The organism is Streptomyces sp. NPDC048612, assembly GCF_043199295.1.
Taxonomy (GTDB): domain Bacteria; phylum Actinomycetota; class Actinomycetes; order Streptomycetales; family Streptomycetaceae; genus Streptomyces.
On record NZ_JBICVV010000001.1, the window covers coordinates 161,800 to 217,899 of the forward strand.

The 56,100-nt window shown below is 73.2% G+C and carries 52 protein-coding genes, 1 tRNA gene and 1 pseudogene (1 of these 54 only partly in view); 31 read left to right on the forward strand and 23 right to left on the reverse strand.

Annotated elements, in window-relative coordinates; translation table 11 throughout:
• The first annotated feature begins 139 nt into the window (after positions 1–139).
• Positions 140–1,522, forward strand: a complete 1,383-nt coding sequence (locus ACGFN2_RS00560) for an aspartate aminotransferase family protein (RefSeq protein ID WP_393356395.1) — start codon at positions 140–142, stop codon at positions 1,520–1,522.
• Positions 1,523–1,540: 18 nt separating this feature from the next.
• On the forward strand, positions 1,541–2,707 hold the full coding sequence (locus ACGFN2_RS00565) for a serpin family protein (protein ID WP_362612934.1): 1,167 nt from the start codon (positions 1,541–1,543) through the stop codon (positions 2,705–2,707).
• 15 nt (positions 2,708–2,722) lie between these two features.
• Here the strand turns inward: ACGFN2_RS00565 and ACGFN2_RS00570 are convergent, their stop codons facing one another.
• Entirely contained in the window at positions 2,723–3,532 is an 810-nt protein-coding gene (locus tag ACGFN2_RS00570; RefSeq protein WP_393356397.1) for a tyrosine-protein phosphatase, read from the reverse strand.
• A 255-nt stretch (positions 3,533–3,787) separates the two neighbouring features.
• Here ACGFN2_RS00570 and ACGFN2_RS00575 point away from each other — a divergent pair, with 255 nt between their 5' ends.
• Positions 3,788–4,588, forward strand: a complete 801-nt coding sequence (locus ACGFN2_RS00575) for an SGNH/GDSL hydrolase family protein (RefSeq protein WP_362612929.1) — start codon at positions 3,788–3,790, stop codon at positions 4,586–4,588.
• Between the two features lie 69 nt (positions 4,589–4,657).
• Here ACGFN2_RS00575 and ACGFN2_RS00580 read toward each other — a convergent pair whose 3' ends face one another.
• On the reverse strand, positions 4,658–5,119 hold the full coding sequence (locus tag ACGFN2_RS00580; protein WP_259670150.1) for an ATP-binding protein: 462 nt from the start codon (positions 5,117–5,119) through the stop codon (positions 4,658–4,660).
• Positions 5,120–5,256: 137 nt separating this feature from the next.
• Here ACGFN2_RS00580 and ACGFN2_RS00585 point away from each other — a divergent pair, with 137 nt between their 5' ends.
• From ACGFN2_RS00585 to ACGFN2_RS00595, 3 genes are read left to right on the forward strand one after another with little or no spacing between them, the layout of a single operon-like run.
• Positions 5,257–6,123, forward strand: coding sequence for a helix-turn-helix domain-containing protein (locus tag ACGFN2_RS00585; protein WP_393356400.1), 867 nt, complete (start codon positions 5,257–5,259; stop codon positions 6,121–6,123).
• Positions 6,124–6,126: 3 nt separating this feature from the next.
• The gene (locus ACGFN2_RS00590) at positions 6,127–6,405 is read left to right on the forward strand and encodes a DUF397 domain-containing protein (RefSeq protein WP_362612924.1); all 279 of its coding nucleotides are present in this window, start codon (positions 6,127–6,129) and stop codon (positions 6,403–6,405) included.
• On the forward strand, positions 6,402–7,304 hold the full coding sequence (locus ACGFN2_RS00595; RefSeq protein WP_393356402.1) for an SAM-dependent methyltransferase: 903 nt from the start codon (positions 6,402–6,404) through the stop codon (positions 7,302–7,304). The genes ACGFN2_RS00590 and ACGFN2_RS00595 overlap by 4 nt, the downstream gene beginning before the upstream one ends.
• Before the next feature lie 38 nt (positions 7,305–7,342).
• Here the strand turns inward: ACGFN2_RS00595 and ACGFN2_RS00600 are convergent, their stop codons facing one another.
• The gene (locus tag ACGFN2_RS00600) at positions 7,343–8,353 is read right to left on the reverse strand and encodes a carbohydrate kinase family protein (RefSeq protein WP_362612919.1); all 1,011 of its coding nucleotides are present in this window, start codon (positions 8,351–8,353) and stop codon (positions 7,343–7,345) included.
• A 391-nt stretch (positions 8,354–8,744) separates the two neighbouring features.
• Between ACGFN2_RS00600 and ACGFN2_RS00605 the strand changes: the two genes are divergently transcribed.
• Together ACGFN2_RS00605 and ACGFN2_RS00610 are read left to right on the forward strand one after the other, a co-directional pair.
• Positions 8,745–10,151 carry an NAD(P)/FAD-dependent oxidoreductase gene (locus ACGFN2_RS00605; RefSeq protein WP_393356404.1) on the forward strand — a complete coding sequence of 469 codons (1,407 nt, stop codon included), beginning with the start codon at positions 8,745–8,747 and terminating at the stop codon, positions 10,149–10,151.
• A gap of 88 nt (positions 10,152–10,239) precedes the next feature.
• A complete protein-coding gene (locus tag ACGFN2_RS00610) occupies positions 10,240–11,097 on the forward strand; it encodes a GNAT family N-acetyltransferase (protein ID WP_393356406.1) in 858 nt (285 codons plus the stop codon).
• Between the two features lie 161 nt (positions 11,098–11,258).
• Here the strand turns inward: ACGFN2_RS00610 and ACGFN2_RS00615 are convergent, their stop codons facing one another.
• Positions 11,259–11,651: a nuclear transport factor 2 family protein gene (locus ACGFN2_RS00615; protein WP_393356408.1), complete on the reverse strand. Its 393-nt coding sequence runs from the start codon at positions 11,649–11,651 to the stop codon at positions 11,259–11,261.
• Between the two features lie 108 nt (positions 11,652–11,759).
• Between ACGFN2_RS00615 and ACGFN2_RS00620 the strand changes: the two genes are divergently transcribed.
• The 10 genes from ACGFN2_RS00620 to ACGFN2_RS00665 all read left to right on the forward strand — a co-directional run bounded on the left by ACGFN2_RS00620 (position 11,760) and on the right by ACGFN2_RS00665 (position 20,713).
• Positions 11,760–12,203 carry a MarR family winged helix-turn-helix transcriptional regulator gene (locus ACGFN2_RS00620; protein ID WP_393356410.1) on the forward strand — a complete coding sequence of 148 codons (444 nt, stop codon included), beginning with the start codon at positions 11,760–11,762 and terminating at the stop codon, positions 12,201–12,203.
• Positions 12,204–12,513: 310 nt separating this feature from the next.
• Complete coding sequence (locus tag ACGFN2_RS00625) at positions 12,514–13,689, forward strand: MBL fold metallo-hydrolase (RefSeq protein ID WP_362612911.1); 1,176 nt, start codon at positions 12,514–12,516, stop codon at positions 13,687–13,689.
• Between the two features lie 255 nt (positions 13,690–13,944).
• Entirely contained in the window at positions 13,945–14,808 is an 864-nt protein-coding gene (locus ACGFN2_RS00630; protein WP_393356412.1) for an alpha/beta fold hydrolase, read from the forward strand.
• 213 nt (positions 14,809–15,021) lie between these two features.
• A complete protein-coding gene (locus tag ACGFN2_RS00635) occupies positions 15,022–15,180 on the forward strand; it encodes a hypothetical protein (protein WP_393356414.1) in 159 nt (52 codons plus the stop codon).
• 306 nt (positions 15,181–15,486) lie between these two features.
• Positions 15,487–17,556, forward strand: coding sequence for a sensor histidine kinase (locus ACGFN2_RS00640; protein WP_393356416.1), 2,070 nt, complete (start codon positions 15,487–15,489; stop codon positions 17,554–17,556).
• Positions 17,546–17,995: a roadblock/LC7 domain-containing protein gene (locus ACGFN2_RS00645; RefSeq protein WP_362612902.1), complete on the forward strand. Its 450-nt coding sequence runs from the start codon at positions 17,546–17,548 to the stop codon at positions 17,993–17,995. Before ACGFN2_RS00640 ends, ACGFN2_RS00645 begins: the two co-directional genes overlap by 11 nt.
• A 2-nt stretch (positions 17,996–17,997) precedes the next feature.
• Positions 17,998–18,396: a DUF742 domain-containing protein gene (locus tag ACGFN2_RS00650; RefSeq protein ID WP_362612899.1), complete on the forward strand. Its 399-nt coding sequence runs from the start codon at positions 17,998–18,000 to the stop codon at positions 18,394–18,396.
• On the forward strand, positions 18,374–18,994 hold the full coding sequence (locus ACGFN2_RS00655) for an ATP/GTP-binding protein (protein WP_362612896.1): 621 nt from the start codon (positions 18,374–18,376) through the stop codon (positions 18,992–18,994). Before ACGFN2_RS00650 ends, ACGFN2_RS00655 begins: the two co-directional genes overlap by 23 nt.
• Positions 18,991–19,593 carry a GAF domain-containing protein gene (locus ACGFN2_RS00660; RefSeq protein ID WP_362612893.1) on the forward strand — a complete coding sequence of 201 codons (603 nt, stop codon included), beginning with the start codon at positions 18,991–18,993 and terminating at the stop codon, positions 19,591–19,593. Before ACGFN2_RS00655 ends, ACGFN2_RS00660 begins: the two co-directional genes overlap by 4 nt.
• A gap of 52 nt (positions 19,594–19,645) precedes the next feature.
• A complete protein-coding gene (locus ACGFN2_RS00665) occupies positions 19,646–20,713 on the forward strand; it encodes a helix-turn-helix transcriptional regulator (RefSeq protein WP_393356419.1) in 1,068 nt (355 codons plus the stop codon).
• Positions 20,714–20,841: 128 nt separating this feature from the next.
• On the opposite strand, the pseudogene ACGFN2_RS00670 reads toward ACGFN2_RS00665, so the two are convergent.
• Positions 20,842–21,819 (reverse strand): annotated as a pseudogene (locus ACGFN2_RS00670) (MFS transporter); the annotation flags it as partial.
• Positions 21,820–21,917: 98 nt separating this feature from the next.
• Positions 21,918–23,264 carry an acyl-CoA dehydrogenase family protein gene (locus ACGFN2_RS00675; RefSeq protein WP_362612888.1) on the reverse strand — a complete coding sequence of 449 codons (1,347 nt, stop codon included), beginning with the start codon at positions 23,262–23,264 and terminating at the stop codon, positions 21,918–21,920.
• A 422-nt stretch (positions 23,265–23,686) separates the two neighbouring features.
• Between ACGFN2_RS00675 and ACGFN2_RS00680 the strand changes: the two genes are divergently transcribed.
• Both ACGFN2_RS00680 and ACGFN2_RS00685 read left to right on the forward strand, forming a co-directional pair.
• Entirely contained in the window at positions 23,687–23,887 is a 201-nt protein-coding gene (locus ACGFN2_RS00680) for a hypothetical protein (protein WP_362610470.1), read from the forward strand.
• A gap of 190 nt (positions 23,888–24,077) precedes the next feature.
• The gene (locus ACGFN2_RS00685) at positions 24,078–25,001 is read left to right on the forward strand and encodes an alpha/beta hydrolase (protein ID WP_362610472.1); all 924 of its coding nucleotides are present in this window, start codon (positions 24,078–24,080) and stop codon (positions 24,999–25,001) included.
• Between the two features lie 39 nt (positions 25,002–25,040).
• Here ACGFN2_RS00685 and ACGFN2_RS00690 read toward each other — a convergent pair whose 3' ends face one another.
• From ACGFN2_RS00690 to ACGFN2_RS00700, 3 genes are all read right to left on the reverse strand, one after another.
• Positions 25,041–25,949 carry a transketolase gene (locus tag ACGFN2_RS00690; protein ID WP_362610474.1) on the reverse strand — a complete coding sequence of 303 codons (909 nt, stop codon included), beginning with the start codon at positions 25,947–25,949 and terminating at the stop codon, positions 25,041–25,043.
• A 52-nt stretch (positions 25,950–26,001) separates the two neighbouring features.
• Positions 26,002–26,769: a thiamine pyrophosphate-dependent enzyme gene (locus tag ACGFN2_RS00695; RefSeq protein WP_393356423.1), complete on the reverse strand. Its 768-nt coding sequence runs from the start codon at positions 26,767–26,769 to the stop codon at positions 26,002–26,004.
• Between the two features lie 84 nt (positions 26,770–26,853).
• Entirely contained in the window at positions 26,854–27,147 is a 294-nt protein-coding gene (locus ACGFN2_RS00700; RefSeq protein ID WP_085922519.1) for a YiaA/YiaB family inner membrane protein, read from the reverse strand.
• 161 nt (positions 27,148–27,308) lie between these two features.
• Between ACGFN2_RS00700 and ACGFN2_RS00705 the strand changes: the two genes are divergently transcribed.
• Positions 27,309–27,382, forward strand: a tRNA-Pro gene (locus ACGFN2_RS00705).
• A 226-nt stretch (positions 27,383–27,608) separates the two neighbouring features.
• Here the strand turns inward: ACGFN2_RS00705 and ACGFN2_RS00710 are convergent.
• Together ACGFN2_RS00710 and ACGFN2_RS00715 are read right to left on the reverse strand one after the other, a co-directional pair.
• Positions 27,609–29,315, reverse strand: a complete 1,707-nt coding sequence (locus ACGFN2_RS00710; protein WP_393356425.1) for a LuxR C-terminal-related transcriptional regulator — start codon at positions 29,313–29,315, stop codon at positions 27,609–27,611.
• A 114-nt stretch (positions 29,316–29,429) separates the two neighbouring features.
• Positions 29,430–30,680: an MFS transporter gene (locus ACGFN2_RS00715; protein WP_393356427.1), complete on the reverse strand. Its 1,251-nt coding sequence runs from the start codon at positions 30,678–30,680 to the stop codon at positions 29,430–29,432.
• A gap of 414 nt (positions 30,681–31,094) precedes the next feature.
• On the opposite strand from ACGFN2_RS00715, the gene ACGFN2_RS00720 reads away from it, so the two are divergent.
• The 5 genes from ACGFN2_RS00720 (at position 31,095) to ACGFN2_RS00740 (ending at position 36,236) form a co-directional block, all read left to right on the forward strand.
• Positions 31,095–31,583, forward strand: coding sequence for a helix-turn-helix transcriptional regulator (locus ACGFN2_RS00720; RefSeq protein ID WP_362610480.1), 489 nt, complete (start codon positions 31,095–31,097; stop codon positions 31,581–31,583).
• A gap of 79 nt (positions 31,584–31,662) precedes the next feature.
• Positions 31,663–32,271, forward strand: a complete 609-nt coding sequence (locus ACGFN2_RS00725) for a hypothetical protein (protein WP_362610551.1) — start codon at positions 31,663–31,665, stop codon at positions 32,269–32,271.
• The gene (locus tag ACGFN2_RS00730) at positions 32,264–33,484 is read left to right on the forward strand and encodes an MAB_1171c family putative transporter (protein ID WP_393356430.1); all 1,221 of its coding nucleotides are present in this window, start codon (positions 32,264–32,266) and stop codon (positions 33,482–33,484) included. The genes ACGFN2_RS00725 and ACGFN2_RS00730 overlap by 8 nt, the downstream gene beginning before the upstream one ends.
• Before the next feature lie 155 nt (positions 33,485–33,639).
• Positions 33,640–34,863: a cytochrome P450 gene (locus ACGFN2_RS00735; RefSeq protein WP_393356432.1), complete on the forward strand. Its 1,224-nt coding sequence runs from the start codon at positions 33,640–33,642 to the stop codon at positions 34,861–34,863.
• 209 nt (positions 34,864–35,072) lie between these two features.
• Positions 35,073–36,236 carry a D-alanyl-D-alanine carboxypeptidase family protein gene (locus tag ACGFN2_RS00740; protein WP_393356434.1) on the forward strand — a complete coding sequence of 388 codons (1,164 nt, stop codon included), beginning with the start codon at positions 35,073–35,075 and terminating at the stop codon, positions 36,234–36,236.
• Positions 36,237–36,389: 153 nt separating this feature from the next.
• Here the strand turns inward: ACGFN2_RS00740 and ACGFN2_RS00745 are convergent, their stop codons facing one another.
• The 6 genes from ACGFN2_RS00745 to ACGFN2_RS00770 all read right to left on the reverse strand — a co-directional run bounded on the left by ACGFN2_RS00745 (position 36,390) and on the right by ACGFN2_RS00770 (position 40,950).
• Entirely contained in the window at positions 36,390–37,004 is a 615-nt protein-coding gene (locus ACGFN2_RS00745; RefSeq protein ID WP_393357146.1) for a DUF309 domain-containing protein, read from the reverse strand.
• A gap of 175 nt (positions 37,005–37,179) precedes the next feature.
• Positions 37,180–37,512: a DUF427 domain-containing protein gene (locus ACGFN2_RS00750; RefSeq protein ID WP_362610493.1), complete on the reverse strand. Its 333-nt coding sequence runs from the start codon at positions 37,510–37,512 to the stop codon at positions 37,180–37,182.
• A 140-nt stretch (positions 37,513–37,652) separates the two neighbouring features.
• Entirely contained in the window at positions 37,653–38,123 is a 471-nt protein-coding gene (locus ACGFN2_RS00755) for a thioesterase family protein (protein ID WP_362610496.1), read from the reverse strand.
• Positions 38,120–39,088: a 3-hydroxyacyl-CoA dehydrogenase NAD-binding domain-containing protein gene (locus ACGFN2_RS00760; RefSeq protein WP_362610497.1), complete on the reverse strand. Its 969-nt coding sequence runs from the start codon at positions 39,086–39,088 to the stop codon at positions 38,120–38,122. Before ACGFN2_RS00760 ends, ACGFN2_RS00755 begins: the two co-directional genes overlap by 4 nt.
• Before the next feature lie 54 nt (positions 39,089–39,142).
• Positions 39,143–40,030 carry a 3-keto-5-aminohexanoate cleavage protein gene (locus ACGFN2_RS00765; RefSeq protein ID WP_393356437.1) on the reverse strand — a complete coding sequence of 296 codons (888 nt, stop codon included), beginning with the start codon at positions 40,028–40,030 and terminating at the stop codon, positions 39,143–39,145.
• Positions 40,031–40,080: 50 nt separating this feature from the next.
• On the reverse strand, positions 40,081–40,950 hold the full coding sequence (locus tag ACGFN2_RS00770) for a TetR family transcriptional regulator C-terminal domain-containing protein (protein ID WP_393356439.1): 870 nt from the start codon (positions 40,948–40,950) through the stop codon (positions 40,081–40,083).
• A 206-nt stretch (positions 40,951–41,156) separates the two neighbouring features.
• On the opposite strand from ACGFN2_RS00770, the gene ACGFN2_RS00775 reads away from it, so the two are divergent.
• The 3 genes from ACGFN2_RS00775 (at position 41,157) to ACGFN2_RS00785 (ending at position 46,120) form a co-directional block, all read left to right on the forward strand.
• On the forward strand, positions 41,157–43,220 hold the full coding sequence (locus ACGFN2_RS00775) for a SpoIIE family protein phosphatase (RefSeq protein ID WP_362610504.1): 2,064 nt from the start codon (positions 41,157–41,159) through the stop codon (positions 43,218–43,220).
• A gap of 82 nt (positions 43,221–43,302) precedes the next feature.
• Positions 43,303–44,703, forward strand: a complete 1,401-nt coding sequence (locus ACGFN2_RS00780; RefSeq protein ID WP_362610506.1) for a glutamine synthetase family protein — start codon at positions 43,303–43,305, stop codon at positions 44,701–44,703.
• 142 nt (positions 44,704–44,845) lie between these two features.
• Positions 44,846–46,120 (forward strand): MFS transporter, encoded by a 1,275-nt coding sequence (locus ACGFN2_RS00785; RefSeq protein WP_393356442.1) that lies wholly within the window; start codon positions 44,846–44,848, stop codon positions 46,118–46,120.
• Between the two features lie 63 nt (positions 46,121–46,183).
• Here the strand turns inward: ACGFN2_RS00785 and ACGFN2_RS00790 are convergent, their stop codons facing one another.
• On the reverse strand, positions 46,184–46,978 hold the full coding sequence (locus ACGFN2_RS00790; RefSeq protein ID WP_393357148.1) for a L,D-transpeptidase: 795 nt from the start codon (positions 46,976–46,978) through the stop codon (positions 46,184–46,186).
• Positions 46,979–47,464: 486 nt separating this feature from the next.
• Between ACGFN2_RS00790 and ACGFN2_RS00795 the strand changes: the two genes are divergently transcribed.
• Positions 47,465–48,862 (forward strand): NADP-dependent succinic semialdehyde dehydrogenase, encoded by a 1,398-nt coding sequence (locus ACGFN2_RS00795; protein ID WP_362610514.1) that lies wholly within the window; start codon positions 47,465–47,467, stop codon positions 48,860–48,862.
• A gap of 222 nt (positions 48,863–49,084) precedes the next feature.
• Here ACGFN2_RS00795 and ACGFN2_RS00800 read toward each other — a convergent pair whose 3' ends face one another.
• Positions 49,085–51,226 (reverse strand): SpoIIE family protein phosphatase, encoded by a 2,142-nt coding sequence (locus tag ACGFN2_RS00800; RefSeq protein ID WP_393356444.1) that lies wholly within the window; start codon positions 51,224–51,226, stop codon positions 49,085–49,087.
• A 279-nt stretch (positions 51,227–51,505) separates the two neighbouring features.
• Between ACGFN2_RS00800 and ACGFN2_RS00805 the strand changes: the two genes are divergently transcribed.
• Entirely contained in the window at positions 51,506–51,940 is a 435-nt protein-coding gene (locus ACGFN2_RS00805) for a DUF2000 domain-containing protein (RefSeq protein ID WP_362610518.1), read from the forward strand.
• A 60-nt stretch (positions 51,941–52,000) separates the two neighbouring features.
• On the opposite strand, the gene ACGFN2_RS00810 is transcribed toward ACGFN2_RS00805, so the two are convergent.
• The 4 genes from ACGFN2_RS00810 to ACGFN2_RS00825 all read right to left on the reverse strand — a co-directional run.
• Positions 52,001–53,224: a metallophosphoesterase gene (locus ACGFN2_RS00810; RefSeq protein ID WP_362610521.1), complete on the reverse strand. Its 1,224-nt coding sequence runs from the start codon at positions 53,222–53,224 to the stop codon at positions 52,001–52,003.
• A gap of 251 nt (positions 53,225–53,475) precedes the next feature.
• Complete coding sequence (locus tag ACGFN2_RS00815; RefSeq protein WP_393356447.1) at positions 53,476–53,985, reverse strand: DUF1990 family protein; 510 nt, start codon at positions 53,983–53,985, stop codon at positions 53,476–53,478.
• A gap of 104 nt (positions 53,986–54,089) precedes the next feature.
• Positions 54,090–54,941, reverse strand: coding sequence for a crotonase/enoyl-CoA hydratase family protein (locus tag ACGFN2_RS00820; RefSeq protein ID WP_393356449.1), 852 nt, complete (start codon positions 54,939–54,941; stop codon positions 54,090–54,092).
• A protein-coding gene (locus ACGFN2_RS00825; RefSeq protein ID WP_393356451.1) for an acyl-CoA dehydrogenase family protein crosses the window boundary here: on the reverse strand, positions 54,941–56,100 show its 3' portion. 493 nt of this gene lie beyond the right edge of the window; the window shows 1,160 of its 1,653 coding nt (coding positions 494–1,653); its start codon lies off the right edge, out of view; its stop codon occupies positions 54,941–54,943. The genes ACGFN2_RS00820 and ACGFN2_RS00825 overlap by 1 nt, the downstream gene beginning before the upstream one ends.

The window sequence follows — 56,100 nt, forward strand, 5'->3', positions numbered from 1 at the left end:
GTCCTGTCGCCGCCTTCGTGGTCCCCGAGGGCACCCCCGGCTCCCGTACGGTGCCCGCCCGCTGTACGGTGCGGGCGCCGGACCGGGCCGGGAGCGCCGCCCGGGTCAGCGGTGCGCTGACCCGTAAGGAGAAGCAGTCGTGACCACATTCGACCTGACCGGGCTGCTCGCCGAGCGCGGCGGCGAGCGCTATGCGCTGCACACCCGCCACCTCAACCACCAGCTGCCGCGGATGCTGCACACCCTCGGCTTCGACAAGGTCTACGAGCGGGCCGAGGGCGCCTACTTCTGGGACAGCGACGGCCAGGACTACCTGGACATGCTCGCGGGATTCGGGGTGATGGGACTCGGCCGGCACCACCCCGTCGTCCGGCAGGCGCTGCACGACGTGCTGGACGCCCAACTGGCCGACCTCACCCGCTTCGACTGCCAGCCGCTGCCCGGACTGCTCGCCGAGAAGCTGCTGACCCACACGCCCCACCTCGACCGGGTCTTCTTCGGCAACAGCGGCACCGAAGCCGTCGAGACCGCCCTGAAGTTCGCCCGCTACGCCACCGGTCGCCCCCGCGTCCTCTACTGCACCCATGCCTTCCACGGTCTGACCACCGGCTCGCTCTCCGTCAACGGTGAGGACGGCTTCCGGGACGGCTTCGCCCCGCTGCTGCCGGACACCGCCATCGCACTGGGTGATCTGGCCGCCCTGGAACGGGAGTTGAAGCGCGGCGACGTGGCGGGATTTGTGATCGAGCCCATCCAGGGCAAGGGCGTCCACCCGACCCCGCCGGGCTTCCTGCGCGCCGCCCAGGAACTGCTGCACCGGCACCAGGCCCTGCTGATCGCCGATGAGGTGCAGACCGGCCTCGGCCGCACCGGTGACTTCTTCGCCTACCAGCACGAGGACGGTGTCGAGCCGGATCTGGTGTGTGTGGCCAAGGCGCTGTCCGGCGGCTATGTGCCGGTCGGGGCGACGCTCGGCAAGGACTGGATCTTCAAGAAGGTCTACTCGTCCATGGACCGGGTGCTGGTGCACTCCGCCAGCTTCGGCGCCAACGCCCAGGCGATGGCCGCCGGTCTCGCGGTGCTCTCGGTGCTGGAGGACGAGCAGCTGGTGGCCGGCGCCCGGCGCACCGGCGAGCTGCTGCGCTCCCGGCTGGCGGAGCTGATCCCCCGGTACGAGCTGCTGCACGACGTACGGGGCCGCGGCCTGATGATCGGCATCGAGTTCGGCCGCCCCAGGTCCCTCGGGCTGCGCAGCCGCTGGACGATGCTCCAGACGGCCCGCAAGGGGCTGTTCGCGCAGATGGTCGTGGTGCCGCTGCTGCAGCGGCACCGCATTCTGACCCAGGTCTCCGGAGACCGTCTGGAGGTCATTAAGCTGATTCCGCCGCTGATCATCGGCGAGCGGGAAGTGGACCGTTTCGTCGAGGCGTTCACGGCCGTCATGGACGACGCCCACGGGGGCGGCGGCCTGATGTGGGACTTCGGGCGGACGCTGGTCAAGCAGGCGGTCGCCAACCGCTGACGACGCTGGGGGAAGGCCATGGTGGCCGGGGCGACGGCGCGGGCCGTCAACGACATGACGGCGCGCTGGGCGCGCGCGGCGGTGGGGGAGCGGAACTCCGTCCTGACCGCGGCCGGAGTCTGGCCGCTGCTGGCCCTGCTCGCCGGGCCGGCCGACGGCCCGGCCCGCAAGGAACTGGCCGCAGCGCTCGGCACCGAAGCGGAGCGCGCGGTCCGCGAAGGCCGGGAGCTGCTCGCCGCACTGGCGGCGGCGGACGGCGTCGATGCCGCGGTGGGACTGTGGGCCCGCCGCGCCCTGGCCCTCCACCCGGAGTGGCTGGGCAGCTTGCCGCCCACTACGCACGGCGAGTTCACCGGCGACCTCGCCGCGGACCGGAGCGCGCTGGACACCTGGGCGCGGCGGCACACCGACGGCCTGATCGAGCGGATGCCGGCCCGGCTCACCCCGGACACCCTGTTCGTGCTGGCCAGTGCGCTGCTGGTGCGCACGACCTGGACCGAGCCGTTCGGCGAGTTCCCCGCCCGGCCGTCCGAAGGGCCCTGGGAGGGGCGGGAGTTGACGGCGCTGAGCCGTTCCGGGCGGGACGTGGAGCAGGTGCGGGTGCACGACACCCCGGCCGGCCCGCTGACCGCGGTGCGGGTCGCGGGCGACAACGGACTCGATGTCCATCTGCTGCTCGGCGGGCCGGAGCTGCCGGGCGGCGAGGTGCTGCACCACGGTCTCGCGGCGCTGGCGGGCGGCTATCCGACGGTGTCCGGGACGGCGCTGACCGACGGCGCCGGTCCGGGGCTGCGGGTGACGACCGTGCCGAGCCATGACACGGACCCGCGTCTGCACCTCACCACCACCGGGTTCACCGTCGGCGCCGAGCACGATCTGCTGGAGCGGGCGGACCTCTTCGGGCTCACCTCCGCCACCGACACCTCGCGCGGGCACTTCCCCGGCATCAGCGACCAGCCGCTCGCGGTGTCGGCCGCCCGGCAGACGGCCACCGCGACCTTCGGTCCGCTGGGCTTCCGGGCGGCCGCGGTCACCCTCCTGCCGGCGGCCGCGGGGGGCGTGCCACCGGCCCCGCCCTACCGGGCCCAGCGGATCTCGGCCCGCTACGACCGGCCCTTCGGCTTCCTCGCGGTGCACCGGGCGTCGGGGCTGGTGCTGGTCGCGGGCTGGGTGGCCACGCCGTGAGCGGGTGCCGCGCCGTCAGTCCGTCAGCAGCTGTTCCCGCAGCCGCTCGCGGACGGCGGGGGTCAGCCGCAGACCGTCGGTGAGGTAGGCCTCCGTGGAGCCCCAGGTCTGGCGGATCGCGTCGTAGGCGGCCGTGAGGTAGTCGGTGTGCGCCCCGAACAGCGGCGCGAGCAGCTCCATGACCTCCTGCGACATCCCCACAGCGGAGTTGTCGGAGCGGCGGATCTTGTAGCGGCGGTGGGGGTCGTTGGACATCAGGTAGTCCGCCTCGATCGCGTCCCGCTCCACCCCGACCGCGAGCAGTGTCACGGCGATGGACAGGCCCGCCCGGTCCTTGCCGGCCGCACAGTGCATCAGGGCGGGGACGCTGTCCTCGGCGAGCGCGTGCAGCACCTTGCTGTGGTCCTCGGTGCGGCTGGTGATGATGTGGCGGTACGTCGCGGCCATCCGGGCCGCGGCCTTGCCGTCGCCGAGCGCGGAGCGCAGCTGCTCCAGCTCACCGTCGCGCACCATCGTCCAGAATTCCGCGCCGTCGGCCGGGTCGGTGAGCGGGATGTTCACATTCCGCACGCCGGGCAGCGCGACATCGGGGCCCTCCAGCTTGATGTCCGAGGCATTGCGGAAATCGAAGATGGTGTGCAGCCCGAGACCGGCCAGAAAGGCGGCGTCCGTCTCGGTCGCATGGGCGAGATGGCCACTGCGGAACAGCCTGCCCTCCCGTACGCGACGCCCGTCCACGGTCGGCAGACCGCCCACGTCCCGGAAGTTGCGGACCTCCGTGAGCTCGGGCTGGGCCTGTGGGACCTGCGGCGTCTGCTGCGTCACGGGCGCGCTCCTCGGGTTCGGCCGCCGACGCTTGCTCGTCGGCGAGGCGGGGCACCTCCGACAATACGACATTGGTGCAATAGGCAATCAGGTCATTGCGGGGGCGGCCCGGCGCGTCACGGAGCGCCCGGGAGTGAGGGACGCCCGCCCCGTATTCCAACTTGAGCAGAATTTGACCTGGTGGCATAAATCACCCCTCGTCAACCCCTGGTTACGGTGGCGTAAGTCACTTCATGAGGTGAAGTATGTCCTGACGTGGCAGACGATTCGAAATACTTCAGCAACGGCGCCCCTGGCGCCATCGGGTCGTACGCAGCCGTCGGGGACAGCTTCACAGAGGGGGTCGGGGACCCCGGCCCTGACGGGGCGTACATCGGTTGGGCGGACCGGCTCGCGGTCCTCCTCTCGGACCAGCGGGCCGAGGGGGAGTTCCGCTACGCGAATCTCGCGGTCCGGGGCCGGCTCCTGGACCAGATCGTGGAGGAGCAGGTGCCCCGGGCGAAAGCCCTCGCCCCTGCGCTGGTGACGTTCTGTGCCGGCGGAAACGACATCCTGCGGCCGGGCTCGGACCCGGACGCGGTCGCCGAGCGCTATGACGCGGCGGTCGCCGATCTGCGGGAGGCGGTCGGCACGGTCCTGCTCTGCACCGGCTTCGACACCCGCGACATCCCCGTCCTCAAGCATCTGCGCGGCAAGATCGCGACGTATACGGCACACGTCCGGGCCATCGCGGACCGGCACGGCTGTCCCGTCCTGGACCTGTGGTCGCTCAAGTCGGTGCAGGACCGGCGGGCGTGGAGCGACGACCGGCTGCATCTGTCCGCCGACGGGCACACCCGGGTGGCGCTGCGCGCGGCGCAGGTCCTCGGGATGGCGGTGCCGGCCGACCCGGACCAGCCCTGGCCTCCGGAGGCGGAGCGTTCGGCCGCCGACGCGCGGCGGGACAACATCCACTGGGCGCGGGAGCACCTCGTCCCGTGGATCGGCCGCCGGCTGCGCGGGGAGTCCTCCGGCGACCATGTCGAGCCCAAGCGGCCCGATCTGCTGCCGCTGTAGGGCGGCCGCGGGCCGGGAAGGGCCCGTGGCGTGACGGAGGCCCCGGTCCCGCGGATGCGGAACGGGGCCTCAGTGGGCGAGGGAGGAGTACGGCAGGTCCGCCCAGACGACCCGGCCCTGGCCGCTGTCGGTGGGCCGCGATCCCCAGCTCTCGGACAGCGCGCCGACGAGGAACAGCCCGCGTCCGCACTCCTGGTCCACGCTGCCGGGCTGGATGTGCGGCGCGGAGTCCGCCGGGCCGCCCTGGTCCGTGATCTCTATGCGGATGTGCGCGCCGAAGAGGGCGAGCTCGCAGCCGACCTTCTCGCTGTCGGTGTGCCGTACCGCGTTGGTGAACAGCTCGGAGACCACCAACTCCACGTCGTCGCGGACTTGTTGATCCGCGCCCCACTCGCACAGCAGCGCACTGACGCGTCTGCGCGCCTCGGGAACGGACGTGCGTCGCGCCGGCAAGTGGAACGCGTCCTGCGGGTACTGGGCGACAAAGCCGCCACAGCGCCCTAACGAAGGAGCGTTGTTGGAGGAAGCCACGCCGCAACTATGTGCGATGTCGGTCACCGATGGCAAGGATCAGTCTGTAATTTGCAGAATCGTAAGTGCAGTCTGTTCGTTCATGCTGACGGCATGACACACTGCTGACAATTGAAGTCAGTTGGAGGCGATCGGACGTGGCGGACCCACGGTCGGCAGGTGCACCCACCGTCCTGCGGGTGGTGCTCGGCAAGCGACTGCAGGACCTGCGCGAGAAGGCGGGCCTCTCCTTCGAGCAGGCCGCCGCGGCCCTCGACGTGACCCACGCCACCATACGGCGGATGGAAAAGGCCGAGGTCGGCCTCAAACTCCCCTACGTCGAGAAGCTGCTGGCGACCTACGGCGTCACCGACGAGGACGAGATCGAGGGCTTCGTCTCCCTCGCCCGCGAGGCCAACAAGCCCGGCTGGTGGCACCGGTTCCGCGATGTGCTGCCCGAGTGGTTCAGCGCCTTCGTCAGCCTGGAGAGCGAGGCCAACCTCATCCGGGCCTACCAACCGCACTACGTCCCCGGGCTGTTGCAGACCGAGGACTACGCCGCCGCGGTGCTCAAGGCCGGGATGCCGCACGCCTCCACCGCGGACATCGACCGCATCGTCGCGCTGCGCATGGAGCGGCAGTCCCTGCTGACCCGTGACAACGCACCGATGCTGTGGGTGGTCATGGACGAGACCGTGCTGCGGCGCCCGATCGGCGGCCCGAAGGTGATGCGCGACCAGGTCACCCGGCTGATGGAGGCCACCGCGCTGCCCAACGTACGGCTGCAGATCATGCCGTTCGCCGCGGGCCCGCACCCCGCCATGTACGGACCGTTCCACCTCTTCCGCTTCCCGATCCCGGAACTCCCGGACATCGCGTACGCGGAAAGCCTCGTCGGAGCCGTGTACTTCGACCAGCGCAACGACGTCTCGCAGTTCCTGGAGGCCCTGGACCGGATGTGTGCGCAGGCCGCGCCGGCACACACCACCGAGGCCATTCTGGGTGGCTTTCGCAAGGAGATCTGAACCATGGATCGCATACGCATCTACAACGGCATGCCCGCCAAGGAGCTGGGCTCTGAGGGCTGGCACAAGCCGTGGAGCGGCGGAAACGGGGGCGAGTGCGTCGAGGCCATGCGGCTGGGGGACGGCCGGATAGCGCTGCGGCAGTCGACCGACCCGGACGGCCCGGCCCTGATCTACACCCACCACGAAATGGTGAGCTTCATCGAGGGGGCGAAGGCCGGCCACGCCGACTTCCTGCTCGCGGCGGCGCCGGGCCGGCGCACCGAACGGAGGACGGCATGAGCGCGCAGGACATGTCCCAGGGGACACCGGACGAGGTCCCGGAGATCGGACCGTACGTCCAGGGACCGGAGCACTCGGGCTTCTCGGCCGCGGAGATCGACACCAGCCGGCCGCACCCCGCCCGGATGTACGACTACTACCTCGGCGGCTGGGACAACTACGAGGTCGACCGGGTGGCCGCGGAGCGCGTCATCGAGGTTCACCCGCAGGTGCGGCTCAGCGCCCGCGCCAACCGCGCCTTCCTGCGCCGCGCGGTCCGCGCGCTGACCGCCGACGGCATCCGCCAGATCATCGACATCGGCACCGGCATCCCCACCTCGCCCAACACCCACGAGGTGGCCCGCGAGAGCGCCCCCGGCACCCGCGTGGTGTATGTGGACAACGACCCGATCGTCGCCACCCACGCCGGCGCCCGGCTGACCAACACCGAGGGCACCGGGTTCGTGCTCGGCGACGCCCGCGACCCGAAGGCGCTGCTGGACCACCCCACCGTCCGGGAGCTGATCGACTTCGACCGGCCGGTGGCGGTGCTGCTGGTGGCCGTACTCCACTTCATCCGGGACGACGAGGACCCCGCCGGGCTCATCGCCGCCCTCGCCGAGGCGCTTCCCGCGGGCAGCCATCTCGTGCTGACGCACGCGACCGGCGAGCCCTACGAGGCCTATGAGGCGGGCCGTACGGACGAACGGGCGCGTGACGGCGTGGTGAACGTCTACAAGAGCGCCACCGCCACCCTCAACCTGCGGTCGAAGGCCGAGATCGAGCCGCTCTTCGGCCCGTTCGCCCTGCTGGAGCCGGGCGTCGTACGGGTGCCGCTGTGGCGGCCGGACGACCGGGTGCCCGGTGCGGAGGAACTCAACAACACCATCTTCTACGGCGGAGTGGGCCGCACGGGCTGACCGGCCGGAGGCCCCGGCCGGTCAGCCCGTCACGCGGACTACGCCCCTGTACGGGACACCTGCGGGTCCGGTGGGCCCGGGATGCGGCTGCCCTCACCGGCAGGCTGCGCCGGGGCGGTGGCCGGTGCGCCGAGGGCGGCGCGCAGCTCCTCCGGGCCGACGAGGGAGGTGTGGGGCCCCCGCGAGGTACAGGCGTGCGCCCCCGCGACGGCGCCCAGGCGCGCGCACTCCTCCAGGTCCCGGCCCGTCAGCCTGCCGTAGAGGAACCCGCTGGTGAAGGCGTCGCCCGCGCCGTTGCTGTCCACGACGGGACCGGGCGGGACCACGGTCGGCACCAGACGCGGCGTACGGTCGTCGGCGCTGAGGAGGTAGGCGCCGCCCGCCCCGGCCGTGGCGATCACCGCCTCGGCGCGCCCCTCGCGCAGGATCTCCCGCATCACGGCCCCGATCCGCTCACCCGCCCCGGCCGTACTGAGGAACACCAGGTCGGAGCGGAGCGCGAACTCCCGGTGATGGTCCGTCAGCCCGTCCCAGTCGTGCAGATCCGTGGAGACGGGCAGGCCCAGGGCCTCGATGTCGTCGTACAGGAAGCGGGCGAAGTGCATGATCGACAGATGCACATGGCGGGCGCGCCGCAGCGGGGGCAGATAGTGCTCGGGCGGCATCCGCAGCTCGGCCGGGTCCCGGGCGTCGTAGAACGACATCCGGCGGCCGTCGGGGGCGACGAGGTTGACCGCGCGCCGGGTGCCGTGCGGGGAGATCAGCGGCCGGAAGTCGACACCGGTACCGGCCAGCCGCTCACGGACCAGCGTGCCCGGATGGTCGTCGCCGACGAAGTCCACGAATCCGGTGGTGAGCCCGAGCGCGGCGCAGCCGAGCGCGACACCGGTGCCGGTGTGCCCCGCCGCCTCGTAGAGGGGTGGCACCGGGTGGGAGTCGGCGAGTGGTACGGGCAGTGCGCCGACCGACACGACGGTGTCCACGCCCGACCCGCCGACGACGAGCACGTCATAGGCGTCATACGGCTCAGAAACCTGCTGGAATGTCACAAGCGTCCCTGAATCCCTTGCTGGTGAGACGAATCCCCTGCTGGTGAGACCGTTTGCGGACGGGGTGCATCCGCTGCGGGGAGTCTAGACGCACGCTCGTCCCATGACGGGATGTCAGGGGGTCCGGTGACACGAGTGAGGGACGAACACGCCCGGTCCGGGCCGGTGACCAGGGCGCGAGGGGCGCACAACGGCGCGAACGGCTGAGGGGTCCACAGATCGGTTGGCGCAAAGGGCCGTTGACACGGCCCCCGGGGGCACTGAAGTCTGTGGCCGACGGTGATCGGTTTCCGCCGACGGCGCCCGGACAGCGGGCGGGGCGAGCGGTCCGGGGACAGAAACGAGCGGTGCGTCGGCGGTCGGACCACGCCGTCGGGGGAGCGGGGCAACGGTGGCAGAGCACTCCAATGGCGGGCGCACCGCGATCGTGATCGGCGGCGGGCTCGCCGGGATGCTGGCCGTCGCCGCCCTGATCGGGCAGGTCGAGACGGTCACCGTCGTGGAGCGCGACCGCTACCCGGAGGGGCGCGCCTTCCGCAAGGGTGTCCCGCAGGCCCGCCATCTGCACGTCCTCCTCAGCGGCGGCCGGCACGCCCTGGAGGAGCTGCTGCCCGGTACGGCCGCCGCACTCGGCGAGGCGGGCGCCCGCGGCCTGTATCTGTCCCGCGATCTGCTCACCCGTACCCCCACCGGCTGGCAGCGCCGCTTCGACGAGCGCCGGCATCTCACCCTCAGCGTCACCCGGCCGGTACTGGACTCCGTCGTGCGGGAGCGGGTGCTGGGGGCGGCCGCCGAATCGGCCACCCGGGTCGAGGTCCTGGAGGCGACCGAGGCCACCGGGCTGACCGGGGACGCCGGCCGGGTGACCGGGGTCCGGGTGCGGGCACGGGACGGTGCGCCGGGCGCGCGGTCCGGGCGGGAGCTGCCGGCCGGGCTCGTCGTGGACGCCTCGGGCCGCGGCTCCCGCACCCCGCAGTGGCTCGCCGAACTGGGCCGGTCCGTGCCGCAGGAGGAGACCGTGGACGCGGGCATCGCCTACGCCACCCGGATGTACCGCCCCAGGGACCCGGCCACGGCACCGGATGCGGGCATCAACGTCCCGGGCTGGCCCGAGTGCCCGCGCGGCGCGGTGTACGTCCCCGTGGAGGACGGCAACTGGCTGCTGACGATGTCCGGTGTGCGCGGGCACCACCCGCCCACGGACGCCGCGGAGTTCACCGCCTTCAGCGCCACCATCGGCGACCCGTACATCCATGAACTGCTCGCCCAGGCCGAGCCGCTGTCGCCCGTGCACGGCTTCCGCGACACCCGCAACCGCCGCCGGCACTTCGAGCGGCCCGGTGCCCTGCCCGACGGTCTGCTCGTCCTCGGGGACGCCGCGTGCACCTTCAACCCCGTGTACGGGCAGGGCATGTCGGTCGCCGCCCTCGGGGCGCTGGCCGTGCGCGGCACGTTCACGGACGGCGGCGGGCTGCGCCCCGGGATCACCGCCGAGGCGCAGCGAGCGGTGGCCCGCGCCGCGGAGCCCGCCTGGCTCGCCGCGGTCGGCGCGGACCGCCCGTACGCGGACTCCGGCGACAGCAGGGCGGGCCTCGGGGAGCGGCTCTCCACCTGGTACCTCGACCGGCTGGTCGCCCGCGCCGCCATCGACCCGGTCGTCGGCGCGGCCTTCCGGGACGTCTTCAACCTCACCGCGCCGCCCACGCGTCTGGTCGCCCCGCAGATCCTCCTCCGCACCGTCTTCCTGCCCCGCCGCCCCGGACTGCCCGGCCCGCCGGCGGCCATCGAAGCGCTCTGACCGCGGGCCCCCGCGAGAGCCTCGGCGAGAGGCGCCGCGCCGCGGAAAAGGGAGTGCGGCCGCCCACCGGTTCGGAGCAGGCTGCAGCATGACGTGGACAATGACCCGGGATCTCCCGGTATATGACGCGGCGGCGGGCGCGTTCTTGCGCAGCCGGCCGGCCGTGCACACGGTGCCGTTGTCGGTGGTCTCCTCCCTGCGGTCGCTCGGCGCCGATGTGTACGGGGACGAGGCGCCGTTGTGCGGATGGTGGCGGCCGGACGGCCGGGACGCGGTGGCGGCGGCGTTCGTGTGGACACCACCGCGTCCGCTGCTGCTCACGCCGATGCCGGACGAGGCTGCGACCTCGCTGGTGGAGGCGCTGGCGGCCGAGGGCGTGGCGGTCCCGGGGGTGAACGGGGGCCGGGCGGCGGCGGAGGCGGTCGCGGCTGCCTGGCAGCGGCGGCACGGCGGCAGGGTGACCCCCACGAGGCGCGAACGCCTCTACCGGCTGGGCGAGCTGACCCCGCCTGCGCCCGCGCCGCCCGGCAGGGCCCGCACCGCCACCACCGCCGACCGGGAACTCCTGCTCGACTGGTTCACCGCCTTCGCCGCGGACATCGGCGGCTCGCTACCCCGCGACGCCCGTGCGGTCGACGCCCGGATCGCCGACGGCCGCTGCCTGCTCTGGGAGACCGACGGGGGACCCGTCTCTCTGGCCTGCCGCACCCCCGCGCTCTCCGGCACGGCCCGGATCGCCCCCGTCTACACCCCGCCCGGACTGCGCGGACGTGGTTACGCGGGCGCGGTGACCGCCGCGCTCTCGCGCCGAGCCCGCGACGCCGGCGTGCCCGAACTGCTGCTCTTCGCGGATCTCGACAACCCCACCAGCAACGCCCTCTACCAGCGCCTCGGGTACCGAGCGGTCGAGGATCACCTCGTGTTGGCGTTCATGCCGGAGGGGTGATCCTCGGGGCTTGGGCGATCGGGGTGGCGGGGGGTGGCTGGGGTAGGCGGTCCGTCCCGGAGCGCCGGTCGGTGAAGTCGGCCTCCACGGGGGCGAGTTCGCCGTGCCGTTTCGCCGTGCCCAGTTCGCTGTGCCGAGTTCGCGGCGTCCGGCCCGCGGCCTCAGCGGGCGCTGCCCATGTCGCGGTCGGTGTCGGCGCCGTGGAGGAGCAGGGTGGTCTCCTCGATGCGGGCGAAGCGTCCGTCGGGCGCGAGGTCGGCGAAGACGTAGACCTCCATACGGACGGCCGAGCCGTCCTTCTTGGTGAGGTGGGCGGTGTGCCGGTCGGCGTACCTGCTGCCGTCGTAGAGCTCTTCGTGCACCTCGACGTGGCCGTCGGCGACGACGGTGCGGAGGTGGCTGATGTGCTCCATGAATGCGGCGCGGTCGGCCCAGTCCCCGTCGGTGCGCTGGCGGTACTCCGGGGTGAAGTGGCGGTCGGCGGCTTCCTGGACGGTGAGTTCGCGGCTGAAGAGCAGGTCGTTGAGGGCGGCCTCGATACCGGTGCGCGTCATGGGAGTTCCTTTCACAGAGCCGGTCACAGAACAGAAGTGCGTGCGTTTCGCACGCATATCCGTCACTGTAGCACCGGACGCGTGCGCAGCGCACGTTATTCTTCTGGTGTGACGAACGACGTGGGACACGAGATCGCAGACGCGCTGGGCATCCTGCTCCGGCGCACCACCCGCACCCAGCTGCACCAGCGGCTCACCGAGGGCATGGGAGAGGCGGTGGACGAGGTGACGTACCCCGTGCTGAGCGCACTGGCCCGGACCGGGCCCCGTAGTGCGGCGGACCTGGCGCCCGATGTCGGAGTCGACCGCTCCGGAGTCACCCGCCGTGCCTCACGGCTGGAGGCCGCCGGTCTCGTCCGGCGTGAGGCCGACCCCGCCGACCGGCGCGCACATCTGCTCGTCCTCACCGACCAGGGCCAGTCCGCCGTGGCCGAGCTGCGGAAACGGCTGGCGGCCCACATCATGGCGAGCCTGTCCTCCTGGCCGCCGGGCGAGGCCGAGGCGTTCGCCCGCCAACTGCGCCGCTTCACCCAGGAGGGACCGTTCGGCTGACGGGCGGCTCCTGGGCGGGGGCGCGACCGGCGGTCGTACGTGTCCGCGGACGGCCGCCTTCGGCCTCCGTCACCGCAATGGGCGCGTCCCGGTGGCCGGGCCGGGAGGCGTCTCCCGTGGGGCCGGGAGAGGTCACACCCCGTGCCGGGAATGCGACGGCCGGTCGCGCGGTTTGTCTCTGCGGGTGATGGTGTTGAGTCCGGGTGTCGTGGTGCGGAAACCGTACGGCGGCGCCGCGGGGCGCGGTGTGCCGGAACCCCTCGCTCGTGCGGCCCGTTCCCTTCGCGACCGCCCTGACCATGGAGGTGCCGTGACCGGTTCCCGACCCCGCCGCACGCGACTGTCCGCGCTGCGGCCCGCGAGCTTCGGAATCGAACCCACCGGGGAGCGGCTCGCCAGGATTCGCAGGTCGCCGCAGTTCGTGGACGGCCAGTTCCGCAATCCCGCGCCGACCAGGCAGCTGCTCCACGGCTCCGCCCTGCCGATGGCGCGCACCCAGCTGAGCCGGGAGGGCCGGCTGCGCCGGGCGCCGGTCGGCCGGATTCCGGTGTACCGCCCGACCGCCGCGGAGCGTGGCCAGCCGCCCGCCTCCGGGCTGCGGCTCACCTGGATGGGGCATTCGAGCGTGCTGGCCGAGATCGACGGGCAGCGGGTGCTCTTCGACCCCGTCTGGGGCGAGCGCTGTTCGCCGTTCACCTGGGCCGGACCCAAGCGGATGCACCCGGTGCCCCTCGCCCTGGACGAGCTGGACCCGGTCGACGCCGTGGTCATCTCGCACGACCACTACGACCATCTCGACATGTCGACGGTCCAGGGCCTGGCCGGCACCGGCGCGGCCTTCGTCGTACCCCTCGGCATCGGCGCCGACCTGGAGTTCTGGGGCGTCCCCGCGGAGCGGATCACCGAGCTCGACTGGCACGAGTCCACCCGCGTCGGCGCGCTGACCCTCACGGCCACCCCCGCCCAGCACTTCTGCGGCCGCGGACTGCGCGGCCCGCAGCACACCCTGTGGGCCTCCTGGGTGGTCGCCGGACCGGAGCACCGGATCTTCCACAGCGGTGACACCGGCTACTTCTCCGGCTTCGCCGAGATCGGCGCGGCGCACGGCCCGTTCGACGCGACGATGATCCAGATCGGCGCGTACAGCGACTTCTGGCCGGACATCCACATGACCCCGGAGGAGGGCGTGCGGTCCCATCTCGACCTCCAGGGCGGGAGGCCGCACGGTGTCCTGCTGCCGATCCACTGGGGGACCTTCAACCTCGCGCCGCACCCCTGGGCCGAGCCCGCCGAACGGACGCTGGCCGCCGGCCGGACGTCCGGGGTCGGCACGGCCCACCCCAGACCGGGCGAGCCCTTCGAGCCCGCCGAGCCGGCGGCCGTCTATCCGTGGTGGCGGGCGATCGCGGTGCCGCCCGTCCACGGCTGGCCCGCCTGGCCGCAAGCCGTGTCACCCACCGACGTGGGCCTCGCGGCGGACCGCTGAGCCGCACGCAACGGGCCGGGCGGCAATGGTCTGGGCATCCAATACGGACGGGCTGCGGTTCGCGCGACGGTACGGATTCGTCGAGGTGGAGGAGTATGTGCTGCCGGGCGACAGCGTGCCGTGGTTCACCCTGCGCCTCCCCTGAGCACACGGCCGGCCCGGCCGCCGCACCAACCCGGCCGGGACCAGGGGCGCTTGAGCGCCCCGGAGGCAAACCTCTTGCCATGATCGTCACCGACGGTGAGGATGACGGCCATGCCTTCCTTCGCCGCTCCTGACGGGACCGAACTCGCCTACCACGTCGTGGGCGAGGGCGAGCCGCTGCTCTGTCTGCCCGGCGGGCCCATGCGGGCCTCCGGGTACCTCGGCGCTCTCGGCGGACTGGCGCAGCGGCGGTGCCTGATCACCCTGGATCTGCGCGGCACCGGTGACTCCGGCACCCCCGCCGACCCGGCGACCTACCGCTGTGACCGGCAGGTCGCCGATGTCGAGGCCCTCCGCGCGCATCTCGGACTGGGACGGGTCGACCTCCTCGCGCACTCGGCGGCCGGTGACCTCGCGCTGCTCTACGCGGCCCGGCACCCGCGGCGCCTCCGTACCCTCACGCTGATCACCGCACGTGCCCGCGCCCTCGGCATCGACTTCACCGAAGAGCACCGCCGGGAGGCGGCCGCCCTGCGCACCGCCGAGCCATGGTTCGACGCCGCGTACGACGCCTACGAACGGGTCTGGGCCGGTACCGCGGCGGACGCCGACTGGGACGCCATCGCGCCCTTCTTCTACGGCCGTTGGGACGCGGCCGCGCAGGCGCATGCCGCGACCGAGGTGGCACAGACCCACGAGGAGGCCGCCGAGCGCTACGCGTCCGCCGGCGCCTTCGCCCCCGACGCGGCCCGCGCGGGGCTGGCGGGGCTGGACGCGCCGGTGCTGCTGCTCGCCGGCGAACTGGACAGCGGCCCGCTGCCCCGCGTCGCCGAGGACATCGCGAAACTGCTGCCCCGGGCCGAACTCGTCGTTCAGCCGGGCGCCGGCCACTACCCGTGGCTCGACGATCCGCAAGGCTTCACTTGGACCGTGGCGACGTTCCTTGAGCGGGGGCCTGCTGGCGCCGCAGTCTGACGCCCCCGCACCCCCGCAGGACTACGGCACTCGGCGGCATCCCCAGTCCTACGGCGCCCGGCGCGGCGCACGGTTGACCGCCCGCCGCGCCCCGACGCTGCACACGGCCGCCGCCCACGGCACCCGCCTCACCCCTCTGCACGGGCATCTTCACGTTCGCCCGCCGCCGGACCGGACCCGTGTCTGCATCCGATCCGCCGCTACTACGGCGCCGTGGTCGCCGTCGACGCCGCCCGGCTGCCCGTCATCCGGCCCGAACGGGAGGACGGACAGACGCAGTTCATCGTCCGGACCCCTCCGGCGGCCCTCCACGATCGCCCCGAACGCGCCACCGGCATCAGCCCCCGGACCACCGGCACACCCGTCCACTGAGCGGCCCGCCGCAGACGGTCATGGAGCGGCTCTCAGCCCATTGACGTACCCCCGCCCGGACCGATGGACCCGGCGCGCGTCGTGTGCGCGAGCGCCGTTCGCGAGCCATCGGAAGGGGCACCGTCGGAGGAACTCAACTCGCCCTGAAGGAACGGAAGTTCGGTTCACCTCGTACTGATGTGCGGGTGGCGTCCACTCAGGGAGGTGGCGCGGGGTAGCGAAACCCCGAAGTGGCTCCGGACCCCACCCCGGCAACAACTAGCGTGCGTGCTCCGCGAACTGCCACGGCCGATCCGGAGGGCGCCGATGCCTACCGCATTCCCCCAGGGGACCCAGATGTCCCAGGAGGCTCAGAGATCCCCAGGGTCCCAGGGTTCCCCGGGGGCCGCCCCCGTACCCGCCGCCGCCCGGCGGCGGGAGCGTGAGGGCGGACGACACGGCCGGGCCGCGTTCCCCGAGTCGGCCGCCGACTCGGCGATACGGTCCCGCCTGGTCAGGCTCGCCGCCGTCCCCTGTCTCCTGGTCGCCGTCCTCTGCACGGCCGTCGCCGCCTTCGTCGTCCAGGCCGGGGGCGCCCGGGTCACCGGCCGCGAGTGGGTGGTGCTGTGCGGCGGGCTCGCCCTGGTCTGCGTCATCGTGCTCACCGCGGGCGCCGCCGCCAACTCCGAGGCCCGCGCCACCGTCGCCCGCTACGCCCGGCTGCGCCAGGTCTGTGCCCGCAGCCAGTCCGACCTGTACGACCTCCTGGACCGGGTACGGCAGGGCGAGTGGATTCAACGCCGCGAGCCCGAACCCGGGCCGGTGCCCACGGGCGACACTCTCGACCTGCTCGCCCATGAAGTGGCCGCCGCGGGCCGGGCCGCCGAGTCCGCCGTCATCGACGCGGTCGCCATCGCCCGCAGCAACGCCAGCGGCAGCGAACAGAAGGTCGAGGTCTTCGTGAACCTCGCCCGGCGGCTGCAGTCCCTGGTGCACCGCGAGATCGAGCTGCTGGACGAGCTGGAGAACCAGGTCGAGGACCCGGACCTGCTCAAGGGCCTGTTCCACGTCGACCACCTGGCCACCCGCATCCGCCGGCACGCCGAGAACCTCGCCGTCCTGGGCGGCGCCATCTCGCGCCGCCAGTGGAGCCGCCCGGTGTCCCTGACCGAGGTGCTGCGCTCCTCGATCGCCGAGGTCGAGCAGTACCCCCGGATCAAGCTGGTGCCGCCGATCGAGGGCACCCTGCGCGGACACGCCGTCGCCGACGTCATCCACCTGCTCGCCGAACTCGTCGAGAACGCCACGATCTACTCGGCCCCGCAGACCCCGGTCCTGCTGCGCGCCCAGCTCGTCACCGCCGGACTCGCGGTCGAGGTCGAGGACCGCGGTCTGGGCATGTCCGCGGACGAGCAGCAGCGGATGAACGGGCTGCTGGCCGACCCCGAACACATCGATGTCGCCGAGCTGTTGAGCGACGGCCGGATCGGGCTCTTCGTGGTCTCCTCGCTCGCCCGGCGGCACGGCATCGTCGTCCGGCTCCAGAGCAACATCTACGGCGGTGTGCAGGCCGTGCTGATCGTGCCCCAGGCGCTGCTCGGCGCGGACTCGGGCGAGGGGGACACCAACGGCGCGGGTGCGCCGCTCGCCGCCGGAGCGGCGGACACCGGCCCGGCGCTCGAACACCACGGGGCGGACGACGGGGAGTACGTGCGCGGATACCCCGGCGACCACGGCGCCGCGCAGGAGCGTCACGACCGCCACGACCCCGGCCCCGACGCCTCCCGGACACTCGCCATCCCGGCGCCGGGACCCGCCCCCGACGACGCGCTCGGCATGCCACCGGGCGGCTACGGCGGCGCTCCGGACCCGGGGCATGCCCCGGCGCCCGCGGACACCGACTCCGGCGTCGGCGCCACCCGGCGCCGGCTGGTCCGCGCGTCCGGAGCCCACACCCCCGACGTCCACCTCCCCGAGGCGCACACCCACGAGACCCCCGCGCCCGACCCCGCGCCGGCCGACCACCCCGCCGCCCCCGGCCCGGTCGTGCTGCCGCCCGCACCGCCCGCCGTGGACAACGGCGCCCGCCCGCGGCTGCCCCGGCGGCGCAAGCAGACCCATCTCGTTCCCGAGCTGCGCGGCGACCCGATCCTGCCGTCCACGACGCCCCGTCAAGGCCCGGAACCCGAGCACGACCCCGGCCTGATGGCCGCCTTCCGGCGCGGCTTCAGCCTGGCCGACGACACCTACGCGGCGAACACCGCGGACGGCAACGGCACCACCCCGGCTCAGGGCGGCGACCTCAGCGGCCCGGCCGGCAACGACCTGCTCTACGACCGTGACCATGACGCCCCGATGGCCCGCCCCCGAGGAGACGACCGTAACCATGGTGAGTGATGTGCGTACGCAGGCGCATTTGCAGCCGCAGGGAGGCCAGCACACCGATCTGTCCTGGCTGCTGACCGGGCTCGTACAGCGGGTTCCGCACGCCCGGAGCGCGCTGCTGCTGTCCTCCGACGGCCTGGTCAAGGCCGCCCACGGGTTCGACCCGGACAGCGCCGACCACATGGCCGCCCTGGCCTCCGGCCTCTACTCCCTCGCCCGCAGCGCCGGAGCGCGCTTCGGGGAGGGCGACGACGTGCTCCAGGTCGTCGTCGAGCTGGAGTCCACCTTCCTGTTCGTCTCCACCGCAGGATCGGGCGCCTGTCTGGCGGTGCTCGCCGGCCGGGAGGCCGATGTGGCGGTGCTGGGCTACGAAATGTCGATGCTGGTCAAGAGCGTCCGGCCGTATCTCTCCACTCCCGCACGCCAGCAGGCGCCCGCGGGCGGTCGATGACCATGACCGTGCGTCGCCGGCGGCGGCAGGGCGGCGAGCCGTGGTACGACGACGCGGCCGGCAGGCTGGTCCGTCCGTACACCATCAGCAACGGCCGGACCCGTCCGACGGCGCACTTCGACCTGCTGACCATGGTGATGGCCACCGGCCGGCGGCCCGTCTCCTGCCAGGGCCCCGACTACGCCCAGGTGTTGGGGCTGTGCGGCGGGCCGGTCTCGGTCGCCGAGATCGCCGCCCACATACGGTTGCCCGCCGTGGTCACCAAGGTGCTCCTCGCCGACCTCGTCGACTGCGGGGCGCTCACCGCGCGGGCCCCCGCGGCCGTTTCGGCAGGGCCCGCGTCCCGTACCGACCGTGCCCTGCTGGAGGCGGTGCTGCATGGACTTCGCAAACGACTGTGACCCCCGCCCCCAGGGGGACACCACGGCCGACCTCTTCCCCACCGCGCTCAAGATCCTGGTCGCGGGCGGCTTCGGGGTCGGCAAGACGACCTTCGTCGGCGCGGTGAGCGAGATCGAGCCGCTCAGCACGGAGGAACTCCTCACCCAGATCAGCGTCGGCACCGACGACCTGGCCGGGGTCGAGGAGAAGAACACCACCACCGTGGCCATGGACTTCGGCCGGATCACCCTCAGTCCCGCGCACGTCCTCTACCTCTTCGGGACGCCGGGGCAGCAGCGCTTCTGGTTCATGTGGGACGAGCTGTCCAACGGTGCGCTGGGCGCGGTGATCCTCGCCGACACCCGGCGGCTGGACCAGTGTTTCGCCGCCGTCGACTTCTTCGAGCGGCGCGGCATCCAGTTCATCGTCGCCGTCAACGAGTTCGAGGGCTCCTACCGCTACGACCCGGACGAGGTCCGCAGCGCCATGGACGTCTCCCCGGACATTCCCGTCGTGCTCTGCGACGCCCGCCGGGGCGGCTCGGCCACCCACGTCCTGGTCTCGCTCGTCCAGCATCTGCTCACCCCCGCCCTCGCCGCGACCCCGGAGCTGCCATGAACCACCCCGCCTCCCGCGTCCCGTACCTCTCCTACGACCCGACGCGCCATCTGCTGCTCACCCCGCAGGACGACGAGGCCCCGGCACGCGTCGCCCGGCTGCGTGCCCTGGGGATCGGCGAGTCCCCGCTGCCGGCGTTCGACGAGTTCGCGCGCAAGCTCGCCCGGACCACCCGGGCGCCCTACTCGATGGTCAACTTCATCGACGAGCGGCGGCAGTACTTCGCCGGTCTCTACACGCCTTCCCAGGACCAGGCCGTCGAGCTGGGCCCGGCGCCCGCCAGCGCCCAGCCGGGCCGGGTGATGGACCGTGACCACGGCTACTGCCCGCATGTCATCGTCCGCCGCAAGGCCCTGGTGCTGGAGGACGTCTGCGACTATCCGCGGTTCGCCGGCAACCCCGTCGTCGATGAGATCGGCATCCGCTCCTACCTGGGTGCGCCGCTGATCGACCGTACGGGGACGGCGCTCGGCACGGTCTGTGTCGTGGACCTCGAACCGCGGCCCTGGGGGCGGGAGGGGCTGGAGACCATCAAGTCGATGGCCGCCGAACTCGTCGAGCAGATCCACCAGATGGAGAAGCAGCAGAGCGAGGTCTGACGCGTCCCGAAGACCGGGCCCGGCCCGAATCCGGACCTGGAATGATCGGTTCATGCGCGCGGCCCGGCTCCTCTCCCTCGTCCTCCTGCTGCAGAACCGGGGCAGGCTGACGGCCGGTGAGCTCGCCGGGGAGCTGGGCGTCTCGGTCCGGACGGTCTATCGGGACATCGACGCGCTGAGCGGTGCGGGCATCCCGGTCTACGGCGACGCCGGGCACGGCGGCGGGTACCAGCTGCTCGGCGGCTACCGGACGCGGCTCACCGGACTGCACGCCGACGAGGCCGAGTCGCTGTTCCTGGCCGGACTGCCGGGCGCGGCGGCCGACCTGGGACTGGGCGAGGTGCTCGCGGCCGCGCAGCTGAAACTGGCCGCGGCGCTGCCGCCCCCGCTGCGGGACCGGGCCGGCCGCATCCGCGAGCGGTTCCACCTCGACGCGCTCGGCTGGTACCGGGAACAGGACACACCGTCCGCTCTCGCGGCGCTCGCCGACGCCGTGTGGAACCAGCGGCGGATTCAGGTGCGCTACCGCCGCTGGGCCGAGCCGCAGGAGGTCGAGCGCGCGCTCGACCCCTACGGGCTGGTCCTCAAGGCGGGTGTCTGGTACCTCGTCGCCGCGGTGGACGGTGCGGTGCGGACCTACCGGGTGTCGTCGATCCTCCGGCTGGAGGTCGGGGAGGACGGCTTCGAGCGCCCCGACGGCTTCGACCTGGCCGCCCACTGGCAGGACTACCTCACCGCCTACGACGCCCGCAGGCTGCGGCTTCAGGCCTCCGTACGGATCTCTCCGGCGCTGCTGTCCGCACTGCCGGACCGCCTGGACGCGGTGCTGGTCCGCGCCGTGGAGGACTCGGCGGGGCCGCCGGACGCCGACGGCTGGGTGACGGCGACGGTGCCGCTGGAGTCGGTCGGCCTGGCGGTGCCGGCGCTGCTGTCGCTGGGCGCGGACATCGAGGTGCTCGCCCCCGAGGAGTTGCGCCGGGGGATCGCGGAGACGGCGGGAGCCGTGGCCGACCGGTACCGGTCGGCGGACGCGTGCGGCGGGGCGGCGGGCGCCCGCAGCAGCAGTCCGGCGGACAGTGTGGCCGGCAGGGCGACGGCGGCGAGGGCCCCGAAGCCGTAGCGCGTGTCGCTGTGGTCGGTGACCGTCGCGACCAGGAACATCACCCCGACCGTGGCCGCCAGCCCGCCACCGTTCGCCAGCCCGAAGACCCTGCCCACCGATGCTTCGTCGGCCGAGGCCATCAGCAGGGTGCGGGAGGCGATCCTGGCCTGCCCGAAGAAGAACGCACCCAGCGGCACCCCGACGAGGTAGCCGGCGATCCCGAACTGGCTCTGCAGCACCAGGCCGGCGCCGCACAGCAGGAAGCCCACGACGGCGATGCGGAGGTCCGGATGGCGTCCGCTGACGATCCGGTAGGCAACGGTGGCCGCCAGGAAGCCGAGACAGCCGAGGGCGTCCACGAGGCCGAACACCCCCGCACCCAGGTGAAGTTCGCCGATGACCGCGGTGGGCAGCAGCGCGTTGAAGACCGTGACGACCACGCTCCCCTGGGCGTAGAGCAGGATGAAGCGGCGTACCCGCAGGGGCCGGATCGGCGCTGCCGGGACCGGTGCCTGCTCCCCGGCGGTGGCCGAGGCGGCCGCCCGGTCCGGGCGGCGCCCCGTCGCGGCGACGCAGAGCGCCGAGACCAGGAAGGTCCCGGCGTTCAGCACCAGCAGCGGCACGGCGCCGAAGGCCTGGACGGACAGCCCGCCGACCGCCGCGGACAGCAGCATCCCCGCCTGGGTCCCCGTCTCGTAACGGGCGTTGAACCGGCGCAGCCGGCCCGCCGGGACCCGTTCCTTGATCAGCGCGGAACTGGCCGGAAGGAACAGGGCGCTGACGACGGCCAGCCCCAGATTGGCGCCGTAGATCCCGGCCCCCGGGGCACCACCACAGGCCAGCCACAGCGGGAGCCCGAGGGCGAGCACCGCGCTGACGGCATCGCAGCCGATCCACAGGCCCTGCCGGTCGAAGCGGTCGGCCAGCCGGCCGAAGAAGGGCGACAGCAGGGCCTGCGGACCGGCGACGGCGATGAAGAGCCAGCCGACGGCCATCATGGTCCGCTGCTCCCTGATCATGAGCAACGCGCCGACGATGAGCTGGACGTTGTTCCCGAGGGCGGTGGCGAAGGCGGCGGACACGAGCAGCCGCTCGGCCCGGCGGGGGTGGTGGCTGAGGATCATGGCGCCAGTGTCCGGAGGCTCACTGACATCTTCTGTCAGTGAAGTCCACACCACCCGGGGGGACTTCCGGCCGCGGTGCCGTACACCTGCCGCCCTCCTCAGCTCGGCCGGGCGAACCAGGACTGCCGCTGCACCGGTCCGGTGCGCTGGCCCGGCACCGTGGGTGTGGGGTCCTCGGGCCGTACCGCGACGGGCGGCTCGGCGCGGGCCCCGTCGGGGGCCTGGTCGAGGACCTCGTCCTCCTCGGGCCACTCCGAGGGCTCCAGCCGCAGCAGATCCGCGAGCCGGGTGGACCACTCGCCCTGCGCCCGGCCCAGGGCGAGTTCGCCCAGCCGCAGCAGCTGGATGTCGGAGGTGCCGGCCGGCGCGAAGATGTGGTGGGCGTCGCGCAGGAAACGTTCCACCGGGCGGTCGGTGAACAGCCCGCACGCGGCGTGGATGTCCATCGCGTCGCGCGCCGACTCCAGCGCGGACTCCACGTTGACCAGCTTGGCGTTCATCAGCTCCGCGTCGCACGGCAGCCCCTGGTCCAGCAGATGCACCGCGTGGTACGCGGACAGCCGGGCCAGCAGCAGCCGGGACTGGATGCGCCCGAGCTTCAGCTTGATGGTGCCCAGGTCGGCCAGCGGCTTGCCGTAGCGCTGCCGTTCCGTGCAGAACCGGGTGGTCTCGTCCAGGACCGCCTGATGGATGCCCAGTGAGACGGCGGTCAGATTCGGCCGTCCGTACAGCACGCTGGAGGAGTAGGCGACCGCCAGTCCGTCGCCCTCCCGGCCCAGCAGGTTCGCCGCCGGGACCCGGCAGTCGTCGAAGAACAGCTCGCCGAAGCTGAAGCCGTGCAGCCCCATCGCGGGCTGCTGCGGCCCGACCCGGAAGCCGGGGGTGCCGGACTCCACGAGGAACGCCGAGAGGCCCTTGGAGCCTTCACCGGTCCGCACCACGACGCCGTGCAGATCGCCGACATGGCTGTTGCCGACGTAGGTCTTCCGGCCGTTGAGGACGTAGTCGTCGCCGTCGCGGACCGCGGTGGAGGTCATGCCCAGCACATGGCCGCCGGACTCCGGTTCGGTGACGGCGATGGTCGGCAGGCAGTCGCCGGAGGCTATGGCCGGCAGCCAGGTCTTCTTCTGCTCCTCGTTGCCGAAGTGCACGATCTTCGCGACGCCCAGCTGGGACGCCTGCACCATCGCGCCCATCGCGGCGCTCACCCGTGACAGCTCCTCGATGATCAGGGTCTTGGCGACATGCCCGGCGCCCATGCCGCCGTAGGCGCGGTGCACGGTCGCGCCTATCCATCCCTGGCGCGCGATCAGGCGTGACAGGTCATGGCAAACGGACCGGTTCGCCTCCATCTCGGCGATCCGGGGGCGGACCTCGCTCTCGGCGAAGTCCCGCACCCGGTGCCGGAGTGCCTCATGTCTCTGGTCCGTGAAATAGCGGTGCAAGACGAGCCCCTCCTTCGCGATCTTTCCCGCGCTGGTCGCACCCCGCCTTGGGACGGTACCGGCGGTGCCGTCTGCAGCGAACGTTTCCGGAAAGTGATCTGTCGCTTACCCCGTGCAATACCCGTTGGCATACCTACTGCGGGGCGCATGAAACATCAACTGGTGGCGTTCGACGGCGCAGTTGGAGCGCGCGGTGGGCGCGCACCACCCCCTGTGTCACAACGGCGGTGGGGGGGGGGGGGGGGGCGCCCCCCCCCCCCCCCCCCCCCACCCCACGCCTCCCCGTGGCCCACGGGTGGTGGAGCCGTCGCCCAGAAACCACCACGGGTCCTCTTCCGGGTGAGAGGCGCCAACCACGCCCGTACGCAGACGGCCTGAGAGGAGAGTGTCAGCAGCAGAATCAGGCTCACCACGGAGGACGCATGCTCCCCACGATGGCGGAACACGGGTGCCCGCCCGAGCACCACACCACCAACATCAAGGCGGACGGAACCCACGTACAGCACTGTCACTCCTGCGGCTACACCATCACGCACGAGCGGCCGGGAGGGGACGCCAACGCCTTGCCCGGCGCCCCGGCGCGGTTCTCGGCCCGGAACACCCACGGCGGAGACAGGCCTTGACCGGCCGCCTGGGAGGGGGAGTTGACGCACCGACGCCGGGCAGGGACCGCCCGTTCGTGACACGTCGCGCGGATGCCGGGTCACCTCCGCGTCACCTCCGCCACGCGCGCCCCATGGCGCACGGCCGCCCGGCGCGGAAGAGTGGGCGGCGACGCGTCAGCCATCGCCCCGGCAGTCAGGAGACCACGCCATGCAGGCCGTGCAGCAGGACGTCCACCAGGCTCCGGACGGTGCCCGGATCGCCACCTACACCTGGCTCCCGGAGTCCGGCCATCCGCGTGCCCTCGTCCAGATCGCCCACGGTGCCGCGGAGCACGGCCGGCGCTATGACCGCTTCGCCCGCTTTCTGGCCGGCCACGGCTATGCCGTCGTCGCCTCCGACCACCGTGGCCACGGCGCCACCGCCGCCTCCACCGGCGGCCGCGGGGTGGTCGGCGAGGACGCCTGGCGGGCGATCGTCAGCGACCTCAAGGGCATCGGCAATCACGTGGCGGCCGCCCACCCCGGCCTGCCGCTGGTGCTGCTCGGCCACAGCATGGGCGCGATGCTGGCCCGCGACTACGCCCAGGAGTACGGCGCCGATCTCGCCGGGCTGATCCTCACCGGTACCTTCCGCACCCTGCCCGGTCTGGACATCGACGGCGCGGTCACCGGACTGGAGGAGGAGATCGCCGCGCACGGCCGTGGCGCGGAGTCCGCCTTCATCCCGCGCACCTTCAGCTCCTTCAACGACGCCTTCACCCACCACACCGGCTACGAATGGCTCTCCCGCGACACGGACGAGGTCGCCGCCTATGTCGCCGACGAGGACTGCGGCTTCCCCTTCTGCGCCGGACTCGCCGCCGACTGGGTGCGCGCCATCCGCAAGATCAACGACCCGGCGAACCTCGCCCGGATGCCGCGCGGCCTGCCCGTTCATGTCGCCGTCGGCGATCAGGACCCCTGCCACCAGCGGATGACCCTGGTCCATGAACTCCTGGAGGACTTCCGCTATGTGGGCACCCGCGATCTGACGTGGAAGGCCTACCCGGACGCCCGCCACGAGATCCTCAACGAGACCAACCGCGACGAGGTCCAGGACGACCTGCTGGCCTGGCTCGACAAGCACATCTGAGCCGTAACCCCCGCTGAGGCCCCGTCCCTAGCGCCCCCGTCAGGAGCCCGCCGTCACGAACCCGGCGATCCGCTCGCGCAGGCCGCGCGGATCGAGGCCGTGCGCCGCCAGGTGCTCGTCGAGCCGCCCGTAGCGGCGCAGCTCCCGGCGGCCGACGCCGAGCCCCAGCAGCCGGTGCGGCCGGTCCTCCAGCGCCTCGGCGGCCGGCCGGGTCGAGGTTCCCGCGAGGTACGGCTCCACGATCACCACGTCCGAGGTGCCGGCGGCCGTGGCGGCGGCACGCAGCGCGGCGCCGTCGAAGGGCCGCACGGTCGTCGCGTAGAGCACGGTGACCGCCAGCCCCTCGGTCGCGGCGAGCACGGGGTCCAGCATCGGGCCGACGGCGATCACCACCCCGTCGCGCCCCTCCCGCACGGCCCGGAAGCGCGCCCCGTCCACCGCCCGGGGCGCGGTGTTGGTCTGCAGGGACAGCCGGACGTAGACCTTGTCGTCACCGGCCGCGGCGGCGTGCCGCAGCAGGGTCTCGGCCTCGTCCGGGTGCCCGGGGACGTGCACGGTCCAGCCGTCGAGCGTGTCCAGCAGCGCGATATCGCCGGGCGCCATATGGGTGAAACCGCCGCTCGGCCAGTCGTAGGAGGCCCCGGCGCTCACCAGCACCCCGCCCATGCCCTGGTGGCCGAGGTCCAGCTTCACCTGCTCGAAGGGGCGCTCCACCAGAAAGCTGGCGAAGGTGTGCATGATCGGGCGGAGTCCGGTGAGCGCCAGCCCGCCGCCCACCCCGATCAGCAACTGCTCCCGGATGCCGACGTTCACCACCCGGTCCGGATGTTGTTTCTGCGCTTCGGCGAAGCCGGCCGCCCCGATGTCGGCGAGTACGAGTGCCAGCCGCGGGTCCTCCGTCAGCAGCCGCGAGGTGACCGAGGTGAAGCGCTCACGCATGGTGTCCATCACTGAAAACCTCTCGAAGTCCTGTTCCTGTACGGGGAGATGGCCCGGCCGCTCAGTCGTCCTTGGGCTCGACGCGGGCGATCACCGCGTGCGGGCGGCCCGGGTGCGGTGCGCTGAAGGCCGTGTACAGCGCCTCGTGGTCACGGCCGTCCACGGTGGCCGCCGACCACCCCGCGGCCGTGAAGCGGGAGGCGATCCCGCCGGGCCACCCATGCGTCGCGGAGGAGTTGTCGATGACCAGGGTGTGCAGCCGGTCCAGGCCCGCGGCGGCCGCGTAGGCCAGGGCCTCGTGATTGCTGCCCTCGTCCAGTTCGGCATCGCCGATCAGCACCCAGACGGCCGGTCCCGGCCGGCCCTGCGCCCGCAGGCCGAGGGCGGTGCCGACGGCCAGCGGCAGCCCGTGCCCGAGCGAACCGCTGCCGATCTCGGCGCCGGGCACCAGCATCCGGTCGGGGTGGTGGCCGAGCGGGGAGTCGTACGAGCCGAAGCCCGCCAGCCAGGAGACGGGGAAGAAGCCCTTGGCGGCCAGCACCGCGTAGTAGGCCATCGGGCCGTGGCCCTTCGAGAGCAGAAAGCGGTCCCGCCCCGGGGCGGTGGCCGTACCGGGGGAGACCCGCAGCACCCGGTCATAGAGGACCCAGAGGGCGTCGAGCGTGGAGGTGGCGGCCGGGCCGTGCTTCTCATCGCCTGTCATCAGGCGCATCAGGTCCGGCAGTTCGGCGAATCCGCTCCGCTCACCGTGCCGGGCGGTCGCCGCCGGCCGCTCCGCCGCCGGCGTGGTCGACGTATCCGTTGTCGCGTCCGTCGTCAGGTGTGTCATACGACAGAGCGTGCAACCTCAAGTTCGCTTGAGGTCAAGTGTGCGGGCCGCGGGCCGCGAGATCCGCGGTCCGCGGCCGCCGGGTCAGACCTGCCCCGGCTTGAAGACGTCCTGCTCGATGAGGAGCTTGTCGATCCGGGCCTTGTCCACCCGGTTCGTCACCTCCTCGACCTCCTGGCGGTCGCGCACGCACTTGGCGAGCGTGAACGCGGAGGACACCACGAAGATCAGGCCGAGCGCGAGAAACCCGCGCTCCCACGGCCCCACCGGCAGCTTGATGATCCCGATCACCAGCGCCACCAGCGACAGCCCGAAGGAGATCGCGGCCTGCACGAAGAAGGCCGTGGTCGTCGGCCGCTGAATCGATGGAGTAGTCATGCGCGTAGCGTGGCCGGGCGGTGACGCCGGCACATGAGTACACGTACTCATCTCGCCCCTCCCGCCCCGCCCCGGGGCGGGAAAGTGGCAGCACCCACCCTCTGACATGCGGTATTGTTCTCGTGCGCGGTCAGCCGGGACATCCCGGCCGGATCGGGCACCGGGACGTGGCGCAGCTTGGTAGCGCACTTGACTGGGGGTCAAGGGGTCGCAGGTTCAAATCCTGTCGTCCCGACGGTGCGAAAGGCCCGTTGGCCGGGAGAGATCCCGTGTCGGCGGGCCTTTTGCGATGCCCTGGTGGGTGTCGCCGTGGCTGGACGCGGCGGTGGGGGCGCGGGGCGGGCAGGGCAGCTCCCGGGGCGGTCTGGATAGCTCCCGGGGTGGTCCGCTCGGCCGTGCAGGTCGGGAAAGTGCCTGGTAGGACGGTCTTCCGCGGTGCTCGGCCGCCTCAGACCACCCCGTCACGGAACACGGAACCGCCGCGCCAGTTCCACCCGCGAGCGCACGTCCAGCTTCCGGTAGATCTGGCGCAGGTGGTAGTTGACCGTGTGGGGGGAGCGAGAGATCGCGCGGGCCACCTGTTGGTTCGTCATGCCCTCCGCCACCAGCAGCGCCACTCTCCGCTCCGCCCCGGTGAGAGCGGCCGTGCGGAGCTGGCGTGCCACCGCCTCGGGCTCCGTGGCGGGCGGCGGGGGCGCGGGCCGTGCCGCCGACGGGGAGAGGGCGGGTGGCGCCGACCGGTGTGCGGTGGGCCCGCCGCGTGCACCGGTGGTGTGTTCCGAGGGCGGCACGCTCATGCGGAGCCGGGCCACCTCCGCCTCCGCGCCGATGTCCGCGTACCGCTCCAGCGCCGTACGGAGGTGCCGCCGCGCCGCCTCGTCCCGGCCCCGGCGGCTCAGCAGCAGGCCCAGGTCCTCGCCGGCCGATGCCGAGGCCCAGGAGCAGCGGTGTTCCTGGGCCGCGTACTCCAGGGCGTCCGCGTCGTCGTGCAGTACGCCTCGCGCGTGCGCGGCGGTCGCGGCGAGGGCCGGCCGGGCCGCGTTCCGTCCCGCCAGCCACTCCGCCGTCCGGACGACCGTCGCCGCCAGCGAGAATTCTCCGGATCGCCGCGCCAGGCGCACCAGGTGGGCGGCGGCGCCGTTGTCGCCGACGAACAGCAGCGGTTTCGTCAGCAGACCGGAGCGGCCCGCCAGCAGGTCGAGGGCGTTGCGCGGGTCCAGCTGGGTGGACGCCACCTGGAAGTCGGTCCAGTCCCGGCGGACCGAAGGGAACGCAGCCTGACCGGAGGCATGCTCCCTGCGGGCCCGCCAGAGGTGGTCGACCGCCTCATCGACCCGGCCGCGCCACAGCGAGGTGACCGCCAGCAGGGAGACCCCTTGGGTCACCGAGTTGCCGACGCTCAGGCGCTCGGCCAGGGAGACCCCCGACACCAGCTCCGCTTCCGCCTCCGCGGTGCGGCCCGCCGCGATCAGCAGCCGGCCCTGCGTGATCATGGAATCGGCGAGCGCCTCGCGGTTGCCGAGGCGCTGTGCCTCGTGGCGGATGTGGCTGAGTACCGCGCCGCCCTCGGTGAGTTCGCCGAGATGGATGAGCTTCATGGCAAGCGCCAGCCCCGGGTACGGGCGCCACGGGGCGGGCAGCGCGTCACCGGCGAGGCGCAGCGCCTCGTGCCCCCAGCGGAGGCCGTCGTCGAGGCGCCCGGACAGCCACTCCAGGTTGGACAGGACGGCGGTGGCGACGACCGCCGCGGGGCCGGTGCCGCGCTCCGCGAGGAGGGCGGAGGCCCGGGCCCGTTGCTCCCGCTCGTCCGGCTGGAACAGGCCCAGGAGCAGGTCGGCCTCGGCCGCCGCGTCCCGTTCGTCCGTGCGCGGGGCCAGTTCGGCCAGGAGCGCCTTGCGCAGCGCCGTAGTGGAGCCGGGGGAGAGCGGCCTGGAGAGGCTGTCCTGGGCGAGGAGGAGCGCGGCCACCATGTGCTGGGCGAACGTCCGGGAGTCGGTGCCGGGTGCGCACCCCGTGGGCGGTTCGCCGGTGGCGTCCGCGGTGGTCACGCCGCCGCGCAGGAGGTGCCGCAGTGGACCGGAGAGGTCGTCGCCCAGCGCCCGGTGCACCTCGGACGAGCGGAAGGCGAGGCGGTCGCCGCGGATGTCGCCCCCTTCCTCATGGAACATGTTCGCTTGCCGGTGCCGTCGGGAGATGCGCCGACACCGAGCCCCTCCGGTCTCCACGTGAGCAGTGATGCCAATGGCCAGTCGTGGGGAGTGTCATCGGTGCCACGGGGGCCGTCAAGGAGGGGGCTGTCGGGCGAGTGATGCCGTGGGCGTGCCCACGCCGTGACGGCGTGGTGTTGCGTCGCTCCACAAGCCGGTCCGGCTCAGCCGGGCGATGCCGGTGGCGCAGCACGCGAGGGCGCAGAGGCAGAAGGAGAAACCGGCCGTGGGCAGGCCGTATGCCTTCTCGATGAAGGCCAGGGCGATGACCGGGACGGCCGCGCCGGTGTACAGCGCCACGTAGTAGAGATTCACCGCGCTGACCCGCTCGGCCCGTGCCGTACGGGCGGAGATCTGCTGCACGGACCGGCCGATCGTCAGTCCCTGACCGAGGCCGGCGCACACCGCGGCGCAGGTGTACAGCACGCCGCTGCCGACGGAGATGCTCACGCCGAGCAGCAGCAGTCCGGTGCTCATGACGGCGGTGCCGGAGGCGAGTCCGCGGGTGATCGTCAGCCGCCGGAAGGCCAGTTGCGCCAGCGCCGAGCCGCCGAAGGCGCTGCCGACGACGAGCCCGGAGGCGAGGCCGCCGGGGTGTGGGGCGAAGGTGCCGAGGACGTGCGGGGTGAGGCCGGCGAGCAGGCCGAGCGTCGCCATGCCGGAGACGCCGATCAGCGTGAGTCCGGCGTAGGCGGAACGGTCCGCTGACGGTGGTTTCGGGGCCGTCCACCGGAACGGCACCCGATCGTCGCGGGACAGCGGCTCCCGCGTGGCCAGCAGGAGGCCGGCCAGTACCACGACCACGGCCAGATGGCACAGGAACAGCTGGTGCTCGGGGTCGTCGAGGGCCCGGGTGCCGAGGCCGCCGGTCACCGGGCCGATGCCCAGGCCGAAGACGGTGGCGGCGGTGGCCCATACGGCGGCGTGCGGGGCGAGCCGGCGCGGTGCGACCTCCACCGCGGCCACGGTGGCGGTGCCCATGAAGGTGCCGGCCGCGAGCCCGGTCAGGAGGCGGGCCGCGAAGAGGGAGCCGAGCGAACCGGCGCTCAGGAACACGGCGTTCGAGGCCGCACTGCAGAACAGGCCGATGAGGAGCAGGAGGCGGCGGCCGATCGTGTGGGAGAGGGAGTTGAAGAACACCAGTGCCGCGGTCACGCCCAGCGCGTAGACCGCATAGACCTCGGTCACCTGAAGAGTGGAGAGCCCGAACTCCTCGCTGTAGAGCGCGTACAGGGGAGTGGGCAGCGCCGTGTGCGCCATGACGGTCACGATGCTGACGAGGATCACCGAGAAGGAGAAACTGCGGGTCCTGTCTTTTGCGGGCATGGAGAGATCTCCGCTTCCAGATGACTGCGGTGTGGTCCGGCATGGATGGGCGTGTTGTCCGGCGGCGCACGTCGACCGGCTTCCGTGGGATCCCGTGCCGATCGCGGTGTCCGCCAGGAAGTCAAGCGCCCCTCGGCGCCTGCCGGTACTGCTTGAACGGGTAGGTGCGCACCACTCGATCGATCGAGTAGGGAGTTGCCGGCGGAGTCCCTTCGCCGCGCGGTGCGGCAGGAGCGTGTGGGCCCGTGTGACGCTCTGTGAGCTGCGGCCTTGGGTGCTCAACTCCCGGTTAAGTCCGGCGATCCCTACTGTCCGTAAGTGGACTGGTGCACCCTGTTCCTGGCATGACAGGATGACTGTGAGGTGACGGAGCCTTAACTGTTCGTTGGGCTCAATCAATGGGGGACGGTAGACATGGGCGTGGGGGGAGACGGCCGGTCCAAGGGGGCGGGCAGTGTGCTCGCGGAGCGGCTCAACCATCTCTTCGCCAACATGCATCCGCCGGGGGCCCCGTACACCAACGCCTTCGTGGCCGACGAGATCAGCGGGGGAGCGGCGGAGTACGGCGGGGTCGGGGTCACCGAGCAGTATCTGTCCATGCTGCGCAACGGCCGGCGTACGAACCCGAGTCCGGAGCTGCTGCGGGCGCTGGCCAAGTTCTTCGCCGTACCGGTCGGCTATCTGCTGGGGGACCTCTCGCAGCCGCAGGCCGCGCGGGTGGAGGAGGAGGTCCGCTTCCTGGCCGCGATGCGGGACCAGCGGGTGCGCGCGATCGCCCTGCGCTCCGTCGGGCTGCCGCCGGAGGTGCAGGACAGCCTGACGACGATCATCGGCCAGTTCCGGCAGCAGATGAACCTGCCGGCCGATCCGCCGGAGCAGGGCGGTGAGCGCCGCGGTGAGTGACGTGACGCGGACCGCCGAGCGCGGCCAGATCTTCTCTTCCTGGCAGCGGGCCGGACACGAGGACGGGACGAGCATGCGAGTGGGGCAGATACGCCGGCGGTGCAAGCGGCTCATCAAGGAGCTGGGGCTGCCGGCCACGACGGACCTGCACGGCATGTGCGACATCGTCGCCGCGCGGGTGGCGCGGCCCGTCCACCTGGTGCCGATGAGCCTGGGCGGGGTGGTCTCGGGGATGACGGCCGTCACCGACGACGGCTACTGGGTCTTCTACGAGCTCAAGACCTCCCCGTGGCACCAGGCGCACATCGTGCTCCACGAACTCGGCCATCTCCTGCTGGGACACGGCCAGGACCCGGCGGTCACCGAGGACGCGCTCAAGCTGTGGACCCCGTCGGTCGATGTCGCCACCGCCATGCGGCGGATGGGCCTCACCACCGGCTTCGCCCGGCACCACGGCTACGACAACCTCGCCGAGCGGGAGACCGAAGTGCTCGGCACCCTGCTGATGGAGCGGGTGGCGCCTTCCGCGGCCGAGCGTGAACTGCCCCTGGAGGGACGGGCGGCCGAGCTGGCGGCGGCGCTCGGGCCCGCGCTGCAGCACATCCGGCGGCGGGAGAACACGGCCGGTGACGAGGGGACCGGCGGCGTCGGAGCGGGCGCAGCCGGGGACGGGGGACCGCGTGTTTGACGTCATCTATCTGTCCTTCGGGGTCGCCGCCTGGGCGATCGTCGGATACAAGTCCGTGGCCTGGTTCCGGGACCGCAGCAACGCCGACCTGGGGCTGGCCTGTGTGATGACCGGCGGGGTGGCAACGGTCTTCCTCTTCTCGGCGCCCAGCCTCTACCGCGCCTTCGACCGGCTCACGGGCGTGGCCAACCTCGCCATGGTCTTCCTCTACTCCTCCGTCGTGGTGTTCGCCGCGGGGGCGCTGGTGCTGCTGCTGCGGTGGACCGCGGGCGAGGGAGCGGCGGCGCGGGCGCGCGCCCGTACCAGGGCGCGGGCGGCCGTCGGGACGGTGGCCGCGCTGTGGGCGGTGGCGGTCACCGGCTTCGCGGTCGGCCGGCCGGACGCCGTCGAGCACCCCCGCGACTTCAGCACCGCCTACACCGACTCCCCGGGCGTCATGCTCTTCCTGGTGCTGTATCTGGCCATTTTCGGACTGAGTTCGGCGGCCCTGGGGACGCTCTGCCCCCGCTACGCCGCACAACTCGGCGGTACGCACCTGGCACGCGGTCTGCGCGTACTGGCCGCCGGCTGCTGGCTGGGCCTGGTCTACTGCGCCTGCAAGGTCATCGGCTTCGTCCTGTCCTGGACGGGCCACCCGGCGCTGTGGCTGTCCAACGGTGTCGCCCCGCTGAGCGCCTCGGTCGCGGCGCTCATGGTGCTCGCCGGATTCGCGCTGCCCGCGGCCGGCCCCCGGGTCGCCGCGTGGCGCCGGCTGCGCCGCCTCTCCCCGCTCTGGCGGACCGTCACCGCGCAGACCCCCGAGGTCACGATGGGCTCGGCGGCGTGGTCCGTACGGTGGCCGTTCGCCGATCTGGAGTGGCGGGCCAACCGGCAGATGGCCGAGATCCGGGACGTGCAGCGCGGCATCCGCCGCCATGTGGAGTCCGACGCCGTCGACATCGCCCGCGAGCGGGCCCGCGCGGTCGCCCTCGACGACCGGCAGCTGGCGGCCGTCGCGGAGGCCGCCGCGCTCCGCCGCGGCCTGGAGAACCGCGCGGTCGGCCATGTCCCCGACCACGGCGCCGACAGCGTGGTGGTCGCCGAGGGCGCCGGACCGGCCGAACTCACCGCGGAGTACGAACACCTGGCACTGGTCGCGGACGTCTACCACTCGCCGCTGATCGAGACCGTGCTCACCGAACTGCGCCAGCGGAGCGCGGTGGCGCACGGCTGAGGAAGTACCACAGACGGGGTGGCCCGGCACGGGGGTCCGGGCCGCCCGTTCCACCCCGGGCGGCACCGGCCCACAGGACCGGTGCCGCCTCCGTGAAGGTCGCTGGACGGCGTTCGTCGGAGGGGCGGTTGGGCCATACGCCCTAGGGTCGGCTCATGCAGAACACCGCCGAGACCGGCTCCGACGCCCCCATCGACATGACGCCCCTCCTCGACGATCCGTACGGTGCCTACGCGGCGCTGCGTGACGCCGGGCCGGTGCACCGGATCACCGGAACCGACGGGAACCCCGCCTGGCTGGTCACCCGTTACGACGACGTCCGCCGCGCCCTCGCCGACCCCCGGCTCTCCCTGGACAAGCGGCACGCCGCGCCCACCGGCTACCGCGGCTTCGCGCTGCCGCCCGCGCTGGACGCGAACCTGCTGAACATGGACCCGCCGGACCACACCCGGGTGCGCCGGCTGGTGGTCAAGGCCTTCACCCCGGGCCGGGTCGAGGCGCTGCGCGCGCCCGTGCGGCGGACCGCCGACGCGCTGCTGGACGCGATGGCGGAGCGCGGCCACGCGGATCTGATCGCCGACTACGCGGAGCCGCTGCCGATCGCCGTGATCTGCGATCTGCTGGGCGTCCCGGAGCGTGACCGCCGTGACTTCCGGGCCTGGTCGGACGCCCTCCTCAGCCCGGACCCGAGCCGGCCGGAGCTGATGAAGGAGGCGATCGGGGCGATGCTGGAGTTCTACACCGGCCTGATCGCCGCCAAGCGCGCCGAGCCGGGCGAGGACCTGCTCTCGGACCTGACCGCCGTGCGTGCCGAGGAGGCCCCCGGTGAGGAAGGCGACCGGCTGACCGAGGACGAACTGACCTCGCTCGCCTTCCTCATCCTCTTCGCCGGGTACGAGACCGCCGTCCACCTCATCGGCAACGGCGTGCTCACGCTGTTCGACCACCCCGAACGGCTCGCCCAGTTGCAGCGTGATCCGGCCGAACTGCCCACGGCCGTCGAGGAGTTCCTGCGCTTCGATACACCCTATCCCCTGGCCATCCGCCGCTTCCCCAAGGAGGACATCGAGATCGGTGGCGTACGGATCGCGGCCGGGGAGAGCGTGCTGCTGTCGATCGCTTCCGCGAACCGTGACCCCGCGCGCTTCCCCGAAGCGGACGCGTTCGACCCCGGCCGGGACCTCTCCGGGCAGCTCGCGATGGGCCACGGCATCCATCACTGCCTCGGCGCCGCGCTGGCCCGGATGGAGGTCGTCACCGCGCTCGACGCGCTCCTCGGCCGCTTTCCGGGGCTTCGACTGGCCGTCCCGCGTGGTGATTTGCGGTACCGGAGGTCGCTTCGGGTGCGTGGCCTGATTTCGCTGCCCGTCACCTGGTAATCGACGAACGAACAGGTTTTTGAGGCATAACCGTTCGCTCATGAGGTAGAAAGGTTCCTGAGACCCGCCCGGTGTGCATCCCCCGTCGCACCGGGCGGGTCCTTCTTTGCACCTGTTGCAGTTGCGACACGCCCGGGTGCCCGGCGTGGTCCTGAGCCGACTGGCTCAACCGCGCTGCGGACCGCGGCAGCACTTCTTAGCGTGACGCCATGGCAATTGACGCGCGTGTGTCCAGGAAGGCCGGTGCGGTGGCGCTGCTCGCCGCCGCCGGTGTGTCGCTGACGTCCATACCGGCCGCGGCCGACGGGGCGACGGCCCGTCAGCCCGCGGCGGTCCGCAGCGGTGTACAGGCACCGACCGACCCCGGTTCCGCGAGGCTGCCCAGCGGGCTGTCCGCGCTGTCCTGGATGGTGGCCGACGCGGACACCGGCAACGTGCTGGCCGCCAAGAGCCCGCACCGCAGGCTCGCCCCGGCCAGCACCCTCAAGACGCTGTTCGCGGTGACCGTCCTGCCGAAGTTCTCGTCCGGCACGGTGCGGCGGGTCAGCTCCGCCGACCTCGCGGGGGTCGGCGCCGGCAGCAGTGTCGTCGGCGTCCTGCAGGGCCGCCGCTACACCGTCGGCGACCTGTGGCGCGGGGTCTTCCTCCGCTCCGGCAACGACGCGGTGCATGTGCTGGCCGCGATGAACGGCGGCTGGCGGACCACGGCGGAGGAGATGCAGGAGACCGCCAGGAAGCTCGGCGCGCGTGACACCACCGTCAAGTCCCCGGACGGCTACGACGCACCCGGTCAGGTGTCCTCCGCCCACGACCTGACGGTCTTCGCCCGTGCCGGGCTCGCCAACGAGGACTTCGCCCGCTACTGCTCCACCCCCAGCGCCACGTTCCCCGGCGCGGGGGGCGCCACGCGGATCGAGAACACCAACCGCCTGCTGGTGGGCTCGCACGGGATGGCCCGCTACCCCGGCATCATCGGCGTCAAGAACGGCTACACCTCCCAGGCCGGCAACACCTTGATCGCCGCGGCGCGCCGGAACGGCCGCACCCTCCTGGTCACCGTGCTGAACCCGCAGTCCAAGGAGTACAACGGCGTCTACAAGGAGGCCGGGGCCCTGCTGGACTGGGGCTTCCGTACCGCCGGCACGGCCCAGCCGGTGGGCACCCTGCACGCCGTGCGCGCCACCGACGAGGACGGCGGCCCGCTCCGTCCGGTGGCCGCCGACGTGACCGGCGCCCGCGGCGCCTCCCCCTGGCGGGCTCCCCTCGTCCTGGGGGCGGGCGGCGCCGGTGTCCTGGCGTTCGGGCTGGGCGCGCTGTTCGCCCGGCGACGGCAGGCACGTGACCGCGGCGGACGGGCGGGAGGCACCGCGTAGGCCCGTCGCCCGTGGCGCGTACGAAGCGGCGCCGGGCTCCGCGTGTCCCCGCGGAGCCCGGCGCCGTCGGCTGACCGCGGCGGTCACCGCCCGACATCGCCGGCGCCCGCGGCCTCGCGGTTCAGACCTCGTTCCCCGTGGGGCGACTTTCGGTCATGTCTCCCGTTCGCCCGTCGCCCGCAGCCGGGGCGCGCTCTCCGTCGCCGACACCGTTCCGGGGCCGTCCAGACGCCCGGACAGGTCCCGGGCCCAGGCGGTCAGTCCCGCGATGTCGATCCCGTAGGGGGCGGCGTCCGCATACGGGGCGAGGGCCGCCGTGCCCCGGTCCAGCAGCGCCCTGCCGCCCACGGCATTGCCGCGCGCCGCATGGGTGAGTCCCACCGCGAGCTGGGCGAGCCCCCGCCACAGCTCGCGCTCCGCGTCCGGCGCCGTCTTCCAGGCGTCCTCCAGGACCTCATGGGCGTGGAAGGGCATCCCGTCGTCCAGCAGCCGCTGCGCCTCGGTCAGCGACTGCGCGGGCGTCCGGACCACCCCTTCGGGCTGCCGCGCCACGCCCGGGGAGCCGTACGGCAGCGGCCGGCCGAGCCCGTCCCGCGGGCGGGCGCTACGGGCCCGCCCCTCCTCGTCACGGTCCCGCCGACGCGAACCGGTGTCGCGGGCGGGTTCGTGCGCGGGGGCGTCACCGGCCTCGGCGTCCGCCGCGCCCCCGGCGGCCGCCGCCCCGGCGCCGCAGTGCTCGCAGACCGCACCGCCGGGCCGTTCCCTGATCCGGCCGCAGGCGTCACACACCTGGTCCAGCCAGCAGGCCGGATCGCCGCCTTCGTCGTCCGTCCGCCGCGGGACGGACGGCCGGGGCGGGAGGGGCTGGTCCTGGGGGCGGTCCACGTCGTTCACCCTTCGATTGTGCGCCGTGCGGCCGGCCCGCGTCGCCCGGGCCCCCGGCTCAGGCCAACTCGGCCTCGTAGAAGCAGAAGTGGTCCTTGATCCGGGCGACCCCGGGTTTCGGCTCGGGGTAGGCCCAGACGACGTCCTCCGGGCCACCGGCCAGCGACCAGTAGGAGGCGGTGCCCTTGAAGGGGCAGACGGTGTGGGTCGAGGACGGGGTGAGCAGCTCGGTGCGTACGTCCTCGGGCGGGAGGTAGTAGCGCACCGGATAGCCGGTCTCGGCGAGCAGCAGCGGGCGGCGGCTCTCGGCGATCAGCTGTCCGTCGATCTCGACCCGGACGTGGTCGGTGCCTTCGGTGACGTCGATGTGATGGCCTCGGGTGGTGCTCATGGTCACTTCCCTCCGGTGGCGGGGAACGGTGCCCCTCCCGGTCCAGCATCGCACCGGGAGGGGGCGGAGGCTGGCCGGGAGGGAGCGGGCGCCGGCGACACGCCCGGGGCCGGACGGTGGCCCGTGCGCCTCCGCTGCCCTCACACGTCGCGGATTCCCCGCCCCGCCCACGCCGGTGCCGGAGCGACGAGGGCGGAGAGGCGGGCGCGTGCCGTGTCCGGCAGGGCGGCCGAGCGACCGGCCGCCTGGTCGACATGGAGGGTCAACAGCTCCTCGGTGGCCACCGGTTCACCGTCGGGGTCGCCGGCGAACATCTCGTGGACGAAGCGGAGCTTCTTGCCGTCCACCCCCAGCACCGTGGTCCGCACGGTGAGTTCGCTCTCGCGGGCGACCTCGCGGAGGTAGCGGACGTGGGCCTCGACCGTGTAGAGGGAGCAGCCGGTGCGCGCGCGGTAGGCGGTGTCGAGGCCGGCGGTGTCCATGAGGGCGTCGGTCGCGTAGCCGAAGACCAGGACGTAGTAGGCCTCGCTGAGGTGGCCGTTGTAGTCGATCCACTCGTCGCGGACCGTCTGGCGGAAGAGGGGCGGGCCGTCCGGTGTGCCGTCGGTCATCGGGTGCTCCCCAGCCGTCCCGTGGCGCGGAGGACGTCGATGACGCCCTGGTCACGCGCGGCGACCAGATCCGCGTACGTACGGTCGCCCGCGGCCTCCCGGCAGCCGTCGACCATGGCATCGCGCAGCGCACGGTCCAGCTCGGGCGCCTCCAGCCGGGTCCACGGCGACTTCAGGGACGGCCCGAAGTGGTCGAGCATATGGGCCATTCCGCCCTCGCCGCCGGCCAGTGCGAACGTCAGGCAGGGGCCCATGAACGCCCAGCGCAGGCCCGGTCCCTCGGTGATCGAGGCGTCGATGTCCTCGACCGAGGCCTCGCCGTTGGCGACCATGTGCAGCGCCTCGCGCCAGAGCGCCTCCTGGAGGCGGTTGGCGATGAAGCCGGGCAGTTCGCGGTCCATGGTGATCACGGACTTGCCAGCCACGTCGTAGAAGCGGGAGGCCCAGGCCACGGCCTCGGGGGCGGTCCGCTCGCCGCCGACGACCTCCACCAGCGGGATGAGGTACGGCGGGTTGAAGGGGTGGCCCACGACGAGGCGGGCGGCGTCCTCGGCCGCCGTCTGCAGGTCGGTCATCGGGTAGCCCGAGGTGGAGGAGGCGATGATCACGCCCGGCCGGGTCGCGGCGGCCAGTTCGGCGAGCAGGGTGCGCTTCAGTTCCAGCTTCTCGGGGGCGCTCTCCTGCACGAAGTCGGCGTCGGCGACGGCCTCGGCGAGGGTGGGGGCGAGCGTCAGCCGGTCCGGCGAGGCGCCCTCGGCCAGGCCTATCTGTTCCAGCGCGGGCCAGGCCGCCGCCACCAGGCGGCGCAGCTTGTCCTCGGCGTCCGGGGCCGGGTCCCAGGCGGTGACGTCGTAGCCGCGGGCGAGGAAGTGGGCGACCCAGCCGCCGCCGATCACTCCGGCGCCGATACAGGCGATGCGGCGCACGTCTTCGGGGGCGCAGGGGGCAGGGGTGGTCTCGGGCATGGGGGAGCGGCTCCAGGGGGCGAGGAGGGGAACGGGGGTGAGCGCGGCCGTGGGTCAGGCCCGGGGCTTCAGGCCCAGCCGGGCGCGTGCCTGGTCGGGGGTGGCGACCGTGGCGCCGAGCAACTCGGTGATCTGGACGGCGCGTTCGACGAGCTGCCCGTTGGTGGCCTTGACGCCCTTGCTGAGGTACAGGTTGTCCTCCAGGCCCACCCGGACATGCCCGCCGAGCAGGATCGACTGGGCGACCCACGGCATCTGCATCCGGCCGAGCGCGAAGCTCGCCCACTGGGCGCCCTCGGGCAGCATGTGCACCATCGACTGCAGTACCCCGGGGTCGGCCGGTGCGCCCCACGGGATGCCCATGCAGAGCTGGAAGACGGTCGGGTCGTCCAGCAGCCCCTCGTCCAGCAGCTGCTTGGCGAACCACAGCTGACCGGTGTCGAAGATCTCCAGCTCGGGCCGCACGCCGAGTTCCTGGATGCGCCTCGCACCCGTCCGCAGCATGTCGGGGGTGGAGACATAGAGGCTGGAGCCGTCGCCGAAGTTGAGCGAGCCGCAGTCCAGGGTGCAGATGTCGGGCAGCAGTTCCTCGACGTGCGGGAGCCGCTCCAGGCCGCTCACCAGGTCCGTACCGGGCAGCTGCCGGAGCGGGCGGTCGGGGTCGATCACCAGGTCGCCGCCCATGCCGGCGGTGAGGTTGATGACGACGTCGGTGCCGGTCTCCTTGATCCGCTCGACGACCTCGGCGTACAGCCGCGGGTCCCGGGACGGATCGCCGGTCTCCGGGTCGCGGACGTGGATGTGCACCACCGCGGCGCCCGCTGCCGCCGCCTCGACGGCCGACGCGGCGATCTGCTCGGGCGTGACGGGGACGTGCGGGGAGCGGCGGACGGTGTCGCCGGCGCCGGTGAGCGCGCAGGTGATGATGACCTCGTGGTTCACGGGTGTCCCTTCGCTGGGGTGGGTGCCTCGGTCGGCGGGGAACGGTGGCGTCAGGCGGCGGAGGCGGGGGTGAGCTCGCTCTCGACGAAGGCCAGCAGGGCGGCGTGCATGGTGTCGGGGCCGGTGCTGTCCGGGGCGGTGGCGAGCACCTGGGTGGCCAGGCCGTCGATCAGCGCGGTCAGCCGGAGCGCGGTGAACTCCGGGTCGACGGTCCGGAAGACGCCCTGGTCGACGCCGCGGCGCAGGACCTCGGCGACGGTGGTGCGCCACTGCCGGTAGTAGTGCTCGTGCAGTCGTCCCACGGCCGTGGAGCGGGCGGCCTGGGCCCACAGGTCGAGCCAGACCAGCCACTGGCGGCGCTGCTGCGCGGTGCGCGGGGTCTGGAGCGCGATCAGGTGCAGCAGCTCGGCACGGGCGTCGGGGGCGGCGGCCAGTCCCGCGGCGCGGCGTGCGGTGTCCTCGTCCATGCACCAGCGCACGGCCGCCTCCAGCAGCTCGTCGCGGCCGGGGAAGTGGTAGTGCACGGCGGCCGGGCTGGTGCCGCAGGCGGCGGCGATGTCGGTGACCCGTACCCCGTGGAAGCCGTGCTCGGCGATCAGCCGGACGGTCTCCCGCACGATCTGCAGCGGCCGGCCGCCCTCGGGCACCGCGGCCGGCTCGCGTCCGGGCGGCGTCGCGGGCCGCTCCGGGGCACCGAGCAGCCAGCCGGTGCCGACCGCGCCGATATCGGCGATCCGCACGATCTCGGCCAGCGTGAAGCGCCGGGTTCCGCCCAGTGACCTGGACAGTTTCGACGGGTCCATCACGATCCGGCGGGCGAACTCGCGCTGGCTGCAACCGAGCCGGCCGATCACCTGCCGGACACGGTCCGTGACCTCTCCGGCATCGTCGGTGACCCGCTCTCCGGGGGCGTCTTCCATGGTCCGGGACCGTAACAGTGCGTTGAGAACATCGCAATGGACGAGAGGGCGGCGGCATGGAGGCAATCCAGTCATGGCCGGGTTCGTGGTGCGGAATTGCGGGGAGCCTGAGAGTTGAGTCAGTGACTTCGGTGCGGTTGCCGCAGTGATGCCGGGCGCAGGGGCTGAAGACGCCGCAATCCGGGTGAATGTGGCAAAGTGACGACATGGCTGAGCGGGGAGCGAAGCGGCCCACCGTGTCGGTGCCGGACGACTGGCCCGCCCACCCGGACCTGACCCTGGCCCTCAACGGCATGGGCGGCTTCGACTGGGACCTCGACAGCGGGCTGATGCACATGGACGCGCCCGCCCTCGAGGTGTTCGACATGCTCCCGGCGGAGTACGACGACCACCCGGCCACCCTCAACACCCGGGTCCCGGCCCATGAGGCGGCCCGTCTGGACGCCCTGGTCGCACGGGCGCTCAAGGACGGCAGCGACTCCTACGGCGCCTACTTCCGGGTGCGGCTGCGCGACGGTGAGCTGCGCTGGACCCACAGCCAGGGCAGCATCCGCCGGGACAGCACCGGCAGGCCCCGCCGGATCATCGGGGTGGTCCGCGACGCCAGCCACGAGTACACCCACGCGGCCGAGCGGCTGGCCGGTGACGAGGAGCGGAGGCGGCACACCAGCGTCGTCGAGCGCACCACCGCGGCGCTGGCACACGCCAGGACGGTCGGTGAGGTGATCGCGGTGCTCGCCGACGAGCAGGGGCTGAGCCGGCTGGGCGCGGAGAACGTGATCCTGGGCCTGGTCGAGGCCGGACGCATCCGGCTGATCTCCGAGGGCAAGGCGGGCAGCTTCGTCCCCGACCTCGAATACACGCGGGTGGGGGACGAGTTCCCGATGAGCGAGGTCGTCCGCACCCTCACCCCGCGCTATGTGGGCAGCCGCGCGGAGTTCCGGCACAAGTACCCCCGGCTGTGGCCGGCCATCGAGCCGCTGAACGTCAACTCCGCCGCCTATCTGCCGCTGATCGCGCAGGGCCGCCCGATCGGGGTGATCGGCCTGTTCTTCGAGCGGGAGAGCGACTTCCGCGACCAGGAGCGCAACGTCCTGGTGGCGCTCGGCAGCAGCATCGCGCAGAGCCTGGCCCGCGCCATGCTCTACGACCAGGAGCACGACCTCGCCGCCGGCCTCCAGCAGGCCATGCTGCCGCGCCGCATCCCCGGCATCCCCGGCGCCCAGATCGCCGTCCGCTACCGCTCCGCGCGGATGGGCCGGGACATCGGCGGCGACTGGTACGACGTGATCCCGCTGCCCGACGGCCGGGTCGCCGCCGTCATCGGCGACGTCCAGGGCCATGACACCCAGGCCGCGGCGCTCATGGGCCAGCTGCGGATCGTGCTGCGCGCCTACGCCGCCGAAGGGCACGCCCCCGCCACCGTCATGGGCCGCGCCTCCGCCTTCCTCAACGAGCTGGACACCGACCGCTTCGCCACCTGCACCTACGTCGACGCCGACCTGAGCACCGGCTCCGCCAGGATCGTCCGGGCCGGCCATATCGACCCGCTGCTGCGGCACGCCGAGGGCATCTGCCGCCGGCTGCCGGTGGCCGGCGGGCTGCCGCTCGGGATCTCCTCCGAGTTCCGGCGGCTCGACTACCCGGTCACCACCGTGCAGCTCGCCCCCGGCGACACCCTGCTGCTGTGCACCGACGGCATCGTCGAACAGCCCGGCACCGACCTCGACATCGGGATGCGCGAGCTGGCCCGCGAGGTCCGCGACGGCCCCCAGGACGTCCAGCAACTCGCCGACCGGCTGTGCGAGTCGGCGGATGACCGCACCGGCGAGGACGACATGGCGCTGCTGCTGCTCCGCCGGCTGGGCACCCCGCAGCACGACATCGTCGGACGGTTCCGCCAGCACATCGCGCCCGCCGACCCCGAGGGCCTCTCCGCCGCCCGGCACATGATCCGGGCCGCGGTGCGCGCCTGGGGCGCGGCGGACCGGGCCGAGGAGATCGAACTCGTCGCCGACGAGCTGATCACCAACGCGCTGCTGCACACCGACGGGGAGGCCGTGGTCAACATCCGTATGCCGCACAGCGTCGGGCGGCTGCTGCGGCTGGAGGTCGAGGACCACTCCAGCAGCCTGCCGCGCCGCCGCGAACCGGGCGAGGCCGGTGTCTCCGGCCGTGGCCTCCTCCTCGTCGACCGCCTGGCGGACGTCTGGGGTGTGGAACCGCGCGGCAGCGGAAAGTGCGTATGGTGCGAGTTCAACTGCTCCTGACCGGCGGCGGCGAGACGTACCGGCAGGGCGATCAGCGGGCACGGGTGCCGAGGCCTCGGCACCGTCGAGTGAGGACGGCTCTATGGGAACGCGGGCTGCGGAACAGCGCGAGGAAGCCCGCCGGTCGGCGGCGCGGCTGACGGCGGAAGGCGTCCTGAACACGGCGCTGACCTGGGTGGACAACGCGGGCATCACCCGCGTCAAAACCGTTCCGGCGCACCGGCTCACGGCCGTCGCCGAGCGCGGCGTCGGGATGTCACCCGTCTTCGACGTCTTCACCTCCGACGACACCATCACCGCATCCGAGCACCTCGGCGGGCCCGACGGGGACCTGCGGCTCTTCCCCGACCTGGACCGGGCCACCGTCCTCGCCGCACAGCCCGGCTGGGCCTGGGCGCCGGTGGACCGCTACGACCAGCTGGGCCGGCCGTACCCCGGCTGCCAGCGGCAGTTCGCCCGGCGGATGGCCGAGCGGGCCGGTGCGGCCGGTCTGGACGTGCGGATGGGATTCGAAACCGAATGGGTGGTCACCCGCGCCCCGGCCGGACCCCGGTCCGCCGCCACCGACCCGGACGACCCGCTCGACTACCCCTGTGCGGGCCCCGCCTACGGCATGACCCGGGTCGTCGAACTCTCCGACTACCTCCGCGATGTCACCGAGGCACTGACCGTCCAGGGCATCGACGTCCTCCAGCTCCACCCCGAGTACGCCCCCGGCCAGTTCGAGGTCACCACCGCCCCGGCCGACCCCGTCCGGGCCGCCGACGACGTGGTGCTGGTCCGGGAGACCGTCCGCGCCGTCTCCGCCCGGCACGGACTGCGCGCCTCCTTCGCCCCGACGGTCGTCGCCGGGCAGGTCGGTAACGGCTGCCACCTCCACCTCGGCCTGTACCGCGACGGCGTCAGCCTGCACCGCAGCCCGGACGCCTCGTGGGGCCTGGCGCCGGACGCGGTGGCCTTCCTGGGCGGTGTCCTGAACGCCCTGCCCGCCCTGCTCGCCCTCGGCTGCCCCTCACCCGCCAGCTATCTGCGGCTCCAGCCCTCCCAGTGGGCCGGGGTCTACCAGTGCTGGGGCGTGGAGAACCGGGAGGCGGCGCTGCGCCTGATCACCGGCGCTCCCGACGACCCCGACGGCGGGCATGCCGAGGTCAAGACCTTCGACGCGGCCGCCAATCCGTACCTCGCGGTCGGCGCGGTGCTCGCCGCGGGGCTGCACGGCATCGAGTCCGCTGCGCAGCTGCCGGAACCGCACGCCGGCGACCCGGGCACCCTCGGCGTCCGCGAGCGCGCCCGGCGCGGCATCGTACGGCTGCCCGCGACCCTCACCGAGGCGGCCGACCGGCTGGAGAAGTCGGCCCCGCTGTACGAGGCGATGGGTGAGGTGCTGCACGGGGCGGTGCTCGCGGTCCGGCGGGCCGAGGAGGCGCACTTCGCCGGCTGCACGGCGGAGGAGATCGCCGCCGCCACCCGCTGGCGCTGGTGAGGCGGGCAGCAGGCCGGCCGGGGCGCCGGAGACAGCGGCCGGGCCGGCCTGCTGCCCGCGCCGCGCGTAAGGGGCAGGCGCCCGGGGTGCCTCTTCCCGCCCCGGCCCCCACGGCCGCCCCGTCCCGTGCTTAAACTGCCGCGTGCCCCCTACAACGACCGCCGAAAAGGGCGAAATACCCCTGCGCTCCCGGATATTCGCCGATCTGACCCCGCTGCGCGCCTCTCCCGACTACCGCCGTCTCTGGTGTGGCAACACCATCTCCTGGATGGGCCAGCAGATGACCGCGCTCGCGGTCTCCCTCCAGGTCTACGCCCTCACCCACTCCACCTTCTCGGTCGGCCTGGTGGGGCTGTGCTCGCTGGTCCCGCTGGTCGTCTTCGGGCTGTACGGCGGTGCCATCGCCGACACCGTCGACCGCCGCAAACTGGGCCTCTACAGCGCCCTCGGCGCAACGGCGCTGTCCGTGGTCCTGGCCGCCGCCGCACTGGCCGGATACCACCGGGTCTGGCTCCTCTACACCGTCGTCGCCTGCCAGGCCGTCTGCTTCGCGATGAACTCACCGGCCCGCTCCTCGATGATCCCGCGGCTGCTGCCCACCGAGCAGCTGCCGGCCGCCAACGCCCTCAACTCCCTGACCACCAACCTCGGTCTGATGGGCGGGCCGATGCTGGGCGGCGTCATCGTGGGCCTGTGGGGCTATCAGACCGCGTACCTGATCGACGTGGTGGCCTTCGGCGGTTCGCTGTACGCGATGTGGCGGCTGCCGGCCATGCGGCCCGACCAGGGGGAGGGACCGCAGCGCCGGGCCTCCGTACTGGACGGCCTGCGCTTTCTCGCCACCCGGCCCAACGTGCGGATGACGTTCTTCACGGACCTGGCGGCGATGGTGCTCGCGCAGCCGCGTGCCCTGTTCCCGGCGGTCGCGGTGCTCTGGTTCGGCGGGGACGCCAAGACGGTCGGCCTGCTGGTCGCCGCGCCCGCGGTGGGCGCCGTACTGGGCGGGCTGTTCTCCGGCTGGCTCGGCGGCATCCGCCGGCACGGCCTGGCCATCCTGATCGCGGTGGCCTCCTGGGGCGCGGCCATCGCCTGCTTCGGGCTGTCCCGGCAGCTGTGGCTGGGGCTGTTCTTCCTGGCGGTGGCCGGGTGCGCGGACACCGTGTCGATGGTGTTCCGCAGCACCATGCTGCAGGCCGCGACGCCGGACGCGATGCGCGGCCGGCTCCAGGGCGTGTTCATCGTCGTGGTCGCGGGGGGCCCACGACTCGGTGACTTCCTCGCCGGTTCGGCGGCCGACCTGACCTCCCTGGCCACCGCGGTGATCGGCGGCGGCCTGGCCTGCGTCCTGGTCGTGGCCGCCCTCGGCCTCGGCCGCCGCTCCTTCGCCCGCTACGACGCCCACGACCCACAGCCGTGAGGCCGGGGCCCATTGACCGGCGCCTCCGACGGCCGTGAAGCCGGGACGGTCAGGGACGCCCCCTCAGTAGCGGGTGAGGGCGGTCGGCCCGGACACGGTGCCGACGGCGAGGTGCGGATGTGCGGACGGCCGCACCCAGGCCAGGATGCGTGCCATCGCCCCGGCCGGTACGGACACACAGCCGGCCGTGGCGCCCTTCCCGTGGACATGGAGGAAGATCCCGGCACCGCGGCCGCGCACCGGGCGGTGGTAGTTGAAGCCGGTGACCAGGGCCCGGCTGTACTGCGTCGGATAGCCGGCCAGCCGCTCGGACTCACCGGCCGCGCAGTCCGCGGGCAGCGGTTGCACCCAGCGGTTGTAGGAGGCGGAGGCGTTGTCCTCGCACCACCAGGAGTCCGGGCCGACCCTGCGGTAGGGGATCGCGGTGCCGGGCGGTGGCGGTGCGGTCCCGAAGCCGAACGGCAGGTCGTAGAGCCCGGTCGGGGTGGTCGAGGTGCCCTGCACCCGGCTGCCGCCCTCGACGAGCCCGCCCGCTCCGAAGCGGGCCGGCGCCGAACCCCGCTGCCGCCAGCGGCCGTTGACCCGCTGCCACCACTGCACGGTCCCGGTGGTCGCGGCGGTGGTACCCGCGCGGGCGGTGATCAGCTGGGTGCCGCCCCCGGTGTCGGCCATCGCGGCGGGGAGCGGCACCCGAGGGGCGGGGGAGGCGGCGGGCGGCCCCGCCGCCGCGACCAGCGCCGCACCGGCCGCTGACAGCAACGCCACGGCACGGGCCCCGGTCCTGCCGCGGGCCGCGACCGGGCGCCGCACCGGAGGCTCCGCCGGGCCCGCCGCCGTCCCGGTCCTCGTCCACGTCATGGGCATGCCCGCAAGGTAGCGGGGGACCGGTGCGCCCGGCGCCGCCCGATCGGGTCACATACGCCGTGCCCGGCGCCCACGCAACCCGTCCGCGGCAATCCGCCGTGCGCCGGGGCCATGGACGGGCGAAACTCGGGTACGGGGGCTGATGTGCCACTAGCCGTCTCATTCTGGAGGCCCGCAGTGCAGCGGCAACCGCATACGTGCAGTGAGCGCACGCTCGACCGTGATCGGCAGCCCGCGCCGGAGCCGGGGGACCCGCCGCCGAACCCGGTCCCCGACCCGCTCCCCGGCCCGCCGGTCCCGCCCGCGCCACCGGAACCCATCCCGCCGGAACCGTCGCCGATACCCCGTCCGCCCGGACCCGATCCCGACCCGGTCCCGGAGCCGTCCCCGGCCCCTTCGCCGCTCTCCTAGGAGCCGCCCGGACTTCCGCCCCGCACACCGCGGGGACCACGCCCCCGCACCATCAAGGAGGTGCTGATCATGGCCATCGCCACGGTCAACCCGGCCACCGGCGAGACCCTGAAGACCTTCGACGCGCTCAACGCGGGCGAGATCGAAGATCATCTGGTCCGGGCGGAGCAGGCCTTCCAGGAGCACCGCACCACGAGCTTCGCGCGCCGCCGGGATCTCCTGCTCGCGGCCGCCGACCTGCTCGACGCCGACCAGGACGGCATCGCCCGCACCATGACCACCGAGATGGGCAAGCCGCTGACCCAGGCGCGCGCGGAGGCCGCGAAGTGCGCCAAGACCATGCGCTGGTACGCCACCCACGCCGAGGCGCTGCTCGCCGACGAGCACCCCGACCCCGGCGACGTCAGCGACTCCGGTGCGCGCCGCGCCGTGGTCCGCTACCGCCCCCTCGGCACCGTGCTCGCGGTGATGCCCTGGAACTTCCCGCTCTGGCAGGTCGTACGGTTCGCCGCGCCCGCCCTGATGGCGGGCAACACCGGGCTGCTCAAGCACGCCTCGAACGTCCCGCAGACCGCGCTCTACCTCGAAGAGCTCTTCCGCCGCGCCGGTTACCCCGAGGGCTGTTTCCAGACTCTGCTGATCGGCTCCGGCGCCGTCGAGGACATCCTGCGTGACCCGCGGGTCGCCGCCGCGACCCTCACCGGCAGCGAGATCGCCGGCCGCGCGGTGGCCGCCACCGCCGGCGACGAGGTCAAGAAGACCGTCCTCGAACTCGGCGGCAGCGACCCGTTCCTCGTGCTGCCCTCCGCCGACCTCGACAAGGCGGCCCGCGTCGGCGTCACCGCGCGCGTCCAGAACAACGGGCAGTCGTGCATCGCGGCCAAGCGGTTCATCGTGCACGAGGACGTCCACGACGCGTTCGCCGAGCGGTTCACCGCCCGGATGGCCGCGCTGACGGTCGGCGACCCGATGGACGAGAACACCGACATCGGCCCGCTCTCCAGCGAACAGGGCCGCTCCGACCTGGAGGAACTCGTCGACGACGCGGTCCACAAGGGCGCCACCGCCCTGTGCGGCGGACAGCGCCCGTCGCAGCACCGCGCGGGCTGGTTCTACGAGCCGACGGTGCTGTCCGGCATCACCCCCGACATGCGCATCCACCACGAGGAGGCGTTCGGGCCGGTCGCCACGCTCTACCGCGTCGCCGACCTGGACGAGGCGGTGCGGGTCGCCAACGACACCCCGTTCGGGCTCAGTTCCAACGCCTGGACCCGGGACCCCGGCGAGCAGGACCGCCTGGCCCGCGACCTGCAGGCCGGCGGGGTCTTCTTCAACGGGATGACCGCCTCCCACCCGGGCCTCCCGTTCGGCGGCGCCAAGCGCTCCGGCTACGGACGGGAGCTCTCCGGCCACGGCATCCGGGAGTTCTGCAACATGACCACACTCTGGTACGGGCCGGAGGACTGAGCACCCGTGCGCGGCACGGGACTTGGGACCGACGGCCCCTGTTCCGGCGAGGTTTTCGTCCGGGACATGAGGGTGTACGTTCCGGACAGGCCGAGTCGGCCAACGGCCAGGTTGGTCGGCTCGGCCCCCTGTGGCGCCGGGCGCGGAAGGACGCCACCCGCCGCGGGACCTGTCCGGGCATGGCATTGACGTATCGTCAGCCACCTTTCCCCGTACGCGAGTTCAGTGCGCCAGATCCGACGTGTCCGGTACCGCGAACTCGCACCACAGGGCCTTGCCCGCGCCCCGCGGCTCCGCGCCCCATTCGTCGGCGAGCGCCTCGACCAGCATCAGTCCCCGCCCCGAGGTGGCGGTCTCGCCGGGACTGCGCCGCCGCGGCCAGCGGCTGGAGCGGTCCTCGACCTCCAGCCTGATGCGGCGCGGGGTGCCGGCCAGCAGCTCCATGGAGACCAGGGCGCCGCTCTCGGTGTGGGTCAGCGCGTTGGCGATCAGCTCGGAGGCGGCGACCTCGATGTTGTGCATGACGGCGCCCGCCCGCCACTGGTCCAGGGTGCGGCGCAGCGCCGAGCGGACCTCGGCGGCGCCCGACGGATCGGCCTGGTGGACATGCAGCCGCAGCCGCGGCGTGGTGGCGCCCCCGGGACCGGGCAGCCGGTGCAGCAGCAGGAGAGCCATGTCGTCCTCCGAACCGGGATCGGCCCACAGGTGAGCGGAGAGCCGGTCGGCGAGCGCCTCCAGGTCGGCGGGGCCGGCGCGGACCGCGGCGGACAGGGCGTCGATGCCCGCGGAGATGTCCCGGCCGGGCTGTTCCACCAGGCCGTCGGTGCACAGCAGCAGCGTCGAGCCCGGCTCCAGGAACAGCTGGGTCTCCGGGAAGTGGTCGCGCCCGAAGTGCGTGGCCAGGCCCAGCGGCAGCCCGCCGCGGATCTCGGGCCAGTCGATGTGCCGGGAGCTGTTGCTGATCAGCGGGCCGAGATGGCCGGCCCGTGCCAGGTGCAGCGCCCCGGATTCCAGGTCGGCCTGGACGTACGTACACGTCGCGAAGCGCTCGGTGTCCAGCTCGGCCAGAAAGCGGGAGGCCCGCACCAGCACCGTCTCCGGGGAGTGCCCCTCGCTGGCGTAGGCGCGCAGGGCGATCCGCAGCTGGCCCATCACGGCCGCCGCATGGGTGTCGTGCCCCTGCACATCACCCACCACCAGCCCGGTCCGCCCCTGCGGCAGGGCGATCACGTCGTACCAGTCGCCGCCGATGTCCCGCCCGACGCTCGCCGGGTGGTAGCGGACGGTGACCGCGCCGCCGGTGAGGGGCGGCAGCCGGCGCGGCAGCATCGTCGCCTGGAGGCCCGTCGCGAACTCCCGCTCCTGGTCGAAGAGGGTCGCCCGCTGCACCGACTGCGCCACGACACCGGCCAGCGCCAGCGCCAGGTTCCTGGCCTCCGGCGACTGCACCGCGGGCTCGGCGTTGAACAGCCCCAGCGCACCGATGACGGTGTCCTGCGCGACCAGCGGGAGGAAGGCCGCGCTGCCCGCCGGCAGTACGCCGGTGTACGGGCGCAGCCGCGGGTAGCGGGCGATCAGCTCACCGCGGCTGCCGAGGAAGATGGAGCGCCGGGAGCGCGCCGCGTCGGCCAGCGGCAGGGTGTCGTCCAGCCGGGAGGTCATCATGTCGTCGGGCACCTCGCCCTCCAGCCCGGCGGTGGCGATGACCTTGAACCGGTCGTTCTCGACCAGCCCCAGGACCAGCCCGTCCGCACCGAACCGCCGGGCCCCGCCGGACCCGGTGAGCACCCGGGTCACATCCCCGACGGACAGCGCACGGGCCAGCGCGGCGGTGGTCTGCTGCACCATCACGGTCTGCCGCTGCCGCTCCTGCTGGAGCGAGCGCAGCAGCGCGGAGTCCGCCAGCTCGCCGGTCGCCTCCCGGACGATGCCGATGATCCGGTACGGCTTCCCGTCCGCGTCGTGCAGAATCCGCCCCTGGGAGTGCGTCCAGCGCTGGGTGCCGTCGCGGCACTGGACCCGGAAGTACGCGCCGTACGACGAGTGGCCGTCCTGCAGGGCCTGGGAGAGCGCCTCGTCGAGCCGCAGGCCCTCCTCCGGGGGCACGCGGGCGACCAGGGACATCGGCGCGCCGTCGTACTCGTCCGGACGGAGGTCGAAGACCTCCAGGGCACCGGGGTCCAGGTTCATGAAACCCTCGTCCAGATCCCAGTCGAAGGTGCCCGTCCGGTTGAGCGAGAGCCGCTCACGCAGGCCGATGGGCTCACGGTGCGACACCCCGGAGTCCTCCGGGACATGGCGCCACTCCCGGTCGGCCCGGGGGTCGTAGGCCCTGTCGGACGGTTCCAGGGGCGGGCCGGTCATGGTGCGCCGCGCCTCATGGCCCGGACGCGCGGGACATACGGGCCCGCTCCCGGCGGGCGGCGCCGGGGGACGGCAGCCCGCGAGGCCGCGCCGAGCACACCTCGTGCCCTCGGTCGCGGGCCGTTGACCGGGGCCGATATCCACCGGAACGCGGCCATGCGAACACCCTAGGCGCGGGCCGGAAGCCCCGCATGTCCGGTACGTCCGCAGGGCCGCCGTGCCGCCACCACGCCAGGAACGTACAAGAAGAGGAGGCGGGGCGGTCGGCAGGCTCGGAGCATGACCACCGAGCACACCTCCCCCGTACGCTTCGACACCAAGATCGCCGTTCTGCTGCGCGAGGACCTGGAGCCCTGGCAGCGGCTGAACGTCACCGCGTTCCTGGTGAGCGGTTTCGGCTCCCAGCTCCCCGAGGTGATCGGCGAACCGTACGCCGACGCCGACGACACCCCGTATCTGCCCATGTTCCGCCAGCCCGTGCTGGTCTTCGAGGGCACCAAGGAGGTCCTGACCGCCGCACACGGCCGCGCCCTGTCCCGCGCGCTGCCCCGGTCGGTGTTCACCTCCGACCTCTTCGCCACCGGCAACGACCGGGACAACCGCGCGGCGGTACGTGCCGTGCCGACCGGCCGGTTGGACGTCGTCGGCCTCGCCGTGTACGGCCCCCGCAACGCGGTCGACAAGGTACTCAAGGGCGCCCGGATGCACCCCTGAGCGCCGCCGTACCCCGTGAACGCCCGTCCCGGGAGCGCGCCCCCGGGACGGCCGCTGCCGTCAGGCGTGCGCCCCTGCCGGGGCCGCGACCGGCCGGGTCTGGCGGGTCCGGTGGGCGAGGGTGGCCTTCCGGGTCGCCACATCCACGGTGTACGCGTCGATGGTCAGCCGCGCGCCGGAGACCTTGAGCACCATGAAGCCGTGGTCGGAGAAGTTCTGCCAGGCCGCCGGGTGCCCGAAGTGCGCCGTGCCGTCCTCGGTCTTGGCCGAGGCGCCGCACACCACCTGCCGGGTGCCGCCCGTACGGGCCGTCGGCTCCAGGATCTGCAGCGTGTGGTCATGGCCGGACAGGATCAGATCGGCCCGTCCGCAGACCACGTTCTCGTACATGTCCTTGAGGTGGACACCGCTGGTGTAGTTCCCGATCTCGAAACCGTCGTAGGAACCGGCGCTGCCGTGCTTGCCGTTGTTGAGGTACGGGTGGTGCCCGATCACCACCTTCCAGCGGGCGCGCGAGGCACGCAGCGCACCCTCCAGCCAGCTCCGCTGCTCGCGCATGTACGGCCCGTCCCAGCGGTAGTGCGGGTCGAGCTGGGCCACGTACGACGACCAGGGGATGGTGTCGAGGGCGAAGAACTCCACCAGCGGGTCGGCGGCGGGCAGCGGCACGCTGTAGTAGCGGCTCGGCATGTACCAGCGCTTCGACGTGGCCGCGTAGGCGACCTCGCGGTCACCGCGGGAGGGGTCGCCGCCGCTGCCGGGGATCAGCCCCGAGCAGTCGTGGTTGCCCAGCACCATCAGCCAGGGCACGTCGATGCCGCTGTTCGGCTTCTCGAACTTGTCCTGGAACTCCGAGTCGTCGTCGGACTCCGGCCCGTTCTCGTAGATGTTGTCGCCGAGGCCGACCGCGAGGCCTATCCCCTCGCTCCGGCAGAGGTCCCGGGCGGCGGCCGCCACCGCGTACTGCGCCTCGTCCCCGGTGCCGGCGTCGCCGGTCACCAGGATGGCGAACTCGCCCTTCTTGTTGGGGTGTTCGGGGAACGGAAAGGCCCCCGGGCCGCCGCGGCGGGGCGCGGCGGACGCGGGCGACTGGCCCGGCGACGGCAGCACCGTGAGCGCCGCACCGGCCATCGCGCCGCCCAGCAGGGTCCGCCGGTTCACCCACTGCGGAACGCGCCCCGTCGTCCGCATCGACGGCCCCCCGGCCGTCGCCTCCGACCCGGTCCGCAGCCACTCACGCTCGGTCATGTCCGCCTGCGGCGGGATCAGTTCGTCATCACACATGTCTGGTTTTCTTTCACGGTCGCCAGAGGTGATGGTGACGAAATGATGAAGCCGAGGTGGACGTATGGCGATCAGCGGGCGTCATGCTACGCGCCGGTAACTACCCGTGTTCCGCAGGTCATCAGGGGGTGAGCGGGCGCCGTGCCGGGAGGCCGGTGAGCGGTGTCAGGTGCGCGCGCCGCCGCCCGGTTCGGGCGGGCGGCGGGGTGGCGGCGACGGGGTGACAATGGCCGGTTCCCGTCACCCGGAGTTCACGGACGGTTCGCCAGGCGGCGGAGGGTGCGGCCGAGGTGGCGGACGTACTGGCGCTGGAAGACCGGAACCAGCGGGCCGGCGCCACGGGTGAGTGTCCGGGCGGGCCGGCTGAAGGCGGTCACCGTGAACCACACCGACCCGTCCGCGCGCAGCTCGGCGACGAACGCCTCCTCCCCGCACATGGGATGCCCCTCCCGTGCCCCGTAACCGAACCCGATCCGGTCCTCCTCGGCCACCGTCCACACCACGGTGCACGGCGCCCGCAGCCGCAGCGGGCCGAACCCCAGTGAGACCTCGACCTGCACGCCCTTCGCGGCCCGTGGGGCGTCGGCGCGGATTCCGGTGCCGGCCGCGCGGTGCATCCGGAAGGTGGTGATCGCCTCGCCGGCCGCGCTCAGCACCGTGCGGCCGTGGCCGAGCGGCAGCTCCTCGTGGAGGTGGCGGTAGCCGGACGGCAGCGGGGTATGCCGAGTGCCGCCCGCCTCGGGGTAGTTCAGCTCGTGCACGGGGTACTCCTGGCGGACGGGCGGCGAAGGCGGGGCAGGGTGACGGTACGCGGAGCGCCGCGGGCGTTCAACGACGCCGGCCGGCCGCGCGGGGGTGCCTGCCGTCAGCCGGGGGGACCGGTGCGGGCGCCGGGGGAGTCCGGAGCGGCCCCGGGGCGGTCCGGCTCCGTGGGCGCGGCGGCTCCCGGGTCCGGGCTCCGGTCCGGTGCGCCGTGCCGCCCCGCCCCCGCGGCGAACCGGGCCGCGCCCTGGGTCGCCCCGGGCAGGACGGCACGCCCGTACCGGAGTTCCGCGGCCATCGCCGCCTCCTCGTCCCGGCCCTCCTGGTCCAGCAGTGAGGCACGGTCGCTGCGCAGACAGTCCTGCGGGAAACGGGCCAGCTCCGCCGCCAGCTGCTCCGCCTCCGCGCGCGCCGTACCGGGCGGCACCACCCGATGGACCAGGCCGATGTCCAGCGCCTCGGCGGCCGGGACCGGACGCCCCGTCAGCACCAGGTCCAACGCCCGGCTCGCACCGATCAGCCGGGGCAGTCGGACCGTACCGCCGTCGATCAGCGGCACGCCCCAGCGCCGGCAGAACACCCCGAACACCGCGTCCTCCTCCGCGACTCGGAGGTCGCACCAGAGCGCCAGTTCCAGGCCGCCGGCCACCGCATGCCCGGCGACCGCCGCGATCACCGGCTTGCCGAGCCGCATCCGGGTCGGTCCCATCGGCCCGTCCCCGTCCGGGGCCACGCGGTTGCCGCGCCCGGTGCCGATCGCCTTCAGATCGGCACCGGAGCAGAACGTCCCGCCCTCGCCCCACAGCACCGCCACCCGGGCCCCCTCATCGGCGTCGAACTCCCGGAAGGCATCGGCGAGTTGCCGGGCCGTGTCACCGTCCACGGCGTTGCGGGAGGCGGGCCGGGACAGCACCACCGTCGTCACCGGCCCGGCCCGCTCCACCCGTACGGACATCAGGACGCGCCCGCGGCCGCCGGGCGGCTGCGCTCCAGGATCGAGGCCAGATCGGCGCCTGGGTGCAGGGTGCCGAAGGCGTGGCCCCACTCCCCGTCGAGCCGTGAGGCGCAGAACGCGTCGGCGACCGCCGGGTGGCTGTGCCGCACCAGCAGCGAACCCTGGAGGACCAGCGCCATCCGCTCGGCCAGCGACCGCGCCCTCAGCTGCGCCTGCTCCGGATCGCCGAGCCCGCCGAGCATCTTGCGGACCCCGGCCACCGCCGCGTCCAGCCGCCGGTCGGCGCCCGCCGCGGTCTCCACCTCGGCGAAGAACGCGTCCAGCGCGGCCGGTTCCCTGCCGATCGCCCGCAGCACGTCGAGCGCCGCGACGTTCCCCGAGCCCTCCCAGATGGACAGCAGCGGCGCCTCCCGGTAGAGCCGGGGCATGCCGGATTCCTCGACATAGCCGTTGCCGCCCAGACACTCCAGGGCCTCCGCCGCGTGCGTGCTGCCCCGCTTGCACACCCAGTACTTGCCCGCCGCCAGCGCCAGCCGGCGCAGCGCCGCCTCCCCGGCGTCCCCGGCCTGCGCGCGGTCCACCGCCGCGGCCAGCCGCATCCCCAGCAGGGTCGCCGCCTCCGACTCGACCGCCAGATCGGCGAGCACCGAACGCATCAGCGGCTGGCGGTCCAGCTCCCGCCCGAACGCCCGGCGGTGCGCGGTGTGGTGCAGCGCCTGCCGCAGCCCGGCCCGCATCCCGGCCGCCGACCCCAGCACACAGTCCAGCCGGGTCATGTTCACCATCTCGACGATGGTCCGCACCCCACGCCCCGGCTCACCGACCGGCCACGCCACCGCCTCGTCGTACTCGATCTCGGAGGACGCGTTGGAGCGGTTGCCCAGCTTGTCCTTGAGCCGCATCAGCCGCATGCCATTGAGCGAGCCGTCCGGCAGCACCCGCGGCACCAGGAAGCAGCCGAGCCCCTCCTCGGTCTGCGCCAGCGCCAGGAACACATCGCTCATCGGCGCGGAGGTGAACCACTTGTGGCCGGTGAGGCGGTAGCTGCCGTCGCCGGCCGGCACCGCGCGCGTGGTGTTGGCCCGTACGTCGGAGCCGCCCTGCTTCTCCGTCATCGACATACCGGCGATCAGGCCCGACTTGGTCAGCGGCGGCCGCA

Bases quoted from the DNA above. Each gene is read 5' to 3' on its own strand.
- ACGFN2_RS00565 (WP_362612934.1), top strand. From the start codon at position 1,541: ATGGTGGCCGGGGCGACGGCGCGGGCCGTCAACGACATGACGGCGCGC.
- ACGFN2_RS00590 (WP_362612924.1), top strand. From the start codon at position 6,127: ATGGATCGCATACGCATCTACAACGGCATGCCCGCCAAGGAGCTGGGC.
- ACGFN2_RS00595 (WP_393356402.1), top strand. From the start codon at position 6,402: ATGAGCGCGCAGGACATGTCCCAGGGGACACCGGACGAGGTCCCGGAG.
- ACGFN2_RS00610 (WP_393356406.1), top strand. From the start codon at position 10,240: ATGACGTGGACAATGACCCGGGATCTCCCGGTATATGACGCGGCGGCG.
- ACGFN2_RS00615 (WP_393356408.1), bottom strand. From the start codon at position 11,651: ATGACGCGCACCGGTATCGAGGCCGCCCTCAACGACCTGCTCTTCAGC.
- ACGFN2_RS00630 (WP_393356412.1), top strand. From the start codon at position 13,945: ATGCCTTCCTTCGCCGCTCCTGACGGGACCGAACTCGCCTACCACGTC.
- ACGFN2_RS00640 (WP_393356416.1), top strand. From the start codon at position 15,487: ATGCCTACCGCATTCCCCCAGGGGACCCAGATGTCCCAGGAGGCTCAG.
- ACGFN2_RS00645 (WP_362612902.1), top strand. From the start codon at position 17,546: ATGGTGAGTGATGTGCGTACGCAGGCGCATTTGCAGCCGCAGGGAGGC.
- ACGFN2_RS00650 (WP_362612899.1), top strand. From the start codon at position 17,998: ATGACCGTGCGTCGCCGGCGGCGGCAGGGCGGCGAGCCGTGGTACGAC.
- ACGFN2_RS00655 (WP_362612896.1), top strand. From the start codon at position 18,374: ATGGACTTCGCAAACGACTGTGACCCCCGCCCCCAGGGGGACACCACG.
- ACGFN2_RS00660 (WP_362612893.1), top strand. From the start codon at position 18,991: ATGAACCACCCCGCCTCCCGCGTCCCGTACCTCTCCTACGACCCGACG.
- ACGFN2_RS00665 (WP_393356419.1), top strand. From the start codon at position 19,646: ATGCGCGCGGCCCGGCTCCTCTCCCTCGTCCTCCTGCTGCAGAACCGG.
- ACGFN2_RS00680 (WP_362610470.1), top strand. From the start codon at position 23,687: ATGCTCCCCACGATGGCGGAACACGGGTGCCCGCCCGAGCACCACACC.
- ACGFN2_RS00685 (WP_362610472.1), top strand. From the start codon at position 24,078: ATGCAGGCCGTGCAGCAGGACGTCCACCAGGCTCCGGACGGTGCCCGG.
- ACGFN2_RS00690 (WP_362610474.1), bottom strand. From the start codon at position 25,949: ATGGACACCATGCGTGAGCGCTTCACCTCGGTCACCTCGCGGCTGCTG.
- ACGFN2_RS00695 (WP_393356423.1), bottom strand. From the start codon at position 26,769: ATGACACACCTGACGACGGACGCGACAACGGATACGTCGACCACGCCG.
- ACGFN2_RS00700 (WP_085922519.1), bottom strand. From the start codon at position 27,147: ATGACTACTCCATCGATTCAGCGGCCGACGACCACGGCCTTCTTCGTG.
- ACGFN2_RS00710 (WP_393356425.1), bottom strand. From the start codon at position 29,315: ATGTTCCATGAGGAAGGGGGCGACATCCGCGGCGACCGCCTCGCCTTC.
- ACGFN2_RS00715 (WP_393356427.1), bottom strand. From the start codon at position 30,680: ATGCCCGCAAAAGACAGGACCCGCAGTTTCTCCTTCTCGGTGATCCTC.
- ACGFN2_RS00720 (WP_362610480.1), top strand. From the start codon at position 31,095: ATGGGCGTGGGGGGAGACGGCCGGTCCAAGGGGGCGGGCAGTGTGCTC.
- ACGFN2_RS00735 (WP_393356432.1), top strand. From the start codon at position 33,640: ATGCAGAACACCGCCGAGACCGGCTCCGACGCCCCCATCGACATGACG.
- ACGFN2_RS00740 (WP_393356434.1), top strand. From the start codon at position 35,073: ATGGCAATTGACGCGCGTGTGTCCAGGAAGGCCGGTGCGGTGGCGCTG.
- ACGFN2_RS00750 (WP_362610493.1), bottom strand. From the start codon at position 37,512: ATGAGCACCACCCGAGGCCATCACATCGACGTCACCGAAGGCACCGAC.
- ACGFN2_RS00755 (WP_362610496.1), bottom strand. From the start codon at position 38,123: ATGACCGACGGCACACCGGACGGCCCGCCCCTCTTCCGCCAGACGGTC.
- ACGFN2_RS00760 (WP_362610497.1), bottom strand. From the start codon at position 39,088: ATGCCCGAGACCACCCCTGCCCCCTGCGCCCCCGAAGACGTGCGCCGC.
- ACGFN2_RS00770 (WP_393356439.1), bottom strand. From the start codon at position 40,950: ATGGAAGACGCCCCCGGAGAGCGGGTCACCGACGATGCCGGAGAGGTC.
- ACGFN2_RS00775 (WP_362610504.1), top strand. From the start codon at position 41,157: ATGGCTGAGCGGGGAGCGAAGCGGCCCACCGTGTCGGTGCCGGACGAC.
- ACGFN2_RS00780 (WP_362610506.1), top strand. From the start codon at position 43,303: ATGGGAACGCGGGCTGCGGAACAGCGCGAGGAAGCCCGCCGGTCGGCG.
- ACGFN2_RS00790 (WP_393357148.1), bottom strand. From the start codon at position 46,978: ATGACGTGGACGAGGACCGGGACGGCGGCGGGCCCGGCGGAGCCTCCG.
- ACGFN2_RS00795 (WP_362610514.1), top strand. From the start codon at position 47,465: ATGGCCATCGCCACGGTCAACCCGGCCACCGGCGAGACCCTGAAGACC.
- ACGFN2_RS00800 (WP_393356444.1), bottom strand. From the start codon at position 51,226: ATGACCGGCCCGCCCCTGGAACCGTCCGACAGGGCCTACGACCCCCGG.
- ACGFN2_RS00805 (WP_362610518.1), top strand. From the start codon at position 51,506: ATGACCACCGAGCACACCTCCCCCGTACGCTTCGACACCAAGATCGCC.
- ACGFN2_RS00810 (WP_362610521.1), bottom strand. From the start codon at position 53,224: ATGTGTGATGACGAACTGATCCCGCCGCAGGCGGACATGACCGAGCGT.
- ACGFN2_RS00820 (WP_393356449.1), bottom strand. From the start codon at position 54,941: ATGTCCGTACGGGTGGAGCGGGCCGGGCCGGTGACGACGGTGGTGCTG.